The sequence below is a fragment of the Shewanella frigidimarina genome, assembly GCF_003797125.1.
Taxonomy (GTDB): Bacteria; Pseudomonadota; Gammaproteobacteria; order Enterobacterales; family Shewanellaceae; genus Shewanella; species Shewanella frigidimarina.
Genome location: NZ_RKKE01000004.1, coordinates 1 through 57,671 on the forward strand (window position 1 = coordinate 1; position 57,671 = coordinate 57,671).

Annotated in this window: 48 protein-coding genes, 2 tRNA genes and 1 rRNA gene (1 of these 51 running past the window's edge); 18 read left to right on the forward strand and 33 right to left on the reverse strand. The window is 41.0% G+C overall.

Going from position 1 to position 57,671, the window contains the following annotated elements; all coding sequences use genetic code 11:
• Positions 1-64: 64 nt before the first annotated feature.
• Positions 65-1,607, reverse strand: a 16S ribosomal RNA gene (locus EGC86_RS13710).
• 742 nt (positions 1,608-2,349) lie between these two features.
• Positions 2,350-3,201: a CDP-diacylglycerol--serine O-phosphatidyltransferase gene (pssA, locus tag EGC86_RS13715; RefSeq protein WP_123777938.1), complete on the reverse strand. Its 852-nt coding sequence runs from the start codon at positions 3,199-3,201 to the stop codon at positions 2,350-2,352.
• A 99-nt stretch (positions 3,202-3,300) separates the two neighbouring features.
• Here pssA and EGC86_RS13720 point away from each other — a divergent pair, with 99 nt between their 5' ends.
• A complete protein-coding gene (locus EGC86_RS13720) occupies positions 3,301-3,744 on the forward strand; it encodes a DUF4124 domain-containing protein (RefSeq protein WP_123777939.1) in 444 nt (147 codons plus the stop codon).
• Between the two features lie 61 nt (positions 3,745-3,805).
• Here the strand turns inward: EGC86_RS13720 and clpB are convergent, their stop codons facing one another.
• The 3 genes from clpB to rluD all read right to left on the reverse strand — a co-directional run bounded on the left by clpB (position 3,806) and on the right by rluD (position 8,246).
• Positions 3,806-6,379: an ATP-dependent chaperone ClpB gene (clpB, locus tag EGC86_RS13725; RefSeq protein ID WP_123777940.1), complete on the reverse strand. Its 2,574-nt coding sequence runs from the start codon at positions 6,377-6,379 to the stop codon at positions 3,806-3,808.
• A 164-nt stretch (positions 6,380-6,543) separates the two neighbouring features.
• Positions 6,544-7,272, reverse strand: a complete 729-nt coding sequence (gene pgeF, locus EGC86_RS13730) for a peptidoglycan editing factor PgeF (RefSeq protein WP_123777941.1) — start codon at positions 7,270-7,272, stop codon at positions 6,544-6,546.
• Positions 7,272-8,246, reverse strand: a complete 975-nt coding sequence (gene rluD, locus EGC86_RS13735; RefSeq protein ID WP_011636154.1) for a 23S rRNA pseudouridine(1911/1915/1917) synthase RluD — start codon at positions 8,244-8,246, stop codon at positions 7,272-7,274. The genes pgeF and rluD overlap by 1 nt, the downstream gene beginning before the upstream one ends.
• A 123-nt stretch (positions 8,247-8,369) precedes the next feature.
• Between rluD and EGC86_RS13740 the strand changes: the two genes are divergently transcribed.
• From EGC86_RS13740 to EGC86_RS13750, 3 genes are all read left to right on the forward strand, one after another.
• Positions 8,370-9,131, forward strand: a complete 762-nt coding sequence (locus tag EGC86_RS13740; protein ID WP_011636153.1) for an outer membrane protein assembly factor BamD — start codon at positions 8,370-8,372, stop codon at positions 9,129-9,131.
• A 325-nt stretch (positions 9,132-9,456) separates the two neighbouring features.
• Positions 9,457-9,532: transfer RNA gene (locus EGC86_RS13745), tRNA-Phe, on the forward strand.
• A gap of 59 nt (positions 9,533-9,591) precedes the next feature.
• Positions 9,592-9,678: transfer RNA gene (locus EGC86_RS13750), tRNA-Leu, on the forward strand.
• A gap of 290 nt (positions 9,679-9,968) precedes the next feature.
• Here the strand turns inward: EGC86_RS13750 and recJ are convergent.
• The 4 genes from recJ to brnQ form a co-directional block, all read right to left on the reverse strand.
• Entirely contained in the window at positions 9,969-11,693 is a 1,725-nt protein-coding gene (gene recJ, locus EGC86_RS13755; protein ID WP_123777942.1) for a single-stranded-DNA-specific exonuclease RecJ, read from the reverse strand.
• A gap of 115 nt (positions 11,694-11,808) precedes the next feature.
• Positions 11,809-12,537 (reverse strand): bifunctional protein-disulfide isomerase/oxidoreductase DsbC, encoded by a 729-nt coding sequence (gene dsbC, locus EGC86_RS13760; protein ID WP_041412766.1) that lies wholly within the window; start codon positions 12,535-12,537, stop codon positions 11,809-11,811.
• Positions 12,538-12,681: 144 nt separating this feature from the next.
• Positions 12,682-13,587: a site-specific tyrosine recombinase XerD gene (gene xerD, locus EGC86_RS13765; protein WP_041412765.1), complete on the reverse strand. Its 906-nt coding sequence runs from the start codon at positions 13,585-13,587 to the stop codon at positions 12,682-12,684.
• A gap of 89 nt (positions 13,588-13,676) precedes the next feature.
• Positions 13,677-15,008, reverse strand: coding sequence for a branched-chain amino acid transport system II carrier protein (gene brnQ, locus EGC86_RS13770; RefSeq protein ID WP_041412764.1), 1,332 nt, complete (start codon positions 15,006-15,008; stop codon positions 13,677-13,679).
• Positions 15,009-15,488: 480 nt separating this feature from the next.
• Here brnQ and EGC86_RS13775 point away from each other — a divergent pair, with 480 nt between their 5' ends.
• From EGC86_RS13775 to EGC86_RS13800, 6 genes are all read left to right on the forward strand, one after another.
• Positions 15,489-16,244, forward strand: coding sequence for a tRNA1(Val) (adenine(37)-N6)-methyltransferase (locus EGC86_RS13775; protein ID WP_123777943.1), 756 nt, complete (start codon positions 15,489-15,491; stop codon positions 16,242-16,244).
• 53 nt (positions 16,245-16,297) lie between these two features.
• Entirely contained in the window at positions 16,298-17,518 is a 1,221-nt protein-coding gene (srmB, locus tag EGC86_RS13780) for an ATP-dependent RNA helicase SrmB (RefSeq protein WP_011636147.1), read from the forward strand.
• Between the two features lie 453 nt (positions 17,519-17,971).
• Positions 17,972-19,171 (forward strand): efflux RND transporter periplasmic adaptor subunit, encoded by a 1,200-nt coding sequence (locus EGC86_RS13785; RefSeq protein WP_123777944.1) that lies wholly within the window; start codon positions 17,972-17,974, stop codon positions 19,169-19,171.
• A gap of 2 nt (positions 19,172-19,173) precedes the next feature.
• A complete protein-coding gene (locus EGC86_RS13790; protein ID WP_123777945.1) occupies positions 19,174-22,326 on the forward strand; it encodes an efflux RND transporter permease subunit in 3,153 nt (1,050 codons plus the stop codon).
• 145 nt (positions 22,327-22,471) lie between these two features.
• Positions 22,472-23,104: a TatD family nuclease-associated radical SAM protein gene (locus EGC86_RS13795; RefSeq protein ID WP_123777946.1), complete on the forward strand. Its 633-nt coding sequence runs from the start codon at positions 22,472-22,474 to the stop codon at positions 23,102-23,104.
• 90 nt (positions 23,105-23,194) lie between these two features.
• Entirely contained in the window at positions 23,195-25,444 is a 2,250-nt protein-coding gene (locus EGC86_RS13800; protein WP_011636143.1) for a PAS domain-containing protein, read from the forward strand.
• A gap of 160 nt (positions 25,445-25,604) precedes the next feature.
• Here EGC86_RS13800 and EGC86_RS13805 read toward each other — a convergent pair whose 3' ends face one another.
• From EGC86_RS13805 to tkt, 10 genes are all read right to left on the reverse strand, one after another.
• On the reverse strand, positions 25,605-27,047 hold the full coding sequence (locus tag EGC86_RS13805; protein ID WP_011636142.1) for a hypothetical protein: 1,443 nt from the start codon (positions 27,045-27,047) through the stop codon (positions 25,605-25,607).
• Between the two features lie 89 nt (positions 27,048-27,136).
• Positions 27,137-27,712: a hypothetical protein gene (locus EGC86_RS13810; protein ID WP_123777947.1), complete on the reverse strand. Its 576-nt coding sequence runs from the start codon at positions 27,710-27,712 to the stop codon at positions 27,137-27,139.
• The gene (locus EGC86_RS13815) at positions 27,705-28,352 is read right to left on the reverse strand and encodes a hypothetical protein (RefSeq protein ID WP_123777948.1); all 648 of its coding nucleotides are present in this window, start codon (positions 28,350-28,352) and stop codon (positions 27,705-27,707) included. The genes EGC86_RS13810 and EGC86_RS13815 overlap by 8 nt, the downstream gene beginning before the upstream one ends.
• A 620-nt stretch (positions 28,353-28,972) precedes the next feature.
• Entirely contained in the window at positions 28,973-29,713 is a 741-nt protein-coding gene (locus EGC86_RS13820; protein ID WP_011636139.1) for a DUF481 domain-containing protein, read from the reverse strand.
• Between the two features lie 115 nt (positions 29,714-29,828).
• Positions 29,829-30,101, reverse strand: a complete 273-nt coding sequence (locus tag EGC86_RS21080) for a hypothetical protein (protein WP_245423162.1) — start codon at positions 30,099-30,101, stop codon at positions 29,829-29,831.
• Complete coding sequence (locus EGC86_RS13825) at positions 30,089-31,165, reverse strand: MATE family efflux transporter (RefSeq protein ID WP_245423163.1); 1,077 nt, start codon at positions 31,163-31,165, stop codon at positions 30,089-30,091. Before EGC86_RS13825 ends, EGC86_RS21080 begins: the two co-directional genes overlap by 13 nt.
• Before the next feature lie 191 nt (positions 31,166-31,356).
• Positions 31,357-32,421 carry a class II fructose-bisphosphate aldolase gene (fba, locus tag EGC86_RS13830; RefSeq protein WP_011636137.1) on the reverse strand — a complete coding sequence of 355 codons (1,065 nt, stop codon included), beginning with the start codon at positions 32,419-32,421 and terminating at the stop codon, positions 31,357-31,359.
• A gap of 155 nt (positions 32,422-32,576) precedes the next feature.
• A complete protein-coding gene (locus EGC86_RS13835) occupies positions 32,577-33,752 on the reverse strand; it encodes a phosphoglycerate kinase (RefSeq protein ID WP_123777949.1) in 1,176 nt (391 codons plus the stop codon).
• A 79-nt stretch (positions 33,753-33,831) separates the two neighbouring features.
• Entirely contained in the window at positions 33,832-34,851 is a 1,020-nt protein-coding gene (gene epd, locus EGC86_RS13840) for an erythrose-4-phosphate dehydrogenase (RefSeq protein ID WP_011636135.1), read from the reverse strand.
• Between the two features lie 189 nt (positions 34,852-35,040).
• The gene (tkt, locus tag EGC86_RS13845) at positions 35,041-37,035 is read right to left on the reverse strand and encodes a transketolase (protein ID WP_123778081.1); all 1,995 of its coding nucleotides are present in this window, start codon (positions 37,033-37,035) and stop codon (positions 35,041-35,043) included.
• 539 nt (positions 37,036-37,574) lie between these two features.
• Here tkt and metK point away from each other — a divergent pair.
• Together metK and EGC86_RS13855 are read left to right on the forward strand one after the other, a co-directional pair.
• The gene (gene metK, locus EGC86_RS13850) at positions 37,575-38,726 is read left to right on the forward strand and encodes a methionine adenosyltransferase (RefSeq protein ID WP_123777950.1); all 1,152 of its coding nucleotides are present in this window, start codon (positions 37,575-37,577) and stop codon (positions 38,724-38,726) included.
• Between the two features lie 161 nt (positions 38,727-38,887).
• Positions 38,888-39,475, forward strand: a complete 588-nt coding sequence (locus EGC86_RS13855) for a GNAT family N-acetyltransferase (protein WP_162023824.1) — start codon at positions 38,888-38,890, stop codon at positions 39,473-39,475.
• A gap of 162 nt (positions 39,476-39,637) precedes the next feature.
• Here EGC86_RS13855 and EGC86_RS13860 read toward each other — a convergent pair whose 3' ends face one another.
• From EGC86_RS13860 to EGC86_RS13870, 3 genes are read right to left on the reverse strand one after another with little or no spacing between them, the layout of a single operon-like run.
• Complete coding sequence (locus tag EGC86_RS13860; protein WP_123777952.1) at positions 39,638-39,994, reverse strand: hypothetical protein; 357 nt, start codon at positions 39,992-39,994, stop codon at positions 39,638-39,640.
• Between the two features lie 48 nt (positions 39,995-40,042).
• On the reverse strand, positions 40,043-40,591 hold the full coding sequence (locus EGC86_RS13865) for a GNAT family N-acetyltransferase (RefSeq protein ID WP_101085321.1): 549 nt from the start codon (positions 40,589-40,591) through the stop codon (positions 40,043-40,045).
• 3 nt (positions 40,592-40,594) lie between these two features.
• Positions 40,595-40,813, reverse strand: coding sequence for a hypothetical protein (locus EGC86_RS13870; RefSeq protein ID WP_101085320.1), 219 nt, complete (start codon positions 40,811-40,813; stop codon positions 40,595-40,597).
• 122 nt (positions 40,814-40,935) lie between these two features.
• On the opposite strand from EGC86_RS13870, the gene EGC86_RS13875 reads away from it, so the two are divergent.
• A complete protein-coding gene (locus EGC86_RS13875) occupies positions 40,936-41,361 on the forward strand; it encodes an META domain-containing protein (protein ID WP_101085319.1) in 426 nt (141 codons plus the stop codon).
• A gap of 166 nt (positions 41,362-41,527) precedes the next feature.
• Complete coding sequence (argR, locus tag EGC86_RS13880; RefSeq protein WP_011636127.1) at positions 41,528-41,998, forward strand: transcriptional regulator ArgR; 471 nt, start codon at positions 41,528-41,530, stop codon at positions 41,996-41,998.
• Positions 41,999-42,060: 62 nt separating this feature from the next.
• Here argR and EGC86_RS13885 read toward each other — a convergent pair whose 3' ends face one another.
• From EGC86_RS13885 to EGC86_RS13910, 6 genes are all read right to left on the reverse strand, one after another.
• A complete protein-coding gene (locus tag EGC86_RS13885; protein WP_101085318.1) occupies positions 42,061-42,999 on the reverse strand; it encodes a Dyp-type peroxidase in 939 nt (312 codons plus the stop codon).
• A gap of 349 nt (positions 43,000-43,348) precedes the next feature.
• Positions 43,349-44,380: an ABC transporter ATP-binding protein gene (locus tag EGC86_RS13890; protein WP_123777953.1), complete on the reverse strand. Its 1,032-nt coding sequence runs from the start codon at positions 44,378-44,380 to the stop codon at positions 43,349-43,351.
• A 2-nt stretch (positions 44,381-44,382) separates the two neighbouring features.
• Positions 44,383-46,014: an ABC transporter permease gene (locus EGC86_RS13895; RefSeq protein ID WP_123777954.1), complete on the reverse strand. Its 1,632-nt coding sequence runs from the start codon at positions 46,012-46,014 to the stop codon at positions 44,383-44,385.
• A gap of 102 nt (positions 46,015-46,116) precedes the next feature.
• Entirely contained in the window at positions 46,117-47,124 is a 1,008-nt protein-coding gene (locus EGC86_RS13900) for a Fe(3+) ABC transporter substrate-binding protein (RefSeq protein ID WP_123777955.1), read from the reverse strand.
• 215 nt (positions 47,125-47,339) lie between these two features.
• Positions 47,340-48,089, reverse strand: a complete 750-nt coding sequence (locus EGC86_RS13905; RefSeq protein WP_123777956.1) for a ferredoxin--NADP reductase — start codon at positions 48,087-48,089, stop codon at positions 47,340-47,342.
• Between the two features lie 142 nt (positions 48,090-48,231).
• The gene (locus EGC86_RS13910; RefSeq protein ID WP_123777957.1) at positions 48,232-48,849 is read right to left on the reverse strand and encodes a DUF5610 domain-containing protein; all 618 of its coding nucleotides are present in this window, start codon (positions 48,847-48,849) and stop codon (positions 48,232-48,234) included.
• A gap of 206 nt (positions 48,850-49,055) precedes the next feature.
• On the opposite strand from EGC86_RS13910, the gene EGC86_RS13915 reads away from it, so the two are divergent.
• Both EGC86_RS13915 and EGC86_RS13920 read left to right on the forward strand, forming a co-directional pair.
• The gene (locus tag EGC86_RS13915; RefSeq protein ID WP_123777958.1) at positions 49,056-50,543 is read left to right on the forward strand and encodes an FMN-binding glutamate synthase family protein; all 1,488 of its coding nucleotides are present in this window, start codon (positions 49,056-49,058) and stop codon (positions 50,541-50,543) included.
• Between the two features lie 149 nt (positions 50,544-50,692).
• Complete coding sequence (locus EGC86_RS13920; RefSeq protein WP_011636119.1) at positions 50,693-50,884, forward strand: hypothetical protein; 192 nt, start codon at positions 50,693-50,695, stop codon at positions 50,882-50,884.
• Between the two features lie 234 nt (positions 50,885-51,118).
• Here the strand turns inward: EGC86_RS13920 and EGC86_RS13925 are convergent, their stop codons facing one another.
• Positions 51,119-51,337 (reverse strand): hypothetical protein, encoded by a 219-nt coding sequence (locus EGC86_RS13925; protein ID WP_011636118.1) that lies wholly within the window; start codon positions 51,335-51,337, stop codon positions 51,119-51,121.
• Positions 51,338-51,620: 283 nt separating this feature from the next.
• Positions 51,621-53,414: an ABCB family ABC transporter ATP-binding protein/permease gene (locus EGC86_RS13930; protein WP_011636117.1), complete on the reverse strand. Its 1,794-nt coding sequence runs from the start codon at positions 53,412-53,414 to the stop codon at positions 51,621-51,623.
• Positions 53,415-53,765: 351 nt separating this feature from the next.
• On the opposite strand from EGC86_RS13930, the gene EGC86_RS13935 reads away from it, so the two are divergent.
• Complete coding sequence (locus EGC86_RS13935; RefSeq protein ID WP_011636116.1) at positions 53,766-53,942, forward strand: hypothetical protein; 177 nt, start codon at positions 53,766-53,768, stop codon at positions 53,940-53,942.
• A 44-nt stretch (positions 53,943-53,986) separates the two neighbouring features.
• Here the strand turns inward: EGC86_RS13935 and aroG are convergent, their stop codons facing one another.
• A complete protein-coding gene (gene aroG / locus EGC86_RS13940) occupies positions 53,987-55,042 on the reverse strand; it encodes a 3-deoxy-7-phosphoheptulonate synthase AroG (RefSeq protein WP_123777959.1) in 1,056 nt (351 codons plus the stop codon).
• Between the two features lie 430 nt (positions 55,043-55,472).
• Here aroG and EGC86_RS13945 point away from each other — a divergent pair, with 430 nt between their 5' ends.
• Positions 55,473-56,315 carry a substrate-binding periplasmic protein gene (locus EGC86_RS13945; protein ID WP_123777960.1) on the forward strand — a complete coding sequence of 281 codons (843 nt, stop codon included), beginning with the start codon at positions 55,473-55,475 and terminating at the stop codon, positions 56,313-56,315.
• 5 nt (positions 56,316-56,320) lie between these two features.
• Here the strand turns inward: EGC86_RS13945 and EGC86_RS13950 are convergent, their stop codons facing one another.
• Together EGC86_RS13950 and EGC86_RS13955 are read right to left on the reverse strand one after the other, a co-directional pair.
• Positions 56,321-57,541 carry a tetratricopeptide repeat protein gene (locus tag EGC86_RS13950; protein WP_123777961.1) on the reverse strand — a complete coding sequence of 407 codons (1,221 nt, stop codon included), beginning with the start codon at positions 57,539-57,541 and terminating at the stop codon, positions 56,321-56,323.
• Between the two features lie 97 nt (positions 57,542-57,638).
• Positions 57,639-57,671, reverse strand: partial view of a hypothetical protein gene (locus EGC86_RS13955; RefSeq protein ID WP_086019736.1) — the 3' end only. It continues 297 nt past the right edge of the window; only the last 33 of its 330 coding nucleotides appear in the window; its start codon lies beyond the right edge, outside the window; it ends in the stop codon at positions 57,639-57,641.

A 57,671-nucleotide genomic window follows, 5' to 3' on the forward strand; every position in this document is an offset into this window, starting at 1 on the left:
CAAGTAATCTGTGTGAACACTCACATGCATCTCTGCACTTTAGGTATTGAGTTAGTCGTATAGGTAAGGAGGTGATCCAGCCCCAGGTTCCCCTAGGGCTACCTTGTTACGACTTCACCCCAGTCATGAACCACAAAGTGGTGAGCGTTCTCCCGAAGGTTAAACTACCCACTTCTTTTGCAGCCCACTCCCATGGTGTGACGGGCGGTGTGTACAAGGCCCGGGAACGTATTCACCGTGGCATTCTGATCCACGATTACTAGCGATTCCGACTTCACGGAGTCGAGTTGCAGACTCCGATCCGGACTACGACGTACTTTGTGAGATTAGCTCCACCTCGCGGCTTTGCAACCCTCTGTATACGCCATTGTAGCACGTGTGTAGCCCTACTCGTAAGGGCCATGATGACTTGACGTCGTCCCCACCTTCCTCCGGTTTATCACCGGCAGTCTCCCTAGAGTTCCCACCATTACGTGCTGGCAAATAAGGATAGGGGTTGCGCTCGTTGCGGGACTTAACCCAACATTTCACAACACGAGCTGACGACAGCCATGCAGCACCTGTCTCACAGTTCCCGAAGGCACAAGTCCATCTCTGGTCTCTTCTGTGGATGTCAAGAGTAGGTAAGGTTCTTCGCGTTGCATCGAATTAAACCACATGCTCCACCGCTTGTGCGGGCCCCCGTCAATTCATTTGAGTTTTAACCTTGCGGCCGTACTCCCCAGGCGGTCTACTTAATGCGTTAGCTTGGGAGCCCAGTGACTAAGTCACCAAACTCCGAGTAGACATCGTTTACGGCGTGGACTACCAGGGTATCTAATCCTGTTTGCTCCCCACGCTTTCGTGCATGAGCGTCAGTCTTTGTCCAGGGGGCCGCCTTCGCCACCGGTATTCCTCCAGATATCTACGCATTTCACCGCTACACCTGGAATTCTACCCCCCTCTACAAGACTCTAGTTCGCCAGTTCCAAATGCAATTCCCAGGTTGAGCCCGGGGATTTCACATCTGGCTTAACAAACCGCCTGCGCACGCTTTACGCCCAGTAATTCCGATTAACGCTCGGACCCTCCGTATTACCGCGGCTGCTGGCACGGAGTTAGCCGGTCCTTCTTCTGTAGGTAACGTCACAGTAATAGTTTATTAAACTATTACCTTTCCTCCCTACTGAAAGTGCTTTACAACCCGAAGGCCTTCTTCACACACGCGGCATGGCTGCATCAGGGTTTCCCCCATTGTGCAATATTCCCCACTGCTGCCTCCCGTAGGAGTCTGGGCCGTGTCTCAGTCCCAGTGTGGCTGATCATCCTCTCAGAACAGCTAGGGATCGTCGCCTTGGTGAGCCATTACCTCACCAACTAGCTAATCCCACCTAGGTTCATCCAATCGCGGAAGGCCCGAAGGTCCCCTCCTTTCCCCCGTAGGGCGTATGCGGTATTAGCAGTCGTTTCCAACTGTTATCCCCCTCGACTGGGCAGATCCCTAGGCATTACTCACCCGTCCGCCGCTCGTCACCTCAGGAGCAAGCTCCCTTGTGTTACCGCTCGACTTGCATGTGTTAGGCCTGCCGCCAGCGTTCAATCTGAGCCATGATCAAACTCTTCAATTAAAGTTTTTTGAAACCAAAAGGTTTCGGCTCAATGAATTCTGATTTCATTAATTAGACTCGGAAGAATCTAAATAATGTTTGTACATATTACTATGAACATTCATCGTTGCATTGAGTTTAAATTTTTTGATTGCCAACATTCCGAAGAACAGAAGACAATTTCGAATAACTCAATACCTGTGAATGTCCACACAGATTTCTTGTTTAGATTGTTAAAGAACGTTGATATCAATTTTTCAGACATCACCATAAGACGCTAGGTCGTTGGCTTGGGGTGCGTATTCTACGCTTTCCCGTGTTGGCGTCAAGTGTTTTTTCAAACTTTCTTTTCGCCTTGAACTCAGTGTTTTGAAGCACTTAATCCAACCTGACTCGGTAACCGCTTACGCTGTCTGCCGTGTCAGTGGATGCGCATTATAGGCACCATACGTTTTTACGCAAGGCCTTTTTAAAGGATTTTAGTAAAAAAGCAATCAACTGAATACTAATCAAACAAGACGGTATTAAAAATACACAACCACGTTCGATTTTGCTTAATTAAACTCCAGTTAATATACAGAAGCGCATTAACGAATATAAAACTGGATAAGAATTATAGTACATATTTACGATTTCAATAAAAAAGACGTGATTTAATGAATACATTGGTGAATAACAACGATTACCTCAGCTACCTATATAGTAGAGGAACTAATTACGTAAACTCTATAGTTAGATGCTATTGAAGAAAATCACTCTATAGTTAACTTTCTTTTTTCTCGTTGCTACGATCAGTACTATCAGTACTATCAGTACTATTGATGTCATCGATGGTTGAGTGTTGTTGTGTCTCTGTTTTATTCAATTCATCACCAACGATGTGGGCCACTTTTAACTTCTTAATAGCTTTAATCGTGATAATAGGTCCAGATAGTGCATATATGTAGAAACCAAGACAAAGAATAATTGCTGGTTCTACAGAAATAATAACGAACACACCTACGAGCAATAACATCACCACGAAATTTACTTTCCCTCGCCAATCGACTTCCTTAAAGGAGTGATAGCGAAAGTTACTGACCATGAGTAGTCCTGTTAAGGCAGTAATCAATGCAGCAAGGTAATTTATATTGGTAGGGTCAAGCTCATATTTAGAACCACTCCAAATACTTCCAGCGATTAAGGCTGCTGCAGCGGGACTAGCTAGACCTTGAAAATAACGTTTATCGGCAACACCAACTTGGGTATTGAAACGAGCTAATCTCAATGCCGCGCAAGCGCAATAAATAAAAGCAGCTAACCAACCTATTTTACCTAAGTCTTGTAATGCCCAATTATAAGCGAGGATGGCTGGAGCCATGCCAAAAGAAACCATATCGGCCAAACTATCATATTCAGCGCCAAAATCACTTTGAGTATTGGTTAATCTTGCGACTCTGCCATCGAGTCCATCGCAAATCATAGCAATAAAGATAGCGATTGCCGCTGACTCGAAGTGACCGTTCATTGATGAAATGACAGCATAAAAACCAGAGAACAGCCCTGCTGTAGTAAATAAGTTGGGTAATAAGTAAATACCTTTATTTTTTACTGGGTGATTAGGTGAATTTTGCATACACTTTACACATTATCGTTTTAGTTGTTGGATTTATACTCAAAGATAGCATATTTTGAAATATTCAAGCATGTCGTCAATTAGCTCTGGGATACTCACATGGGAATTATGCGTTTAGTTTTTGGCTTAGCCACTTTTGCATTTAGTGCATGCTTATATGCCGCGACGATTTACACTTGGGTGGATGATGCTGGGGTTGTGCATTACAGTCAGCAACAACCTTTAAATGTAGATGCTAGCAAGATTTATAGTGAAGATGTAGAACCCGCTAAAATTGGCACTTACACACCACAAAAAAAAACCGCTGTTAACGCGGAGTCTGAATTAGAAATGTCAGCAAAGATCATTAATGAAAAAGACAAACAACAAGCCAAAGACATCTGTGAAAGTGCTAAGCACAGCCTTAGTGTGTTGAAGACTCACAGCAAATTAAATCAACAAGACAAAGCTACTGGTGAAACTTTCGCCATGACAGAAGAACAGAGGCAAGCTGCTATTGCTGAAAACACCGAGCGAGTCAGGTTATTTTGTCAAAGCAAGTAATAAAAAAGGGAGCTAATGCTCCCTTTGTTCAAATAACTTCAGCTAATAATGCGGTATAATATTATTGATTGAAAGCTAGCTTGCCATCTTCTACTACAACTTTAATCATTTTACCTGGCAATAATTGGCCTCGAAGTAATTTTTGGGCTAAAGGATTCTCCACTTCTTGTTGCAATGCTCGTTTTAAAGGCCTTGCACCATAAATAGGATCGAATCCAGCTTCGGCAATTAATGATAAAGCGGCATCAGACAACTCAATATCAAACTCTTTCTCAATAAGACGCTTGCGCAACAATTCAAATTGAATGCTGGCAATGTGTTTGATATTTTCTGCATCTAAGGGATGGAATACCACAGACTCATCAATTCGATTCAAAAACTCTGGACGGAAGCTTTGTGTCACAACATTCATGACCCCAGCTTTCATCTCTTCATAACTCGTATGACCAAAGCCCTCTTGGATAATATCTGATCCAAGGTTAGAGGTCATGATGATTACCGTGTTTTTAAAATCAACCGTTCTGCCTTGACCATCTGTTAAACGGCCATCATCTAATACTTGCAACAACACGTTAAATACATCTGGATGTGCCTTCTCAACTTCGTCTAACAAAATCACTGAGTAAGGCTTACGGCGAACCGCTTCAGTTAAATAACCACCTTCTTCATAACCCACATATCCTGGAGGGGCACCAACTAAACGCGACACGGTATGTTTTTCCATAAATTCAGACATATCAATGCGCACAAGAGCCGATTCTGAATCAAATAAAAACTTAGCTAGCGATTTACATAATTCAGTTTTACCCACACCAGTAGGCCCGAGGAACAAGAACGAACCGATTGGACGTTGCGGATCGGCAAGACCGGCGCGGCTACGGCGAATGGCATTAGATACTGCATCCACAGCCTCGTTTTGGCCAATTACACGTTCATGTAATGCGGTTTCCATATGCAATAGTTTTTCACGTTCGCCTTCGAGCATTTTTGAAACAGGTATCCCTGTCGCTTTCGATAGTACTTCTGCAATCTCGACATCAGTCACTTTATTACGTAACAGTGTCATATCTTGCATTTCGGCTTGTGATGCTAAATCCAACTGTTTTTCAAGTTCAGGAATACGCCCATACTGTAATTCAGACATCCGCGTTAAGTCACCAGCACGTCGAGCAACTTCTAAATCCATTCTCGCCTGTTCGAGATCAGCTTTAATATGTTGAGTACCTGCTAATGCTGCTTTCTCGGTATGCCAAATCTCATTCATTTCAGCCGCTTTACTTTCAAAATCTCTCAGTTCATGTTGTAAAAACTCAAGACGTTTACGACTGGCTTCGTCTGACTCTTTACTTAACGCTTGTTCTTCCAGCTTAAGCTGAATAGCACGGCGCTCTAATCGATCAAGCACTTCGGGCTTAGAATCAATCTGCATCCTGATACTCGATGCGGCTTCATCAATTAAGTCGATAGCTTTGTCAGGCAGTTTACGGTCTGAAATATAACGATGCGACATGGTTGCAGCTGCAACAATAGCAGGATCAGTTATTTCAACATGATGATGTAATTCGTAACGCTCTTTTAAACCACGTAAAATGGCAATGGTGTCTTCAACGCTCGGTTCATCAACAATTACTTTTTGAAAACGGCGTTCAAGTGCAGCATCTTTCTCAATATATTGACGATATTCATCAAGTGTTGTTGCGCCGACACAATGCAAATCACCACGTGCTAAAGCAGGCTTAAGCATATTACCAGCATCCATTGCGCCCTCGCCCTTACCTGCGCCGACCATGGTATGCAGCTCATCAATAAACAGAATGACCTGACCTTCTTCTTGTGATAGCTCATTTAATACTGCTTTTAAGCGTTCTTCGAACTCACCGCGATATTTGGCTCCCGCAATTAACGACCCCATGTCTAATGACAATACCCGTTTATTTTTAATCCCTTCAGGGACTTCACCATTAACAATTCGCTGAGCTAAACCTTCAACAATGGCGGTTTTACCGACACCAGGTTCACCAATTAATACCGGATTATTTTTAGTACGGCGTTGTAGCACTTGAATCGTGCGACGAATTTCCTCATCACGACCAATAACAGGGTCTAACTTACCTTGCTCTGCGCGCTCGGTTAAATCTACGGTAAATTTTTTCAATGCTTGGCGTTGATCTTCAGCATTGGGATCATCAACTTTCTGCCCGCCACGCATGTCTTCAATGGGTTTTTCCATTAACTCTTTGCTTGCACCAGAATCTTTTAATGCTTTGGCAAGGGGGTCATTATTTTCCAATGCAGCCAAGACAAACAATTCAGATGAAATGTATTTGTCTTTGCGCTTTTGCGCTAACTTATCGCATAGGTTTAGTAAACGAATTAACCCTTGTGATAACTGAACATCACCACCAGTACCTTCAACTTGTGGAAAACGCTCCAACTCTTGGCTAACCGCAGAGCGAAGCGCGCTAACACGAATGCCCGCTTGCGTAAGTAAAGAATGGATAGAACCAGAATCTTGATTTAACAGCGCCATCATTAAATGAATAGGTTCAATAAATTGATGATCGCGTCCCAATGCTAATGATTGGGCATCAGAAATGGCAATTTGAAACTTATTAGTCATACGATCGAGTCTCATACAACCTCCTAGGATCTGATACATGTGGAATGGGAAATTAATTCAGAAATGAATAATTTGTTAACTTAAAGATGGGGGCATTTAATGTAAACTCAAGGTTAAAACTTAATCTGGATCAAAAAATTGTTGATTTTTTATACTTGAAAGTTGTTACCAATAATAACTTAAGATTTTAGCCAAATGAGAGAAGCCATTCGTCCAGTTTGCTTGTCACGACGGTAAGAAAAGTAATCAGGTTCAGAAAAGGTACACACATCTGCGCTATAAGTTTGAGTAACGCCTGCTGTAGATAAACGCAACTTAGCTAAGCCGACTAAATCAGCTAAATATTTAGCATTATATTGGATAAAATGAGTTGCCGCTTGCGGATTTTTATTGATAAAAGCATCACGAACGTCAGGACCAACTTCAAATGCACAAGGACCAATTGCAGGACCTAAGTATGCGATTAATGTTGACGGTGGTGAATGAAACATCGCCAATGCTTGCTCGATGACGCCCTCACACAAACCGCGCCACCCGGCATGAACAGCGGCAACTTCGGTACCTTGTTGATTACATAATAATATTGGTAAGCAATCGGCCGTCATTACTACACATACATGGCCAAACTGATTACTGTAACAGCCATCAGCTAACGCTATAGCACTGCCTGGGATCAATGTTTGTACATCAACAACATTAGTACCATGAACTTGTTCAAGCCAAGTTGGCTCAGCCGGTAATGATAATTGCTGAGTTAATATTGCACGATTAGCGAATACATCTTGAGGCTTATCACCAACATGTAGCCCTAAATTCAAACTATCAAATGGGCTAACGCTGACGCCACCAAAACGATTTGTCATCGCAATGGCAACGTTAGCTGGTATTGGCCAATCGTGCTCAAGCATTATAAATACACTATCGGATTAAGCTCAGTATCGACTCGTAGTGCTTTTGTAAGCTCAACCATGTCATCAGGGATCGGCGCATGCCAAGTCATGATTTCACATGTAAATGGATGAGCAAGCTCTAAACGCACTGCGTGTAAAGCTTGGCGCTTAAAGTTTTTGAGTAATTCAAAAAACTCTGGGCTAGCAGATTTAGGCGGACGAGGACGACCACCATAAACCGGATCGCCAACCAACTCATGGCCAATGTGTGCCATATGAACACGAATTTGGTGAGTACGACCAGATTCCAGACGCAAACGTAAACGCGTGTGAGCTCGGAACTTTTCAGACACTCGATAATGAGTCACCGATGGACGACCACCATGGATAACGGCCATTTGAGTACGTCTAGTTGCGTGACGTTCAATAGGTTCATCAACCGTGCCACCAGCCGTCATAGTGCCTAATACAATCGCTTCATACTCACGAACAATATCACGCGCCTGTAATGCGGCAACCAAATGTGTTTGTGCCTCAACTGTTTTAGCGACAACCATTAGCCCTGTAGTGTCTTTATCTAAACGATGAACAATACCCGCTCTTGGTACATGTTCAATATCTGGACAATGATATAATAAAGCATTCATCAATGTGCCGTCTGCGTTACCAGCACCAGGATGAACAACTAAACCAGCTTGCTTGTTAATGACAAGAATATGGTCGTCTTCATAAACAATATTTAAGTCGATATTTTGCGCTTTAGCACTCACTTCTTCTTCAAGTGTTGCCGTAACTTCTACCAACTGAGACTCGAAAACCTTTTCCCGTGGCTTGTCGACTGTGATACCGTCAATAGTAATTGCACCAGATAGGATCCATTCCTTGATGCGTGTGCGCGAGTAGTCAGGGAACAAACCAGCTAATGCTTGGTCTAATCTCAGACCGGTTTGTATTGCTGTTATCTCGCTTTTTAGATTAATCTCTTGTGTCATAGGAACCGTACCCCAGTTTAGGGGTCCAAAGTGAATGTGCTATCTGTTACAATCGGATGTTTTCTATTTTACCGTGAAATGGAAAAATTCTTAACAACAACTTAAAAAGAATTGAATTCAAGTATGTATAAAATTGCCAAAGGTGCCGCCCTAGTATTACTTTCACTGGCTATAACAGCCTGTAGTAGCAGTCCAGAAGACGATGATGTTGCCAGTAAAGCATCACCTGATGTCCTGTACTCTCAAGCAAGAACGTCAATGGAATTAGGTAATTACTCTAAAGCCGTTCGTTCACTTGAAGCATTGGACTCTCGTTTTCCATTTGGTCCGCACAAAACTCAAGTTCAATTAGACTTGATTTTTGCGTATTACAAAATGGATGATGCTGCCTCAGGACTTGCCAATATTGATCGCTTTTTACGCCTCAATCCAACGCATCCTAATATAGATTACGTCTATTATATGCGTGGTTTAACGAATATGCAGGCAGATAATTACTTATTTCACGATTTAATGAATATTGATCGTACCGATCGTGATCCTAAAAATGCTCAAGATGCATTTAAAGATTTTGATCGATTGATTAAATCGTATCCAAATAGCAAGTATTCTGCTGATGCACAACAACGCATGCAGTTCTTAAAGAACCGTTTGGCTAAATATTCAATTCAAGTTGCAGAATATTATATCAAAATGAATGCATGGAGTGCAGCTGCTGTTCGTGCTCAATCAGTTATGGAAAAGTTCCCTGGAACACCATCAACTGAACGCGCGTTAGAAATTATGGTTAAAGCGTATGGCGAATTAGGCCAGGAAAAATTACAACAAAACGTTAAAACCGTAATGAAAGCAAACTTTCCAACTAACGAAGTATTATCTAACTAGTCATCATTCAAACTCACGACTATTAATTAATGTTTCGCATTAAACGCTCCTCGGAGCGTTTTTTTATATCTGATTTTTCAATATTGAATAATTAAGTCGCCATTATTCAATATTTTTACTTGTTATGGTTATCACACAAGTAAAACGGCACCATAACACCATTTGCTGTAGCAACCATCATATGAATGAAGTATTTATGACAATATGATACTTAGGCTGAATTACATTCGATACGCCCAAAATACATCCAAACAAATCGATTTTTGATATAAATATTAAAAACAGGTTGACTCAATGGGTCAAAATCCTTTAAATTGCGTCCGTCGCCCGAATAGCTCAGTCGGTAGAGCAGAGGATTGAAAATCCTCGTGTCCCTGGTTCGATTCCGGGTTCGGGCACCATATTTACATTGGTGGCGACAGCGACTAATAGAATAAAGTTATTTCGCGATACATGTTTTGCAGGTGTGGTGGAATTGGTAGACACGTCAGCTTCAGGTGCTGATGCTCGTAAGGGCGTGGAGGTTCAAGTCCTCTCACCTGTACCAAATAACTTTATACGATTTAACAAAAAGGCCTCGCATTGCGAGGCCTTTTTGTTTTTGTTACTTGTATCACTTTGAAGAGTGTTAAAGCCACATATTATTTAGCTGCTCAGATAACATATTAACTGGATTGCTTTACTGTATCGTTAATGGTTAATGGTTAATGGTTAGGCAATAAAATCAGTTGGATGTTAACGCTACAATATCGCTATCTCGTTATGCTCCATCAAACAGTTGGTTCACTGACGAGTCCGTCAACTCGCCAGAAAACCTGCGACAACATAAAACAGTGATTACATGGGCTCAATATAATCCACCATTAGCTGCACAGTTTGATTTCCTCTAAACTCGTTCACATCAAGCTTATAGACCACACGAGCATGTTTAATGGTTGCATCAGGCCATATGGCTAAATCCACATTAAAAGCAATGCCGTCTAACATCGTACTGCCACATTCAGTCTCAAGTAATAATTTTAAGTGTTTTTCACCTACGATACGCTGTTGCACGACCTTAAATACGCCATCAAACAGTGGCTCTTCAAAGGACTGCCCCCATGGTCCTGCATTTCGTAATAAAAATGCTGTATCAAGCGTCATTAATGGGCTCGATAACTCACCATCAGAGAGCAACTCTCCCGTCAGCTGTTCATAATCTAATACTTCTCTTACCGCATCATCATAAGCTTGCTTAAACTGCTCGAACACATCTGCTTTTAATGATAGCCCTGCTGCCATAGCATGACCACCAAACTTGGTTATCATTCCAGGATAGAGACCATTAATGCGTTCGAGTAAATCTCGCATATGCAGGCCTTTAATCGACCGGGCAGAACCTTTTATCGCACCATCACCGGCATCGGCAAAGGCAATAACCGGCCGATGATAACGATCCTTAATTCGTGAGGCCAAAATGCCAATAACACCTTGATGCCAATCTTCCTGAAAAATGGCGATACCCCACGGCAAATCTTCTTCATTGAGCGACACTTTCGATAAACTCTTTAATGCCTCTTGCTGCATACCCGTTTCAAGTTCGCGGCGCTCTTGGTTTAATCCATCTAATTCGGCTGCCATTCTTCTGGCTAACATGATGTCTTCACACAGTAAAGTTTCAACCCCTAGTGCCATTTCATCTAAACGACCAGCAGCATTGAGCCGAGGTCCAACTGCAAAACCAAAATCAGCAGCAACAATCTTTTCAGGACTCCGCTTAGCCACTTCAAGCAATGCTGTAATGCCAACACGACAGCGGCCACTTCTGACTCGCTGCAAACCAGCATTGACTAGAATACGGTTATTCGTGTCTAGCGACACAACATCTGCGACAGTACCTAAAGCGACAATATCAAGCAATGTGCCCAGATTAGGCTCAGTAATTTGCTGTTGTTGATACCAATTACGCTGCCTTAATTTTGCACGTAAAGCAGACATCAGATAAAACGCTACCCCAACACCGGCAATAGACTTACTGGCAAACGGACAACCGGGCTGATTTGGATTAACAATAACATCAGCATTGGGCAAAGTGCTGCCAGGTAAATGGTGGTCTGTCACGATAACAGTCATTCCCAGCAACTTTGCTGCTGCCACCCCTTCAATTGACGAAATACCATTATCAACGGTAATGAGTACATCTGCATTTTTAGTAAAAGCCACCGCAACAATTTCAGGGCTTAAGCCATAACCATAATCAAACCGATTGGGAATAAGGTAGTCAACATGCTTAGCCCCCATCATTTTCAGCGCCAACATACACACACTAGTCGACGTGGCACCATCAGCATCAAAATCTCCAACAATCAGAATCGATTGCTGCGCAGCAATAGCATCCGCAATAATCACAGCGGCTTCTGCAAGCCCTTTCATGGTATCTGGGCGCAATAACTTACTTAGCACTAATTCGCAGTTATCTTCATTGACGCCACGGCGAGCATAGAGCTGTTTCAGTAATGGTGATAAAGAAGCAGGTAAATGACTATCATCAACCTGAGGGCGACGGACTATTTTATGAGACAAAAGGCAACCTTAAACGGGTAATTAGAGAATAGAGCATAACAAAAAGGTGAGCCTAAGCTCACCTTGATTTTACGTTTTTAGCACACGCTTTACGACGTTGATTTACTAGTCTGAATTATAAATTCGATTCAATCGTACGTAATAAGTCTGCCGGAGCTTGATAACCAGGTACCATCACACCATTTTCTAAAATCAACGCTGGTGTGCCGTTAACACCGAATGACATACCTAACTTATACTGCGCTGCAATATCAATATCACAACTAGCCGCTTTAACATTGCCACCATTTTTAGCTTCTGTCATAGCTTTTAAAGGATCTTTAGCACACCATACCGCTTGCATCTCGTCTGCATTAGCAGATGGAATGCCCGCACGAGGATAAGCTAAATAACGAATCGTAATACCTAAATCATTATAGCCTTGCATTTGATTATGCAGCTTACGGCAATAACCACAATCTACGTCGGTAAATATTGTGACCACATGCTTTTCGTTTTTCGCTTTGTAAACCAACATCTCATCTTCAAACGGCTTAAGTAACTCTATACGAGGTCCAGCTAAAGCTGCCTCAGTTAAGTTTTTCATGCCTTTATCCATGTCATACAGATTGCCATGAAATAGCTTTGCGCCATCTTTGGTGACGTATAGGACTCCGCGATCTGTTAGTGCTTGATATAAACCATCGACTGGAGATTGTTGAATGAGCATCACGTTGACCCCTAAGGTTTCAGTGAGTTTTTGCTTTAATGCTGATTCATTGGATACATCGGTCGCAGTTGCCGCTGACACAATAGGGGCAATAATAAGGCTGGCAACAAGGGCGAATGCTTTAGTTAACTTCATGGTAATTCCTATATTACACGGGTTCATAATCAATAGACCCGACTTCGTAAGCAAAACTTACAGATTTAATTTCGCTAGCGCAACAAATACTCATTATCTTAAATGTAAGAATTTGAAACCCACACGGATACACAACCCGCTAAGCTAACCGCGTGGATGATGTTGGCTATGTAGTTGCTGTAAGCGTACTTTAGCAACATGTGTATAAATTTGAGTGGTCGATAAATCACTGTGACCGAGTAACAATTGTACCACACGTAAATCTGCGCCATGGTTAAGTAAATGGGTAGCAAAAGCATGGCGTAACGTATGTGGAGATAGATGACATTGAATACCCGCTCTGGCCGCATACAATTTAATTCGATGCCAAAAGGTTTGTCTGGTCATCATTTGCCCACGGCGAGAGGGAAACAAAACATCAGACTGTTTCATACTTAATAGTTCAGCACGAGCAAACTTGATGTACTGCTCAACAGCTGTAATGGCCAGTTCACCTAAAGGGACCAAACGCTCTTTGCCTCCTTTACCCATCACCCTCACTAAACCTTGGCGCAAACTAATCTGCTCCATCGTTAAACTTACCAATTCAGTCACCCGCAGCCCTGTGGCATACAAAAGCTCTAACATGGCTTTATCTCGGTGCTCGATCGGATCATCAATATTTGGCTCTGATAACAAATTGTCTATTTGCGCTTCAGACAATGTATCCGGTAATTGGCGAACGAGCTTAGGTGACTTGATTAATGCAGTCGGGTCTTGGCTAATTTTCTGCTTAACTAATAAGTAAGCATAAAAACGCCGTAAACTACTGAGAAGTCTCGCTGTACTACTTTTAGCAAATTGCTTATCAAAACGTTCAGCAAGATAGTCACGCAGTAAGGCCTGGTCAACTTGCAGCAAATCCTTACCTTTAGTCAAAATGTAACGTTCTGCATTTTGTAAATCTGTACGATAAGATACCAAGGTATTATCACTTAGCCCGTTAGTTGACCATAAATCATCAAGAAACTGGTTAATTAAAGGATCGGGTTGATAAACAGGTTTGGCCAAAGCGGTATCCAATAAATAATAAAAAACGACGTTAGATAATCTATCATAACGTCGTTATATTGCTCTGTTAATTATGATCTATTTAACAATTAAGCATCCGCTTTTTGATCCAGATTTTTGGGTATAAACAAACACACAATTGCCGTTAACGCAGTAGGTAGCAACCAAGCCATCCCCTCTACATGCAGTGGCATAAAGTCTAGGAAGCTCATATCCATGCCTGCCGTTTGTAACCCATCAAAAATACCGAAAAATAATGCCACACTCAGCACGACACGATGCGAAAATGCCGGTCTAGCAAAGCGTTCTGTCAAAAAAGTCACCAATACCAATGCTATCGCAACTGGGTAAATCGTCATTAACACAGGAATACTGATGCTTATTAATTGCGATAAACCTACGTTAGCGACAGTGGCACAAATCACACTTAATAAAACCACCAGCAACTTGTACGATAATCTAGGCATTAATTCATTAAAAAATTCAGAACAAGCGGTGACTAAACCAACCGCAGTCGTTAAGCAAGCAAGCGTCACAACCGTTGACAGCATTAAGGTGCCAATATTGCCAAAATGATGAGTCACATAGTTTGTTAAAATTTGGCCACCATTGTCGGCACCAATAGCAAAATCACCTGCTGAAGCACCAAGATAAAATAACGACACATACACAAATGCTAAACCACCAGCAGCAATAAATGCTGCACGAACTAAATACTTAGTTTGATCGGCCGCATCGTTAACACCTTTTTTGCGCAACAAATCGATGATTAGCATACCAAACATCAATGATGCCAAGGTATCCATGGTGTTATAACCTTCAATAATCCCTTTGGTTAATGGACTATTAATATATTCACCAACCGGCAGGTTCACCTCTGCGCCAGGAAGAATAATCACAGAACTGGCTAATCCCACCAATAGTAGAATCAATACAGGCGTAAGTATTTTACCAACGCTATCGAGTAATTTTCCTGGAAATAAAGATAAAAACATCACAATGGAGAAAAACACCAAAGTATAAATAAGTTGCGCAATACTGAACTCTTTGCCGCCGAGCATCATTAACGCATCGGGATTACTAATAAAAGGTCTTGCGCCAATTTCAAATGCCACCAATGCAGTACGTGGGGCGGCAAATGCTGGGCCAATGATGATATAAATCGCAATGGCTAATGCTGTAGCCGCAAACGCAGGTAATAACGCCATCACTTTACCGTTAGCTTTAGCAACGGCAATTAAGCCTATAAGTGGCATACCCACTGCGGTAATTAAGAAACCGAACATCGCAAAAGACATATTCTCGCCAGCAAGCATGCCAGCAAAAGGTGGAAAAATTAAGTTACCCGCACCTAAAAAAAACGCAAAGGTCATAAACCCTAACCCTAGCGTATCAGTCACACTCATTTTGGTTGTTTGCACTACTAGCCTCGTTTTATTGTTATGTTTTTTAACAAACCTAATTGATTACGCCATAATTAGCTACTGCTGAGCTGAACGAATAATAAATTGTAAAGTTAAAAATACACTTAAAAATAGTAAACTTTGTTAAGAGAGTAACGAAAATGACTCGTTAACTCAGTATTCAGCGTTACATCCCTGTCAAATAGCCTTAATTAGACTTTTTACTCGATTTAATTCGTAAAAAAGCGCGCAAACTAATACCAAATATCGCCTTAATACTCAAGCTCCAGCCCCCTAAACAATAAAAAAAACCAGTTTAGTTACGATTTATGGCAAGACTTGTGTACATATTCACCACATCTATGATTTTTAAGTTAATTGACCATAACAAAAAGTCAACCATACAGGCTGGAGACAATTAACACGCGACAGTAAAAATCAAAGCAGTTATGATCTTATCCGAGTCGTCCACACAGCCCAAAGAGTAATCAATTATCTATGTCTTTTACGTTTAAACAATTTCATATCGATGATCAACAGTGTGGTATGGCAGTCAGTACTGATGCAGTTTTACTCGGAGCTTGGGCTGAATTAACTCAATCAAGTCATATTTTAGATATCGGTGCAGGAAGTGGTTTACTCAGTTTAATGGCTGCACAACGAAGTCCTCATCACACCAGTATTATTGCAGTAGAAATAGACAATGCTGCAGCAAAGGCTTGCCAATTTAATATTAAGCAAAGCCCTTGGTCAGAGACAGTGCAACTATTTCACGGTGCTATTCAAGACTTCCAACAACGTCACAACAACAATGATGAGCCATTATTCGACCATATTATTTGTAACCCTCCCTACTTTGAACAGGGCACACAAGCCAAAAATAGTGCACGTGCTGACGCCAGACATACTAATACCTTGTCCTTTGCAGAATTACAGAACGTGATTAGCCAATTACTAGCCCCGCAAGGCACGGCAAGTGTTATTTTACCGCTGCAAAGTTTAGCCAGTTTTATCCAACAACTTAACGCTTATGGTCTATTCGTTGCTAAGCAGCTTGATATCATTAGCATTGAGGGAAAGGTAGCTAACCGATCAATATTGGCAATCCAACACGACCCAACAACAGCTGAACCACAAACACTAACCAATCCTGCTGTGGAAACTCAGTATCATCAAATGACGATCCGCGATAAACAAGGGCGATACAGCGAAACGATGATAGATTTATGTCGTCCATTCTACTTAAAGCTTTAGCCTGCTCATTAGGTCAGCTATAATACTCAACTATTTTTCAGCGAGACCAGCGCATGCAATTTGAAGATTTCCAGCTCGACCCTAGCTTATTAGAGTCACTCAAGGCCATGGGACACAACACCCCTACCACTATTCAGCAGCAAACTATTCCATTGGCCATGGATCAGCGGGATATTTTAGCGCGTGCGCCAACCGGCACCGGTAAGACAGCCAGTTTTTTACTGCCTGCTTTACAGCACCTTATTGACTTCCCACGTCGTTTTGAAGGCCAAGCACGCATTTTGGTGCTAACGCCAACACGTGAATTAGCCAGTCAAATTCATCGTTATGCAAGCCATTTAGCCACTGGGCTTGAGCTTAATATCGCCATTATTACTGGTGGTGTGCCATATGGCCCACAAGAAGAAGCACTTGCAGACAATGTTGATTTATTGATCGCCACCCCTGGTCGATTAATGGAATACCTAGATAAAGACAAATTTGACGCCACTGAAGTTGAAATTTTAATTATTGATGAAGCTGACCGTATGCTTGATATGGGTTTCTCATCAGTAGTGCAATCAATTGCCATTGAAGCTCAAGGCCGCAAACAGAACATGCTGTTTTCTGCCACGCTTGAAGGTAATGGGGTTAACCGTTTCGCACGCGACTTATTAACCGATCCAGTAATGGTCGATGTTGAAGCGCCACGCAGTGAAAAAGCCAAAGTACACCAGTGGGTTCACTTGGCTGACGATCAAGCACATAAATTTGCGTTATTATGTCATATTCTTCAACAAGAAAATGTTACACGCACCATTGTGTTTGTTAAAACTCGCGAAATGGTTGCCAGCCTTGAAGGTTTATTGCTAAAAGCGAATATCCCATGTGCATTTATGCGTGGCGATATGGAGCAGAAAAAACGCTTCCAAGCACTGGGTCGTTTTTCTAAAGGCGAAGTGAATGTGCTTTTGGCGACGGATGTTGCAGCTCGAGGAATCGATGTTGATGATATTACTCATGTGATTAACTTTGACATGCCACGTTCTGCTGACGCGTATGTTCATCGAATTGGCCGTACTGCGCGCGCGGGCGCAAAAGGAACAGCGATTTCATTAGTTGAAGCGCACGATATGCGTATTGTGTCTAAAATTGAACGTTACATTGAGATCCCACTGAAACGCCGTGTGATTGAAGAACTTCGCCCTAAACACAAAGAAGCTAAAGTGCCTGGTAAGAAAAAAGCCAATGCAAAAGATGCTCGAGTTAAATCGAAAAAATATAAGAAAAAGTAACTTTTAGGCAGACTTATATTACGTCCAAAAATACATTGACCAACTAGTATTAAAGCGAATTACTCTGTAATTCGCTTTTTTTATCCCTAAAGCCTATAAATCATCACTAACTAGACCTAATACCACTGCAAAGTGTCAAGATATGTCAATTTGCGCACAAAAAACACCCACCAAGTAAATCAATTCTAAGCCGCTAATTACAATGAATTAAAACGTTAACAGTACATTTCACCCTAGCTGAAACATCTCAAAAAAGCCTGTTTGTTAAGCTTTAATCGTAGAATCATAAAAAACACAAAATTTTGAAACATTTTATTTACATCAAACTATTTAGATAAACGTCATACTCTGTTAATTTAGATGTAATGAGTAATAAAAATGAATCTGAATGAACATGTTAGCCAACGAAGTTAACTGTCTTTAGCATTATTTCAGCATGGATACGCAAAAGAAATGATAAAAATCATACTAAGAAGATTGTCACCACTCTTGATCATTATTGTATTTGTTGGGTTAGCCCTGGCACTTATTAGCACCCAAGAAGCTCCAGAGCAAAAAGATGAAGCTATCAGTGTACCTATTATTGATGTGCAAACTGTTACGCCGCAAACCTTGTCGCTTAACTTACCTTCTTATGGCGTGGTAAATCCCAAATATAAAACTCAGCTTGTCACCGAAGTTCAAGGGCGCATGTTGGGTATTTCAGCCAATTTTGTTGCCGGTGGCGTGGTAAAAAAAGGCGAACAACTGGCTATTATCGAACCATCTGATTACGAAGCTGACCTTATTCAGGCCGAAGCGACTGTCGCTCAAGCCACCGCGGCATTAAATGAAGAAAAAGCCCGCGGTGTAGTGGCTAAAATTGAATTTAAAGACTTTGGCAAAGGCTTACCGCCAGAGCTAGGGTTACGTATTCCACAACTGAAAAAAGAACAAGCCAACGTCAAGTATGCAGAAGCTGCATTAGCACGCGCACAACGTAACTTAGCGCGCACCGTTATTCGCGCGCCATTTGACGGCATAATTAAGGCCCGCAATGTCGACTTAGGCCAATATGTCACGTTAGGCACAAACTTAGGTGAGCTATACGACACCAGTATTGCCGAAATCAGATTGCCGTTAGCAAATGAAGATCTCGCTTATTTAGAGTCTGTCGATAATCCTGAAACCGCAGTTACACTCACAGCATTGCTGGCGGGTAAGCAAGTCTCTTGGCAAGGCAATATAGTGCGCAGCGAAAACGTCATCGACGAACAAACTCGCATGGTATACCTCGTTGCTGAAATTCATGACCCGTATCTGCGCAACAACAAAACCGAAGGTCAGTTGCCCTTAAAATACGGCAGCTTTGTTAATGCCGTTATCACAGGCAGAACCGTTAATGATGTAGTAAAGCTACCTCGTCATGTGGTGCGTAATGGTCAGGTTGCCGTAGTGAGTGCAGATAATATTATCGAAATGCGCAAGGTGAACATTATTCGCTCAGACGTTGATACCATTTATATTCAAGGCAGTTTCAAGGCAAATGAGCGCGTATCAACCACTAGCATTAACAGCTTGAATTCAGGACAGGCTATCAAAGTACTGGGTGAAGAAACCAAGACTGAACCAGTCGATACTGACACCCAAGCCGCTACGACTGCAGGTGAATAATAATGGATACTAATAAAGGAATTATCGCCTGGTTTGCCCGCAACAGTGTCGCCGCCAACTTACTGATGGCAGCCTTGCTTATTGGCGGTTTGTTTAGTGCTGTACTGATTAATAAAGAAATATTTCCAACATTTGAATTAAACCTCATCAATATCAATGTGGCCTACCCCGGTGCTGCGCCACAAGAAATTGAAGAAGGGATTAATATAAAAATCGAAGAAGCGATTCAAGACATAAGCGGGATTAAAAAAGTCACTTCTGTTGCCAGTGATAGTGTTGGTTCAGTGACGATTGAAGTCGAAGACGGCTACGAAGTACAGCAAGTTTTAGATGAAGCCAAGCTGCGTATCGATGCTATTGCGACCTTTCCAGATAACATCGAAAAACCCAATATTTACCAAATAAAGCCAGAAAACAATGTCATTTGGGTGTCGGTCTATGGCGACATGACCTTGCATGACATGAAAGAAATGGCGAAGAGTATTCGCGACGACATTACCGATTTACCCGCGGTCACTCGAGCAAAAGTTACTGGTGTTCGTGACTACGAAATAGGCATTGAACTGTCTGAAGACAAATTACGTGAATATGGTATTACGTTTACCCAAGTCGCTTTAGCAGTACAAAACTCATCGATTGATTTACCCGGTGGCTCTATTCGTGCCCAAGACGGTGACATCTTACTACGTACAAAAGGCCAAGCTTATACTGCAGATGACTTTGCTCAAATTGTAGTAGAAACCCGTGCTGATGGCAGCCGGATTATGTTACCGCAAGTGGCCACCATTAATGATGATTTTGAAGAACGTTTAGAGTACACCCGCTTTAACGGCAAACCTGCTGCCGTGATTGAAATTACCAGTATCGACGATCAAAATGCGTTAGATATTTCTTCGCAAGTTAAAGCTTATGTTGCCGAACGTAAAAAGAGCTTACCAAGTAATATTCAACTTGATACCTGGGGTGATTTAACTCACTACCTGCAAGGCCGTTTAAACATGATGTTGTCGAACATGTTTTATGGCGCCCTGCTGGTATTTATTATTTTAGCTTTGTTCTTAGACCTTAAACTCGCATTTTGGGTAATGATGGGGCTACCGGTGTGCTTTTTGGGCACCATGTTACTCATGCCGCTTGAGCCGTTTAACATGTCGATTAACATGCTGACCTTATTCGCGTTTATTCTGGTGCTGGGGATAGTCGTCGACGATGCCATTGTCATCGGCGAAAGTGCCTATACCGAGTTAGAGGAAAACGGACACTCGTTGGATAACGTGGTAAAAGGAGTGCAAAAAGTAGCCATGCCCGCCACATTTGGGGTACTCACTACCATTGCCGCCTTTATCCCGATGATTATGGTCTCCGGCCCCATGGGTATTATTTGGAAATCCATCGGTATGGTGGTGATTTTGTGTTTAGCATTTTCGCTGATTGAATCAAAACTGATTCTACCCGCGCATTTAGCTCACATGAAAATCAAAAAACGCAGAGCACCAACCCATTTTTTATCGCGGTTTAAATTTGCCCTCAACGAATGGTTACAGCATTTCATTCATAACGTCTATCGTCACTTTTTAGAGCGTTGCATTAAACAACGTTACAGCGTGGTGGCAGTGTTTATTGGGGTACTGATTTTGTCGATTGCGTTAGTGCAAAGTGGCAAAGTGCGTTGGGTTTTCTTCCCTGATATTCCATCCGATTTTATTCAAGTACAACTTGAAATGGAAGAAGGCAGCTCTGAACAAAACACCTTAAAAGTACTACAACAAGTCGAAGATGCGTTGTACAAGATGAACGCCAAACTTGAAGAACAATATGGTTACCCAATGGTGAAACACAGCTATATTGAACTAAGTTCGCGCAGTAGTGCGTTTGTGTTTACCGAACTGACCAAAGGCGAAGACCGTGAAGTCGACGGCGTCGCAATTGCAGAAGAATGGCGTAAACAGCTGCCCGAGTTATTATCAGTTAAAAAGCTTAACATCAATGCCAGTACCAACGATGCTGGCGGAGATTTATCATTCCGCTTAACGGCAACCGACCTAGGCCAGCTATCTGAAGCGGCCAAAGTACTTAAGGCTAAACTGGCCACTTATGAAGGCGTGTATGATATTACCGATAACTTCTCATCCGGTTCACACGAAATACGACTAAACATTCGCCCAGAAGCAGAAGCACAAGGACTAACACTGTCTGATTTAGCTCGCCAAGTCCGTTACGGCTTTTATGGTTATGAAGCCCAACGTATTTTACGTAATAAAGAAGAAGTGAAAGTCATGGTGCGTTACCCATTAGAACAACGCCGTACTGTGGGTGATCTTGAAAACATGCTTATCCGCACTCCGTCTGGCGCGGCGGTGCCATTTTCAACAGTGGCAGATATCGAATTGGGCGAGTCATATGCGTCTATTACTCGTGTCGATGGCCGACGAGCTATCACCATTACCGCCAATGTGAATAAAAACAATGTTGAACCATCGAAAGTGGTCGCTGAAATTCAGGAAGATTTTTTACCTGAATTAACCGCACGATTCCCTAAAGTGGCTTCAGCATTAGATGGCGGCAGCTTGGATGAGCAAAACGCCATGTTAGGGTTAGCGCAGGGCTTCTTTTTTGCCATGTTTACTATTTATGCCTTAATGGCTATTCCATTAAAATCGTACACTCAACCGCTGATTATCATGTCGGTGATCCCGTTCGGCATGATTGGCGCCTTGTTTGGTCATTACATTCTTGGCTTATCCATGAGCGTATTAAGCTTATGCGGAATTGTGGCGCTAGCAGGGGTGGTGGTAAACGACTCGCTTATTTTAGTCGATTTTGTTAACCGAGCACGGGAAGAAGGTAAGTCGCTGATGCAATCGGCTATCGACTCTGGTTGTTACCGCTTTAGGGCAATTATCTTAACTTCGCTAACCACCTTTGTCGGCTTAGTACCGATTATTATGGAAAAAAGCTTACAGGCTAAAATTGTTATCCCAATGGCGACATCATTAGCTTTCGGTATTTTGTTCTCTACTGTAGTGACGTTAATTTTAGTGCCGATTCTGTATATCATTCTTGATGATATAAAACGCCTATTAAGACGATTTTATATTTGGTGGTGGCAACCTAAACCTGCTGAAAGTGAGTTCAGCTCTGACGAGCACCATTAATCGAATTAATCCCGATTGTTAACAAAAAAAACAGAGCTAACTTAGCTCTGTTTTTTTTGCAGTAAAATCTGCGAGCTGAGCAACATAGTCACTATTAAAATTCAGCTAAAATGACCGCTATAATCTCCATGAAAGAAAGCCTGACATGACCGACACAACGTTACCAATGCCAACCTCACCTATACCAACATTAGTTTACGATATCGGCAAGCACCGTTATCTCAATATTACTGCTAGGTGCACCTTAAGATGCCAGTTTTGCCCCAAACATAATGGCTCCAAACAAGTGCATGATTATGACTTATCACTCACTAAACGCATTACCGCTGATGACGTTTTACCCTTGCTAGGCAATGTACATGAGGTTGAAGAATATGTTTTTTGTGGTTTTGGTGAACCGACTTTAAACCTTGACTGCTTACTGCAAGTTGCTCATGCAATAAAAGCGCAAGGCGGCAAAGTGCGATTAAACACTGACGGCCTCGGTAACCACTTTCATAGAAGGAATATTTTGCCAGAGATCAGTCAATGTATAGACAGTTTGTCTATTTCGCTTAACGCCGATACACCAGAAAGCTATCAACAGCATTGCCGCCCTAAGCTTGCCAATTCGTATACTGCATTGCTGGATTTTATTAAGCTTGCACCGAGTTATATCTCTCAAGTTCAAGTGAGTGCCATTAACGGACTCGCTAATGTCAACATTGACCGCTGCCGTGATATCGCAGAACGAAATGGCGTAGTATTTAAACAGCGGGAACTTGATAACATTGGTTAAACAAATAGCGCCTAATCGCAGCTAGACGTTTTCGCGAATGCCGGCTTCATGCTAGTATTGCCACCAAGAGAATGCTAAAAAAGTGGCACCATGTCTAAACACACAGCTGTGAGTTCTTCAAACTCGTTATTAATTTCTTCACAGGCGACTCATTGGTCGCAACAGCACATTCTTTCGCTGCTAAGCCAATTGATTATTTTATTAATTGCGGTGTTTATTGTCACTAGTATGGTGGTCAATTTAGGCGAGCGTCGCCTACAAGAAGATTGGGCAGATCAGCGCTATAGTGAGTTACAAACTGTCGCGTCCTTAGCCTATGACAAAGTGTCATTTTTACAGTTTAGAACCCAAATCATCGCCAAAGGTGAGTTACTGAGACAATACCTGCAAAACCCATCAGAAAAGCTGCAATTAAAAACCATCGAAAACTGGGATTCATTAACTGACAATATTCCAGAACTGCTTGGGCTGGCATTGTTTAACCCTCAAGGGCAACTCCAATTTGCCACTACCGGTAGTTTCAATAACATGCAACTCCCCGCTGCATTATTAGGCTCGGGCAGAAATATGGGCGGCAACGACATTTACACTTCACCAATGGCATTTACGCCGATTGATGGCATCTTAGAACCCTATTTTTATCAGTTATCATGGATTGAAAATCCAGACCAAAGTATTAAAGGCTATTTGGTCACTTATAATTCGATCGTTAAATTACTTGAAACAATAAAACCGGCTTTTTTTAATCAAAATTCACCATTGCTCATGCTAGATACTCAAGGGTTCCTCTATGCAGGAGCCAACCAACCTGCACCACTAGACAATATGCCCGATGCACTAGGCGCAAGTTTAAAGCAATCTTACCCAGAATTGTGGCGAGTGATGGCCATGAATAACTTTGGCCAATTTCACAGCCATGATTCCACTTTCGTGTATTTAAAAGTCGAGTTAACCAGTCAATATGAAACCAAAAGAGAATACTTTCTATTGTCTTATATTCGTCATGACGACATTGCTGCTCGATATGCACAATGGCGAATAGTGATCATTATCGCAGGATGTTTAATCGCTCTGCTCGCCAGTTTACTGATAATACTAAGGCATAGATTTGTACTTGAGCGACGCGCAAAGCAAAATAGCGTTCAATTGAGTAACGGTTTGTTTAACAGCGAATTGAGCTGTTTAATCGTTAACGATAGCGGTCGAATCCAGAGCATAAATGCCAAAGCTGCTGCTGCACTATCTTTACCAGCTGACGTTCTTAAAGACCGCAGTTTGCAACGAGTATTGCATCTTGATGATGAACGCTTTAATCACATTAAAGAGGCGTTAACCCATCATAAACAATGGCATGGTGAGATCAGTTTAGAGACGCTAAATAGTAGTATGCTACAAACACATATTCGCAGTAAAAAGTGCCCTAACAGTAATGAACATTACTGGTTAGTCACATTTGAAGACATTACCGCATTGTTTGAAAGTCAACGCCAAGCCTATCTCTATCAATTAATGAGTAGCGGAGCGGTTGCTATGGCACTCACCGATGCCAGTGGATTAATAATAAAATGTAATAACCAATTTGATCACCTGATGTCTTTACACGGAGACACCAATATTTCGATCACCGAACTACTCGGCGATGAGCTGAAAAATCAATGGCAAAATATTACTGCACAAATTAGCCTACAGGGAGAGTGGACTGCGCAAGTTATGCCATTTAACCATAGTCGTTATGACCATTGTTTAAAAACGACGCTAGCAGGCCAATTGACATTTGAAGGTGATATTGAATACCTTATTTGCACATTTGAAGAGACCACACCAGCGGTGTCGACCCAAAGTAACAGTAACGTCATTGGCCATAGAAGCGCCATAGTGCTTCGTTTAAATGAGCTTGAAAATTACTTTTTCAAGCTCAGCGAACTCACTAAAGAACACTCAAGCTTACTGGTAATGGATATTAACCCAGAAGGAATTTTCAGTAATATGGGTAATATGAGCCAGCTTGAAAAGCGTCAAAAGGACATTGAACTGCAATTATTGATTGAGTTACCGCTTAATTATCAAATAGCACAATGGCAACTCGGAAAGCTCGTCATCTTGCTGACCGAAACAAATGCAAACTCTGCACATCAATATGCGATTAATATGCTTCAAAGTCTTGAAGAAAAGAATTTAGGTGAAGGGATTAACATTGGTATCGCCAGCTACTTGCAGCCACAAAGTTTAGATACATACCTAGCTAACGCTGAAATAGCATTAAAAAGAGCTAAACAATCTGTTGACCAGAACATTTGCCAAGCCTTTACGCGCCCCACGAACAATCAAAGTAATCATTAAACTAACAACCGCCGGTGAAATTGATCGATAAAATCACCTGACGCAGTATTGTGTAACGTCAGGTGATATTCAATTGGAACCGTTGTTTAATGACAGGATAACTCCCATCCATTAGCGACTCGATGAGCACTTAAATACGAGTATTGCGTTCAATCTAACCTTAAGCGTGTGGTTTCGGATGACTAACCACTTCAGGAAGGATCTCATCAGATTCGAGCCTGAAAGGCTGAACATTATCAGGCAGTTTACTTTCGGTAATTTCAACAATGCTTGAACGATTCATGGTCACTTTAAAGCGAGCATATTCAGGTTGTTGCTTTCCGTCACGTAACACCGCAACCAAATTGACTTGATAACGACGCTCAACAGATTCATTGCTAATATTGCCTTCACTTTCTGAGTATATTTTAGCTTTTCCGCGCTCTAAATGGCGTGCAAAAGGCACTAAACTGAAATTCACTTGTTCTTGTATCTGTGAATAATCTGCCTCAAAGGGCTTATTGGTTACCTTAGTTGCAATACGATAATGCAGTACTTCCGAGTCCACTTTATTCTGGCTGTGGCGTTGCCTCATAATATCTGAAACCGCTTTAGGAATATCTTGGCTGCGCATAAATTCAAGCCAAACTAACTGCTTGGCCACCACTGTTTGAGTGGTGGTATCACGTAAAATACGGCTCCACCTTGGACGACCGCGTTGGATAAGGCGCCACATCGCATTACGAAAATCCTCTTTAAAGATTTCCCTGAAACCATAAATGACTGCTAACGTCAGTAGCAAGGTCAAGGTTAATCCATTAAAGAAACCTTGCGCTTTTATAATCAACGCTGATACCACTAGCATTACCAGCCCAGTGGCGACGCCAGTAACAAACTTCTTTAGCCCTACCCCAAGCGGTTTTAATTCTTCTTTTAATACTACGCCTTGTTGAATGAGTCGACGCAATAGCAACATCTTATTAGAAATACGGTTGGCGTCTTGCTGGGTTTGCATAGAGTTATATTTACATACTTGCTCGCGGTAGTGATTTTCGTTACGACATAAGTTAAGTACTTTTTCTTTAACATCACTATAGTCAGCACTTCTAGGACTACGTGCTAATGTCTTTAATAACTGCTGTTCACAAAACCAAGACAAGTAGTTATCTGCATGCTCAAAATAAGATTTCCACTTAGGATCATTTGGTTCATTGCGACGAAACTTTTTCAATAGTTGCGTAACCACATCACAAAGTTCATCTAAAGCAGGATAAAACTCATTGAGATCAAGTTTTTGGTGTAGCTCTTTTACGTCAGTTTCAATGGCAACAGCAAATTGATAAGCGAATAAATTAAGGTATAAACGAAACTCTTCTAAGGTTCGTTTATTTAAACTGACGAAACGGGACTGAACTAATGGTAAATGCAGCCCTTTAGAATAATAAGAGCGACGTCCAAGAATACTACTGTGATAATAATCCTCTTCATCTAAGGTATGCGAACCAATGCCCATTTCTGTTGGCAAATAAAAATACAGATCAAATACCCGCTGATCACCAGGGCCCATTTGATGACTGAACTTAATTGATAACGCTTCTTCTTGTTTTACTTTAACTTTTGCCACTATATATTTCACACACCTTTTAAAATTGACACTGAACTACTATACCGCAAAGGGAATATTAAGCTAAAAGTTAATTTATTCAATCAAAATTAGTCGGAAGTATTTGCGGATAGTAACTGACAGGACCAGGTGTTATTACTTGGAAGGAATTTTAATGTTGCTTTGGTCAATGTCTGATCTAGGTCAATCACTTGAATCTGTTGAGATACACTAAAACCATCCTTAAAGTCAGGGGTAGTTATGCCGTATTCGTTACGTAAATATGGATGTAGTCGACTGTTTTCTTGCCAACTGATAGGTTGTAGTGTTAATTCTAGATGATAAGTAAATGAGCCCATATCAACACGCTTGACCTTACCTAATAGATTAGCAATTTCAGTAAAATCTGTTGAGGAATCAAGTTTATAAGTCAATTGAGCTTGATGATGATCAATGTCTAACATTAACCATAAATTGCTTTTATCAACCGTTAATAACGATTCTCCTTGTTGACTAAAATAACCATCAGCATGGCAATTGAAATACCAAACATTATGGGTATTTGCAATACGATTCAGAACACTAATAGCAATAAATATGATAAGCAGAAAACTTAATACAAAAAAAAGCTTACCGCGTTTTGACCGCAGTAATCGGTGCATTTTAATGTGTATTAATCTAGCCACAAATGTGTACCTTTTGTAGCCATTGTTGGGTGATAAATGGCGTACTCATATCATCGATACTGACTTTAACGCTATTAACTAATGGTGTCGTTTCACTCGCGTCGGTCAATGTGAAACTCATATAATCTTGATTGGCAGACAGAGCAACGTGAATTGAATCCCAGCGAATATTATGACAAAGACGTAATTGCGATGATAAGCAGTCCGCATGTAATATGGCATCTTGCTGATTATTATTGCCAAATACAAATAGCTGAACAATATGCCCATCAGGGGTCAACACTTGACGCAATACATCGGCTTGAGCAAACTCCGGAGGGTTTAGCTTAGAGTAAACAAATAACAAAACACCTAATAGAATTACAATAATAAACAGATACTGACCTAAAGATAATAGCCGCTCAGGTAGTTCCAATATTTTGGTACGCTTAGCGGTGGCTGTGGTATATAAAATCACCCCCTGTTCTGGTACATATTCAATAAGATTGGTATGGCGCTGACACATGTAATTGATAATTTTGCTGATAATATCGAGTAGTTCAGCATGGGATAATTGGTGAGGACAGTCGCCTGAAATAGCCACAGTTTCAAGCATAGATAAGGGAACAACTTGACCACGATGTTGGACTAACTGGCTCAAAACCCAATACTCGTGATCATTTAAATGCCACTGAGTTGCCGTGGTCTGATCGACCAACAAACGTCGTGTATTGTCGAACCAACAACATCCTATTTGCATCGCACTGTCTCAGTGTATCGACCGATACAAAAAGTATACTCTCAAAGTGAGAGTTGCATGGTTGTTAAGTCGGCTATCCTGTGGATAATATTGCATATTCGTGAACTAGTTCGCGAATATGGTGATTATTTGCGCAAGGTATAATTGCATGATAATGAATGTAGAAATCGCTAATTTATATCATTGTTGATTCGACCGTATTTGGAATGAGAAAGGTTAAAGCAAGGTAAATACAGGCCTAATAAGGAGTGCAGTTAATCAAGCAGGCAATAGTAGAAATGGAGTCATCAATAGCGAGCATTTTAAAGATAGAATCAACTCAATCAGTGATGAATAACGGTTGGAGGGATATTTTCAAGCGAGTTAATGCCGCGATTGAATAAGGCTACGGACTAACAGTGGCTCATCAGCAAGTGTTTCTGGTATACCAGTAAGATAATATTACGGCTAACGGTCCATAAAAAAAGCTGGCAAAGCCAGCTTTCTGTTACTTACACTCAAGTTAACTTAAGGCTATTAACTTAAAATGCGTAAAGTAATGTCATGTTTGTTTCAGTGTCAGTACTTTCTTTGTCATCAAGCGGTTCACTGTTATAACGAACAATAACGGCAAATTTCATCGCTAGAGCACCAACGATATTTGCAGTTAATGACGTTTCAGAACGTGCATCTAATTTACTACCCCAATCGGCAACAAATTTCTGCTGGAACTTAGATGAATCACTGATCTTGGTTTGGAAATCAATCACCGCGTGAGCAACAACGCTGTCGTCGCTATCATAACCTTCTGCCAGTGCTGATTCTTCATCAAGTTGCTGATAAATATAACCAGGACCTGCCTCTGCTTTTAAAGACATTCTGTCGGTGTCAATAAAACGGTGACCATAACCAGCTGAAGTCGTTGAAGTGAAATCGTAACCCGTGAATGGATCAACTTCATAGTTAGTGTTAGCAAACAAATAGCTCACATCATTAATTTGATAGTCGCCTTGCACACCAAGGAAATAACGCTTTGCAGTCACTTCTTCTGTGTCTTCTTTGTATAATCCTTCAAACACATACTCGTTTTCCCAGTCACCTAATTCTTGTTTCAACGCTAGGCGCGCTTTAAACGAAGAAGTATCGGTATTACCTGTGGTTAAAGTCGCACCTAATTCTGCTTCACCAGCAAGAGTGGCATCACCTTCAACAAACTCACTTCCAGCATGTGCTGCAAATGGCATGGTTAGTGTAATTGCTGCAGTAAGTAGCAGTTTTTTCATGTCATTTCGTCCTTTATTTACGATTTACAAAATCTAATGGGGGGCATGCGCTTAAAATTCCCACGCATACTAACACTTTGATCGCAGAATTGAAAAATAGTCATCCCCTTAAGCGCTAAGCTACAAGGCTCTTAGATTGCCAACTGCCACTGCGCCAACGCCACAACATCGCCAACCCTCTAACCCATTCATCAAGCGCTAAAGCGGCCCAAATGCCCAGCAAACCAAACTCTAAGTGGATCCCGAGATAATAAGCACCAGGCACCGCAATACACCACATTGAGAATAAGCCCATAAAAAATGGGAACTTGGCATCTCCACTAGCTCTTAGTGCATTAATCACCACTAAGTTAAAGGTTCTACCGGGTTCCATAACTAACGTGAGCACAAATAATTGCCCCACAAGGACAATAATGTCCTGTTCATCCGTAGAACGACAAGATTAGGTCCCCATATTGCAACGAATAAAGCCACAATACTGGTCACAATCAAACCCAACTTTAATGCGCGATACATTTGGTGCTCTGCGGCTTTTAATTGCTTAGCCCCCACCATATGGCCAATAATAATTTCGTTACCAATGCCTATCGACAGGCCAAACAATAAGATAAACATACAAATCTGAAAATATAATGACTGCGCCGCTAAGGCCTTATCACCCATTAAGCCAACAAATGAAGTGACTACCATAAATTGCAGCATCCATGAGACGTTTTCACCCGCTGCAGGCAAGCCAATGTGAAACACTTTTTTCAGCATGGCTTTATCTAGACGCAAAATACTCGGAATATGTAATGGTATTTTGGTATAGCGTACAAACAACACCATCATAATGCTCACACCCACTAGTCGCCCGACAACAGTACTAATAGCGACACCTGCTACACCCATTTGTGGCAAACCAAACCAACCATAGAGTAATAATAAGTTGCCGATAAAGGTGATCACATTCATCGATAATGTTACCCACATGGCTTGCTGGGTAAAACCATGAGCACGCATTCCCGCCGCTAAGCACATGGCCATTGCTTCAGGAATTAAACATAAACCGACAATTTGTAAGTACAATTTACCATCGGCCATAAGCTCGGCTGGTAAGTTCATTAAATTCAACATCATGGTTGAGCCGGTTAAAATACCTACCGCTGCGACCAAGCCAACTAAGAGATTGAATCCGATAGATGAATACACCACGGCACTGGCTGCAGTTTTATTATTGGCGCCTAAATACTGGGTAATGACAACACTAGCGCCAATACTAACGAAACTAAATAACGTAATCGCTAGCTCAAACACCATGTTACCTACAGACAACGCCGCCACTCCCTGATACGACACATGACTTATCATAAAGGTATTAATTGCTGCTGTTAAAAAGTGCAAAGCAAAGTCGACGAACAATGGCCAGGTCAATGAAAATAAGGATAAGGGAGTATTTGGCTTAACAAGCATATGAGTAATTCAACTATTAAGATGGCTAACAGAATAAGGTTATATCAGTAAGCGATGATGTTTAGGGGCAATTTTTTGAGGCGAGGATGATGCTCGATAGCGTTTAAAAAAACAACGCTTTTCGTTATTTATTGAAAAAAAATCAGCTCATTCAAAAAATGAGCTGATTTGTTATTCTAGCGTAAACAGGTTTACATGATTTTAGGGTCAAGTTCACCAGATTGATAAGCTTTATACATTGCTTGCAGTGACTTAGGCTTAATTTTAGAGCCCATACCCGCACAACCAAATGCTTCATAACGAGTCGTACAAATGTCAGCCATCGCTTCCATTGATGCTTTCAAGAATTTACGAGGGTCAAACTCTGCAGGATGTTCAGCTAAGAATTTACGCACTGCACCTGTTGACGCTAAACGTAAATCGGTATCAATGTTCACTTTACGCACACCGTGCTTAATACCTTCAACGATTTCTTCTAATGGTACGCCGTAAGTTTCTGGAATTTCACCACCATACTGGTTGATGATTTTCAGCCACTCTTGCGGTACAGAAGATGAACCGTGCATGACTAAATGCGTGTTAGGGATACGCGCATGAATTTCTTTAATACGGTCTATACGTAATACATCACCAGTAGGCTTACGACTAAACTTATAAGCACCATGGCTAGTACCAATCGCAATGGCCAATGCATCAACATGAGTATCGGCAACAAAACGCGCTGCTTCTTCTGGAGTTGTTAGCATTTGGTCCATGCTCAAAATGCCTTCAGCACCCACACCATCTTCTTCGCCTGCTTGGCCAGTTTCTAAACTGCCTAAACAACCAATTTCACCTTCAACTGACACACCACATGCATGAGCAAAAGCCACAGTACGACGAGTCACATCAACGTTGTACTCGTATGACGCTGGTGTTTTACCATCGGCCATTAACGAGCCATCCATCATTACTGATGACATACCTAACTGAATTGAACGCTGACAAATGTCAGGATCAGTACCGTGATCTTGATGAATACATACCGGAATATCCGGATACTGCTCAAGTGCAGCAGCCATTAGATATTTTAAAAATTGTGGGCGAGCATATTTACGTGCACCAGCAGATGCTTGCACAATCACAGGGCTGTCAGTCGCTTCAGCCGCTTGCATAATTGCACGCATTTGTTCAAGGTTGTTCACGTTAAATGCAGGGACGCCATAACCATGCTCAGCAGCATGATCAAGCAGTTGTCGTAGAGAGATAAGAGCCATTTTGTTCTCCATTAATAGGGTGATTACTCACCTAGGTCGCTATCGTTTGGACGGATTTTACACTCTGGCACAACCTACATCCTGTAGGTTATGACAGAGCATTTTTTTATAATAATTATTATTAGGTTTTGCGGTACAAATACTTGATGTGTGATCTAAGCGCCACGCTTTTCAAGCATTGCTACAGCAGGTAATTCTTTACCTTCTAAAAACTCAAGGAAAGCACCACCGCCGGTTGAAATATAAGACACTTTGTCAGCAATATTGTACTTATCAACTGCCGCTAGAGTGTCACCACCACCAGCAATAGAAAACGCTTTAGAATTAGCAATGGCTTGGGCAATACGCTTAGTGCCTTCGCCGAATTGATCAAACTCAAACACGCCGACTGGGCCATTCCAGACGATGGTTCCAGCTTGTTCAATAATTTTAGCCAGTGCTTCTGCACTGTCTGGGCCGATATCAAAAATCATATCGCTGTCGGTCACGTCCGCAACTGACTTTAATGTTGCGGCTGCTGTTGGGCTAAACTCGCTTGCTACAACAACATCTGTTGGTACTGGAATATCACCACCACGACTTCTAGCATTTGCCACAAGACGCTTTGCTTCTTCAACTAAATCAGCTTCATACAATGATTTACCAACTTTATAGCCCGCAGCTGCGATAAAGGTATTGGCAATACCGCCACCCACAACAAGTTGGTCAACCTTAGTTGATAGGCTTTCAAGCACGGTTAATTTTGTCGACACTTTAGAACCACCAACTATCGCTACCATTGGACGAGCAGGGTTATCAAGCGCTTTGCCTAATGCATCTAATTCTTGTGATAATAATGGGCCAGCACAGGCAACAGGAGCATAAACACCCACACCATGAGTAGATGCCTGAGCACGATGAGCCGTACCAAATGCATCCATTACATAAACATCACATAATGCAGCCATCTTTTTAGACAGTGCTTCATCGTTTTTACCTTCGCCAACATTAAAGCGAACGTTTTCAAATACGACGACTTCGCCAACATTCACATCAACGCCATCAAGATAATCACTCACTAAGCGCACTGGGCAATCTAACGCTTTAGCTAAATAATCGACTACCGGCTGCATTGAATATTCAGCGTTAAACTCGCCTTCTGTTGGACGGCCTAAATGAGACATCACCATTACGGCGGCGCCTTTTTTCAATGCGAGTTGAATTGTTGGTAATGATGCACGTAAACGAGCATCACTTGTTACAACACCGTCGCTGACAGGTACGTTTAAATCTTCACGAATAAGCACGCGCTTATTTTGTAGATCTAAATCTGTCATGTTAATAATTGCCATAATTAGCAGTTCCTTTTTAAGTTAATACAAAGTCTTGCTGCGCAACGGGCTTAACCCATTGCGACATAATCTATTGATATTACCGATCTAACTTTGCTTGAATCATCGCTAAGCTAGTATCAAGCATACGGTTGGCAAAACCCCATTCGTTGTCGCACCATAATAATAATTTGACCAAGTGGCCGGCACTGACACGCGTTTGGGTTCCGTCTACAATACTCGAACGTGGATCGTGGTTAAAATCACACGATACCAGAGGCTCGTCAGTATAACCTAAAATACCATTAAAACTGCCGTTTGACGCACGTTGCAGCACACTGTTAATTTGCTCAATATTGACTTTTTTCTCTAACGTGACTGACAGGTCGATCGCGGTCACATTTATGGTTGGTACTCGAACAGAAATCGCCTCAAACTTGTCTTTCATGTGCGGCAAAATACGCTCAATGCCTCGCGCTAATTTTGTGTCTACCGGAATAATAGATTGGCCCGCTGCGCGAGTTCGGCGTAAATCATCATGATAAGCATCGATCACTTGTTGATCGTTCATCGCCGAGTGAATAGTGGTAATGGCACCACTCTTAACCTCAAAATGCTTATCCAATACGTCGATAACTGGGACAATACAATTAGTAGTACAAGATGCATTAGAAATAACGGTATGTTCTGCGCGCAACAAATCATGATTCACACCATATACAATGGTCTCATCAACATCTGCAGAAGAAGGATGGCTAATCAGCACTTGCTTAGCACCTGCATGAATGTGTGCTTCGCAAGCTTGACGATCAATTAAGCTGCCGGTGGCCTCATAAACAATATCGATATCAAGCTCAGCCCAAGGCAATAAATTAGCATCAGGTTGATTGAGTAACAAAATGCTGTCATCGCCGATAAGCAACTGATCACCATTTAGCTTAACGGTATGCTTGAAACGACCATGAGTCGTGTCGTATTGGGTTAAATGACAAATGGCTTCTGGCTTTGCCAACTCATTGATCGCCACAATTTGGATTTGTTGACGTTTTCCAGATTCGTACAATGCACGAAGTATTGAGCGGCCAATCCGGCCATAACCATTAATTGCAACTCGAATCATTTAGGGTCCAGAGTAATTAACCGAAGCACTTGTTATTTAATCAATTATGATAAAAACACTGATTAATAAGTGACTTAGCATATATTATTTTACGTGAATTTAAGACATAAAAAAACGGCCTACAATAGTATTGCAGGCCGTTATTATACAGATTAAACACCTAATAGATAAGTGTTTAATCTCAGTTGATTATCCTAAAGATTGGACAGTTTTTACTACATTATCAACAGTGAAGCCGAAATGTTTAAGTAAATCACCACCAGGAGCAGACTCACCAAAGGTGGTCATACCCACTACAGCACCATCAAAACCAATATATTTGTACCAGAAGTCAGCGTGTGCCGCTTCAACAGCAACACGTTTAGTGACTCCTTTTGGTAGTACAGATTCTTTATATGCTGCATCTTGCTTATCAAACTCGGTAGTAGAAGGCATAGACACTACCCGTACTTTTTGACCTAGTTTGGTTAGCTCTACTGCAGAATCCATAGCTAATTGCACTTCTGAACCTGTTGCAATCAAAATCACATCAGCAGTGCCTTGGCAATCAGACAGTACATAACCACCTTTAGCTACGTTAGCTAATTGCTCAGCGGTACGCGCTTGGGCTTTAAGACCCTGACGACTAAAGATTAATGATGTAGGTGCATCACGACGTTCAATGGCCGCTTTCCAAGATACAGCAGTTTCCGCAGCATCACATGGACGCCATACTGCCATATTAGGCGTTAAACGTAAGTTAGCTAATTGCTCAACCGGCTGATGAGTAGGGCCATCTTCGCCTTGACCAATAGAGTCATGGGTATAAACGAAAATGTTTTGAATGCCCATTAATGCTGACATACGTACCGCGTTACGTGCGTACTCCATGAACATCATGAAGGTTGCGCCATAGTTAATAAAACCACCATGTAACGACGCGCCGTTCATAATACCGCTCATACCGAATTCACGTACACCGTAATAGATGTAGTTACCGGCAGGATCGTCTTGAATACCTTTTGAACCAGACCAAAGCGTTAAGTTAGAGCCGGCTAAGTCTGCGCTACCGCCAAGTAATTCAGGCAACATAGCACCAAAGAAACCAATGGCATTTTGAGACGCTTTACGGCTCGCAATACCTTCGGCTTTATCTTGGCTTTCTTGAATAAAGGCTTGTGCTTTAGCTTCAAAATCAGCTGGTAAATCACCTTTTAATACGCGACGTTCATATTCTGCAGCAAGTTCTGGGAACGCTGCTTGGTAAGCCGAAAACTTGTCATTCCATAATGACTCGTTAGCAACACCTTTATGTTTTGCATCCCAACCAGCATACACATCAGATGGGATTTCAAAAGGAGCGTGTGGCCAGTTTAAGAACTCACGAGCTGCTGCAATTTCAGCATCACCTAATGGTGCACCATGACAATCATGACTGCCCGATTTATTAGGCGAACCAAAACCAATAATGGTTTTACAGCAAATCATTGATGGCTTATCTGTTACAGATTTAGCTTCTTCAATTGCTGCACGGATAGCATCTGGATTATGACCATCTACATCAGCAACAACATGCCAGCCATAGGCTTCAAAACGCTTAGGAGTATCGTCAGTGAACCAACCTTCAACATGACCATCGATAGAAATACCGTTGTCATCCCAAAATGCCACTAACTTACCAAGGCCTAATGTTCCAGCTAATGAACTGACTTCGTGAGAAATCCCTTCCATTAAACAACCATCGCCTAAGAAACAGTATGTGAAGTGATCCACAATGTCGTGTCCAGGACGGTTAAACTGAGCCGCTAAGGTTTTTTCAGCAATCGCCATACCAACTGCGTTACTGATACCAGCACCCAAAGGACCCGTTGTGGTTTCAACACCAGGGGTATAACCATATTCAGGATGACCAGGTGTTTTAGAATGCAACTGACGGAATTGCTTTAGCTCTTCGATAGGCAATTCATAACCAGATAAATGCAGTAAAGAGTAGATAAGCATAGAGCCATGACCGTTTGACAGAACAAAACGATCGCGATCGACCCAGTTAGGATTAGTTGGATTGTGCTTTAGAAAATCATTCCATAGCACTTCGGCGATATCAGCCATCCCCATTGGGGCACCTGGATGACCAGAATTGGCTTTTTGAACCGCATCCATACTTAGGGCGCGAATAGCGTTAGCGAGTACTTTACGAGATGACATGCTCTCTCCTGCTTGTTTGTAAGGTCTAACGGGCAATTGTGAAGCCATATTTTCCCCTACAAGGCGATGTGACGCAAATTAAAATTTCTCTCATTACATTTTATGCCTGTAATAAACGCCATTTTGCTTATATAAGGCATCAACACCGCTACATTTATTCACCATATAAGATGATCTAATCACCAAAAAGTGCATTGATGCTGTGAGTAATTATTTATTGACAGTCGAGCACGAAACTAGCTTAACATCATTAAAACAAAGGTTTTAAGGTCACATAAAGCTTCCTAACCATGGCTAACATTGTTCAATTAATAGTACTAAAGTAGTTAAATTCGATCAGTAAAAACTATAAAAAACGATTTTAATCAAAATGTTAATTAGCCTCACCGCTAAACACACTCCTTGTGAATAAAAAATATTCATGCACCACTGCACAATTCTCCAGTTAAATTCGTATAAAGGGGTGTTATCAGATTAGATTTCGACTAAAATAGACGTCTAGACGTATATTCAAATGCAACCAACGAGATTTTCCTATTATGGCAAAGCACTTGTTTACCTCTGAGTCTGTCTCAGAAGGTCATCCAGATAAAATCGCCGATCAGATTTCTGATGCGGTATTAGACGCAATACTTGAGCAAGATCCAAAAGCTCGTGTTGCGTGCGAAACGTATGTCAAAACCGGTATGGTATTAGTGGGCGGTGAAGTCACCACTTCTGCTTGGGTCGACATTGAAGAAATTACCCGTAAAACGGTACGCGAAATCGGTTATACCAATTCAGATATGGGTTTTGATGCTGATTCATGTGCGGTACTTAATGCCATAGGCAAACAGTCACCAGACATCAATCAAGGTGTTGATCGTTCAGATCCTGCAGAGCAAGGTGCTGGTGATCAAGGGTTAATGTTTGGTTATGCCAGCAATGAAACTGACGTATTAATGCCTGCACCGATTACTTACGCGCACAAATTAGTTAAGCGTCAGTCTGAAGTACGTAAAGACGGCACACTACCTTGGTTACGCCCAGATGCTAAAAGCCAGGTCACGTTTGCTTATGATGATGGCAAAATCATCGGTATCGATGCGATTGTATTATCAACTCAACATCGTGAAGATGTGACACAAGCTGATTTAATTGAAGCGGTAATGGAAACTATCATCAAGCCGGTATTACCTGCTCAATGGTTAAACAAAGACACTAAATACTTTATCAACCCTACTGGTCGCTTTGTGATTGGTGGCCCTGTTGGTGATTGTGGTTTAACAGGTCGTAAAATTATTGTAGATACCTACGGCGGTATGGCTCGTCACGGTGGTGGTGCTTTCTCTGGTAAAGACCCATCAAAAGTAGACCGTAGCGCGGCTTATGCTGCACGTTATGTAGCTAAAAATATCGTTGCAGCTGGTCTAGCTGACCGTTGTGAGCTACAAGTGTCTTATGCTATTGGTGTTGCAGAGCCAACGTCTATTAGTATTGAAACATTCGGTACCGGTAAAGTATCAGAAGAAGTATTGATTAAATTAATACGTCAACACTTCGAATTACGTCCATACGGCTTAACAGCAATGCTAGATTTGGCACGCCCAATCTATCAGCAAACTGCTGCTTATGGCCACTTTGGCCGAGATATCTTCCCTTGGGAAGCGACTGATAAAGCTGAAGCACTTCGTGCAGATGCAGGTTTATAATCAGCCAGCATAATTATCGTCTTAAGCTAGTGTCTGTATTAAGCTAACACGATAAAAAATAAAACCGCCAACTGGCGGTTTTATTTTATCTATCATTGGCAATACAATGATTTGATCTAAACATTTAATCTCAACATTTAATCTCAACAATGGCTCAGATTATGTATCAACCCACTTGGCTAAACACAAAGATAACAGCAAACCACCAGCCATCAACGGCAACTAACCCCTGTGCGATAAACAGCCCTGTTACTAACATTCCAGCCATTAACTTGCCAGCCATTAAACAGTGGTCTGCAATCAAGTTATTCTATCGTCAACATATGCCGTATGCTCGATTAGCTCAGAAAGAGTCTGTGGCTGTCATTCATCATCTAAGCCCACCAGCTACTGATGAAGTTGATATAAGCCAGCAAAAAATAATCGCTGCGGTAAGAGTTAAACCTATTGGCCAATATCAATTAATCAATGGATTATTGGTTCACCCTGACTACCGTGGACAACAGCTTTCAACTCAGTTATTGAAATTTATCGCGCCCAAATTAACCGCTAAAAATTGCTTCTTGTTTGCTCATCCGTGGTTAATTGGCTTATATCAACAGCAGCACTTTATCGTTATAGATCAAAATGTCGTGATAGGTCAAAATGATTTATCAGCGATACCAGCAGACATCACTCAGTTGTATCGTCGCTATCACAGTGAACAACGACCACTAGTGTTGATGCAGCTCAATGATCCCGATAAATAATCTAGATTAATAATCTAACTCAATAAGATCAATGAGCCAAACTCAGACAAAATCTAGATCGTATTAAAGCCTCTCAAGGCTATTGCACACCAATAAATTTAGCCCAAATAGACTTAAGCGTAATCAAACTAAGTCAGCATAAGTACAAGGTGATCGAACTCGTTAACAATGATCGAAATGTGAACTTTCAATACACATAAACGACACTTGTTGCATTGTCATTACGGGCACTACTTTGACACTGATAGACGCTAAGTTAATCCGCTCGACATCGGTAAATAGCGTAATCGCTGCTTGATAATTATTGGTTACGCCACAAAATAGCCACATGTCTTGCCAGCGCACAAAATACCCCGATTGCTGCAATTGCGGATCATCTGGATTTTGTAAATCGGCTTCAACACACTCATACAACTCTGTCGCATCAGTCAACACCGCGGCTATTAGCTTCATATTGTCAAATGCAGATAATCTTAAATCCAAATAGGGTGAAAAGAGTGCTTCAAAGTTAGTACTCATAATATTCCTCATAAATAACCACTTTATCAACACCCCTTAGTATAACGATCACGTAATATTAGCTGTGGCCAGTAAACAATAATCACGTTGTTCAAAACGAAATTGATCAATCTCTGTCATTGCGGCTTTTTGTTGATGTGCTGCCAACGAACGCGCATTGTCAGCGGCAACATACGTCACCATAAATGGAAAGGTATCTGCCACTTGTTTTTTTAATTCGGTAACCAGCGCCGAAAAAACTCCCTGGCCGCGTTTTGATTCTTGTATCCAAACGGGTCCATATTGGCACGTGTTAGTCGTCGATAAAGCTTGTCCATTTAAATCGGCAAACTTAAGTTTTTGAATAATATGTCGGTACAATGGTTGCGAGGAAAAAAATGACCATTTTGCCGCCATCACATATCCAATGATCACCCCTTGCTCTTCAGCTACGATAAACCAATGTTGATTTATCAACTGGCTCACCTCTGCTTTGGTAAATGAATGAGCATGAAGTTGGCTATTTGAACCTACCAACTCATCATCAACATGGGCTCGTTCTAACTGCACAATAGCAGCAACATCGGTTAATAACGCCTTACGGATAATAAATGACAATGATTATTCCTTTGACCCTGAATTGGGAGATTGTTTCTTAGCCCATTCTATCACTAGCGCAACGGGCAGCGGAGACATAATTAGTGTTCCCACGCCAATGAGTGAAGCAATGACCAACATCCCACTGACTTGTTGACCGATATCACTTTGCCAATATAAGCCGACACCCACCAACAACATGATTAAACCGACGAAATGTAACACTTTAACTAATTTGATCATTTGCGACTCTTTAATACGTTAAATAATGTTCATTAATCCAAAACATTACAATTATTTACGCTCTTATTCACACTCAAGTAGTAGAATAACGGCAATTTTTTGGTATATGGAAATCTCTTAACATGATAAAGCATATTCTCGGCGCCACTGTTATATTTTTAGGCCTTAGTGCTTGTCAAAGCCACACTCAAATTGTCTCAAATGAACAATTAATTGGTACTTGGCATGTAGAAGTCGTCCTCGACACTCCTACCATTAATAATAGCCCAGCAAATTTAGTTTTTGCTCCAAACGGTGAACTGACAGGTAATAATAGCTGTAATCAATTTTTTGGTCGTTACGCCCAACAAGGTCACTTGCTACAACTTGCACCATCAGGTTCGACTATGAAAGCCTGTATCGATAGTTTAATCACCCAAGAAGCTGAACTGATGCAAGCGATTTCATTGGTAGAACAAGTTGATTTCTCTAAAGGAAAACTCAATCTATTGTCTATAAATGGTGATACGCTATTGGTACTGACAAAACAATCGTTACCCTTATCCTAAAGCCTATGGTTTAAATGAGTCGCCGGATTAGTTATTAGTGTCAGTTTAAAGTTCCATTAAAAAATGAATTTTTATTCAATAAATCTGATTCTTTCTTGACTTAATAAGTCAATCTATTCAAAATGTGCTAGATTTTTGAATAACAACTATAAGATGAATTATCACTATGCCAGCGACAAGAAATCAGGATGAGCTCGTACGCACTTTTAAAGCGATTCTCAAAGAAGAACGTTTTGGAAGCCAAAGCGAGATTGTTAATGCGCTTCAAGCCGAAGGATTCGGTAATATTAATCAATCTAAAGTATCACGTATGCTCAGCAAATTTGGTGCTGTACGCACTCGCAACGCTAAGCAAGAGATGGTGTATTGCCTCCCTGCCGAGCTAGGCGTACCTACTGCTGGTAGCCCAGTTAAAAATTTGGTATTGGATGTCGATCATAACCAAGCCATGATCGTGGTAAGAACTAGCCCTGGTGCTGCGCAATTAATCGCCCGTTTGCTCGATTCAATAGGCAAACCAGAAGGGATATTAGGTACTATTGCCGGTGATGATACTATTTTCATCTGTCCAGCAAGTATTAAAACCATTGATGAGACATTAGAAACGGTTAGATCTTTATTCAACTATAGTGAATAAAAAACCATTTCAATAAAAAAGCAATGCCATGGCATTGCTTTTTTATTACCTAAAACTGGCGTTTACGCATCATCAAATTGAGTTAAAAAATCCAATGATGGCACAAAGAAAGACGATCCAGTCAGCGCTTTAGTAAACAACATCAAATGATCATGATTCCCGTGACCATCACCGTGCACCATACTGCGGAGCATTTGTTCGAAGTGATCCGGTGTACGACATACTGAAATAAACATCAATCCTTGTTCTCTAATCGAACCATATGGCATGCTTTGACGTAAAATTTCTAATGCGTTACCGTGTGGATCTTTTAAGTTAACTCGTTTTGTGTGGCTGGTTAATGGCTTATCTTCTGATTCATACTCAATATCATCAACTTTGGTACGACCAAAAATATCTTCTTGTTTTTTAAGCGGTAAACGATGCCACTTACTTAAGTTATGCATGTATTTTTGGACATGAACATAACTACCAGAGACAAATTCTTGATCTTCATCACCGACAAGTGCAACTTGTTGACGATGGCGTCCTTTAGGGTTTTCAGTACCATCAACAAAACCAGTTAAGTCACGACTGTCCATAAAGCGAAAGCCACGTTCCTCATCGACTAACTCGACCAAATCTTCAAACATTTGGTTAATTTCATTGGCGACAAGATGCAAAATATCATAGCGATCACAACGGATATGAATAAACAGATCATATTCCATTGCAGGTGCATCACGGTTACCTTCACTCATGGCCGGAAAAGGTTTTAATAATGCAGGGCGAGATTCTGGATAAAAGGTATCCCAAAAATTAGCCCCAATACCCACAAAGCCATTAAAAGCACTGTCGGCATATTGATCCGTGAGTTCATAAATATACTGCGCTACATTAGCAATAGATGGGCGTAACTGATCTTCAACACCATCGTTGGCATTAAACATCAAGTACACACTGTGTAAATTCCCTTCTGCGCAAATTCCTAACTGTTCACGAGGCATAACTTGGTTACCCATATTAACTTCATCCATCTTAATACTAAATGTCGGCCTAAACGGTGATAATTTAACGTTTTGATGTTATTCGACGGCGATTAACATCTCTTACCAGTTAAGCTAATCATTAGATTAACTTAATCAAATTTAAATTACTTGAAGTGTACTCACATTTAGCCAGCTTGTAATATCTATTGTACTCATATTCGTGCAGATAACAGCTTGATCATTCATTGCAATTATTGACTAGCTCGCTAAAGTTAGAGATCAAAAAATAAAACCTAACCAGCTATTTAGCTTATTTTACCACCACTTTGCCCCGAACTAAGATTAAGAATAAGCAGAACGATTAAGATTACAGCATTGATAGTTAATTAAAAATCACCAGTGGATGCGCTGTAATATTTATATCCACTCGTTGACCTGCCATTAATGTTGTTAATTGGCTACTAACATTCAAAATATCAGCGCCAATTTGGACTTGATAATGGCATACCGTACCAAGAAAATGCCTTTCTACAATGCACCCTCGGCCATTGATGCTAGGATGTAATTCAATTTGCTGTGGTCTCAATAATAATTGCCCTTGGCTGCCAATAGGCAAAGACAATGCTTCTGTGCTGCTAAGATCGCCCAAGGAATAGTGCACTTGATGGCTGGAGGTAACCGTAACAGGTAAGTAATTACCCGCCCCTAAAAAATCGGCAACGTAGCGATCAGCTGGTGCACTGTATAAGGTTTCGGCTTTACCATGCTGAATAATGGCGCCATCTTTAAATAAAGCCAGTTTATCTGCAAACACAAATGCTTCATCTTTACTGTGAGTCACAAACACGGCACTAACATTACGTTGTTTTAATATGGCGCGAATTTCTAACATCATATCGTTACGGACTTGCGCATCGATATTAGAAAACGGTTCGTCTAACAATAATAATTCTGGCTGATATGCCAATGCACGCGCAATCGACACTCGTTGCTGTTGACCACCAGATAATTCATGTGGGTAACGAGACGCCAACCCGGTTAATTTAACCAGCTCGAGCATTTCTTCTAATCGAGCTAACCGCACAGTACGATTGAGTTCATTAACCCCAAATAAGATATTGTCTGCCACGGTTAAGTGCGGAAATAAGGCATAATCTTGAAATATCATTCCAACACCACGCTGCTCACTCGCAACGAACACACCATCACCACTCAACGTTTGCCCATTGATGCTGATGCTACCTTGGCTAATGGCTTGTAAACCCGCAATCGCACGCAGTAGTGTGGTCTTGCCGCAACCGCTGGGGCCTAATAATGCGACAATTTCACCTTGCGCCAGGGTAAGATCTAAATGGCGCAACACCACTTGACCGTCATAATCACTACACACATTTTCAATGGTTAAGGTTGACATAATTAGCCTTGTTGCTCCAATGAGCGATTAAGATAAATCAAGGGAACAAGCCCAACTAACACAATAACAATAGCAGCCAATGCGCCATGTTCTAGTTTTTCATCTGAGACAAATTGGAAAACATAAGTCGCTAAGTTTTCAAATCCTATAGGACGCAATAATAACGCTGCGGGTAATTCTTTCATACTTTCAATAAACACTAACAAAGCACCAGCAAATATCCCTTTGCGCAATAAAGGTAAATGTACTCGCCATAGTAACTGAGTAGGCGTTCGCCCGAGGGTAATGCAAGCCATGTCTAAAGAAGGGGAAATACGCTTATAACTGTTTTCTAAACTGCCGATGGATATTGCAATAAAACGAACACAAAAAGCAAAAATCAATGCGAAAACACTGCCAGTCAGTAATAAACCTGGGCCTCGGGCGCCAAACCAATCGTAAATATCGTTAATTGCAAAGTCGATAAACGTCAGCGGTACCAAAACACCAATCGCCAACACTGTACCCGGTAAAGCATAACCAGTACTGCTCAATCTTGCGGGAATCTGATCACTTTTTCGCGGACTCACACGGCGCACAAACATCAGTATCAATGATAAAACCACGCACACACCACTAACAATAGCGGCAATATATAAACTGTTTAGACTGTATTGCCAAAAACGAACATCCCAACTCTCATTGAAATAATCAATAGCATAAGCACACAACACCATAAAGGGCAGCAAAAAGGCAATAAACAACAATAATGCGCAATACCCTAGTGCGACCCAAGCCATTTTCGATGACAACACATATCTGTCAGCTTCGTTGAGGGAGGATTGTTTTTGAAATAATTGCTGTTTACGCCGGGCAAAACGCTCAACCCCAATCATAGAAAATACCACTAGCAGCATAATGGCTGACAGCTTTGCTGCCGCGGTTAAACTGCCATAGCCGAGCCACGTGTCGTAAACTGCTGTGGTTAATGTTGGTACGGCAAAATAACTCACGGTGGCAAAGTCTGCTGCGGTTTCCATTGCAACAAGTGCCACGCCGACAGCCAAAGCAGGTCTTGCCATTGGCATTGCAAGACGCCAAAAACTGCGCCACGGACTGCATCCCATTACACGCGATGCGTATAATAAACTGGAAGACTGCTCCATAAACGCAGTACGCGCTAATAAATAAATATAAGGAAATAATACTAACGACAATATTATCGCTGCCCCGCCAAGACTACGTATCGCGGGGAAATAATAATCGAGGGGAGATTGCCAGCCAAACCAAGCCCTTAATACACGTTGCACTGGACCTGCATAATCAAGCATATCGGTATAAACATACGCCACAATGTAGGCTGGCATCGCTAATGGAAGAAGGAGTAACCATTGAAAATAACGGCGAAAGGGAAAATCACAACGGGCAATTAACCAAGCAGCTGGAATAGCTAAAACCAGTGTTCCAAGTCCAACCAACAACATGAGCAATAAACTATTGGCGATGTATGTCGGTAATACTGTATTGAATAAATGGCTAAATACAGCTTGATCAGGAAGAGTGGACTGCACAATTAAGGCAATCAGTGGCAAGATTAATATTGCCGTAATAAAATAACCAGCAAGCGACCAGCTTCTGGTTAAACCTAAAATCATAAATAATACCGAGTTAACTTAGCGCACCATCAATAAATCTATCAATCTATCAATCTATCAATCATATCGATAATGCGCTGATAATGTTTAAACAAGCTTCAATTAAAGATCAAATTTCACTTCATCAAGCAGTTTTACAGCGTCTTGATGATATTCAGCCAACTTATAGATAGGCAAACTATCGGCTTTAAAATCACCCCATGACGCCACTAATTCAGATGGTGCTACATCAGCTTTTACCGGATATTCCATATTAACTTCTGCATACATTTTCTGTGCAACGTTTGAAGTAAGAAATTCCATTAGCTTAATCGCATTATCTTTATGCGGTGAATGTTTGGCTAATGCCATACCTGATACGTTTACATGAGCACCACGGTTCTGTTGATTAGGAAAGTTAATTTCAACCGCTTCAGCCCAGCTTTTCTGATTTTTATCCATCAGCATGTTGCCGTAGTAGTAGCTGTTACCGATAGCAATGTCACACATGCCTTCTTTAACTGCTAATACTTGATCACGATCATTGCCTTGAGGCTTACGAGCTAAATTAGCTTTTACCCCTTCTAACCAGGTTTTCGTTTTCGCTTCACCGTCATGGGCAATCATCGACGCCACTAATGCGACGTTATAAGGGTGTTTACCGCTGCGGGTACAAATTTTACCTTTGTATTCTGCTGAAGCTAAGTCTTCGTAATCGATGTCAATTTTACCGCTACGCTCTTTTGAAGAATACAGATTACGAACACGCATCGTCAGCGCATACCAATTGTTCTGTTGTGACCGATATTGAGGGGGAATATTGCTATTAATCACCGCACTGTCGACGGGAGAAACAAGATCTTTTTCCACTAATTCCATTAAGCGAGAGAAGTCAGATGTTAACACCACGTCAGCGGGAGATAGGCGACCTTCACGCACCATACGTTCTGCAATGCCATCTTTAGCAAAAACAACCTTTACGTCGACACCACTTTGCTCGGTAAACTTTTCTAGAATAGGTTCAATCAGGAAAGCTTGGCGATAAGAATAAACCGTTAATGCATCTGCAGCACTCACAGAAGAAGCAACACAAGCCAAGCCTAATAATGCGACACTTTTTAGCAATTTCATTAATCAACGCTCCTTAACTGAATCAATATTCCGCCGTCACCGGCGCAATTGATAATGGTTATCAATTGCAACAGGGTAAGTGATCATATCAAAAGGAGCAAGTGCTGTTTCACATTCAGCAGTTAAAACGCCAAGGCTAAAACATCAAATTGTTATGCTGTAAGCCAATATGGCAAGCTTAAGCCACTATCATGAAATTATGATTGACCAAAACACTACCAGTATTTTTCGACCGTAATTTGTCCAGGCGCTCGTCGAAGATTTTTTACTAAGCCTTTTTCAACTAAAGCGGTTTGCGCATCATTTATCATTCCTGGGTTACCACAAATCATCACTTGAGAATGTTCTGCATTAATCCCTAAGCCTGCTTTCTGTTCAATTAATCCGCTGCTAATACCATCAGGAATGCGACATGATAAGCCTTCGGGATAATCTTCACGGGTCACAATTGGAATAAACACAAACTGAAGAGGATGTTGGCTAATAAACTGTTTAATCGTTTCTAAATAAGCTAAATCTTCACCAAGCCTTACACCATAAACTAACACGACTTTTTCAAAGCGTTGCCATGGCTCATCGGTTGCAAGCATAGAGATAAATGGACCCACTGCAGTGCCTGTCGCTAACAGCCATAAATGCTTGCCTTGCAATGCCCCTTTAGGGACTTCATCTAAAGTCATAAAACCGGTCGCTTTAGGCGTGACTTGAATGGTATCACCAGGGCTTAATGCTTTTAGATCTGGAGATAACTGACCATCCTCTACCGCAACAGCCAGCACCTCGACATAATCAGTCCCAGGGGGATTTACAAGCGAATACGCACGCGCGACACGTTTATCATCACGCATTTGGCTGAGCTTAATAAACTGACCTGCGATAAAAGGTTCGACATCGGCTTTGATACGCAACGAGAATAATTTATCATTCCAATCAATGCGTTTTAGCACGGTACCGGTAATCCACATGACTTTGTTCCTTTTAGACTGGCGTATGTATTTACTATAATACCAATCTATACAGATATTTGCTTAATTAAAAGCCTCCCCGATTTATATCTATAGTGAATAATCACACGCGATTAACTCACTTAAAAGAACAGAGCTAAGTTTACGTAGTTGATGAATCTTGCTTAGCTGAATGGGCATCTAGGCGGTCTTGTTGAAACTGAGCAAGTTTTTGCTGTATGAGCTCATAGGTTTGATCGACTCCTGCTGCAATATCGCCTTCTAATACTTTGAGCCCAGATAAGATATCGCTAGCCTCTTTAAAACCTTGATCAATAGCATCACCAATTTTCACCATAAAACTGCTAACTTGCTCATCAAATCCCATGGATTTATTTTGTTGCTGATGTGTCGAGAAAAAATTTGTGGCAAAGCTGACAATACGATCGGCTGTCGCTTCAGGAGAGTAGTCCACTCCACTTTCAATGCTCTTTTGGACTGAGTTCTCCCCTAGCGTTGGCGCAAGCTCTTCATTAATGGCTTCAATCGCGGCACGATAAAGTAATGCCATAGACTTATCACCCGCAGCAATACTGACCTCTTCTTGCGCCGCTAAAATCGAATTATTCATCATTTGTCGACTTAGCTGATTGCTGGTTAACTTAGGCTCAACCGGCGTATTTTTTTCAGCTTGGTGGGTTGATGAAGTTTGCGGTGTATTGACTGTTTTATTGTCACGCAGTGGACTCGCATTACTGCTATTTGATTGTTTAATTTCCATGATATTAGCTCACATACAATGACCGATAGCTTAATTATCGACCAAAATACACATTTCTAAAGCCATACATTAAAACAATTAAGAAAAATTTATTTATATTACGTTTACTAAATAATAGCTTGTTGATTAACATCATCAATTTAACTTGCCCAAATGAACATCTGCTAATATGGTAATCAGATTGATAGCCAGATAGGAATAACAACATGCCACAACAACATTGGTTTATGTGGGGAATAGATATTTTTTCCGGTCTTTTCTTAGTGTTATTTTGGTTATTATTGATCGCTGTAATTTACATGTTTATCGCTGACAAACTGCAAACAAAACAAGCAATACGACACAACTATCCTGTTATCGGTCGTTTTCGATATATATTTGAAAAACAAGGTGAGTTTTTTAGACAATACTTTTTTTCTCAAGATCGCGAAGAACTGCCGTTTAATCGAGCCGAACGCAGTTGGGTATATCGCGCAGCTAAAAATGTTGACCGAACAATTGCGTTTGGGTCGACACAAGTTCTGGATAAACCGGGTGCGGTAATGTTCATGAACTCAGCATTCCCGGTCAGTGATCATGACACTCACCAAACCATCGCAGTAACCATTGGTCCTGAATGTAAACACCCTTACACAACTGATAAAATTTGCCATATCTCGGCAATGAGCTTTGGAGCCTTGTCTCGTCCAGCCGTTACAGCACTATCCCATGGCGCAGCAAAAGCAGGCTGTTGGCTCAATACTGGTGAGGGGGGGTTAAGCCCTTATCATCTCAAAGGACATTGTGATTTAGTTTTTCAGATAGGTACCGCTAAATACGGAGTGCGTAACGAGCATGGTCATTTAGATCCACAAAAGCTGACCGATATTGCCGCTCATTCTGAAGTAAAAATGTTAGAAATTAAATTAAGCCAAGGTGCGAAACCTGGAAAAGGAGGCATTTTACCGGCAATAAAAGTCACCGAAGAAATAGCAACCATTCGCGGTATTCCAGCAGGGCAAGACTCCATAAGCCCCAATGGCCATATTGAATTACATAATGTGGCTGACATTGTCGATATGATCAATCAAGTAAGAGATATCACCGGTAAACCAACCGGTATTAAAGCGGTATTAGGTGATATGTCTTGGGTTACTGAATTCCTAGATGAAATTGAGCGTCGTGGTATTGAATATGCGCCAGACTTTTTCACCTTAGACAGTTCCGATGGTGGTACGGGCGCTGCCCCCCAAGCTTTAATGGATAATGTGGGTTTACCACTGCGCCAAAGTTTACCGTTACTGGTTGATTTACTGAATGAACGTGGCTTTAAACAACGCATTAAGGTTATTGCGACCGGTAAAATGATCATGCCGTCATACGTGGCATGGGCATTAGCCACTGGCGCCGACTTTATTGCCTCTGCTCGCGGAAACATGTTTGCCTTAGGTTGTATTCAATCGCTACAGTGCAACCGAGACACCTGCCCAACCGGTATAACCACTCACAATATACGATTGCAAAAAGGCTTAGATCCAAAAGATAAATCTGCACGAGTGGCAAACTACAATCATTTCTTACATTACGATTTAACCATGATCGCACATTCATGTGGTGTAACCGACCCGAGATACTTAACCCGCCATCATGCCCGAATAGTGCAATCCACTGGTGTAGCAGTAACTCTCGATAAACATTACCGACACATGCAATAAAGTAGACCATCAATCACAGTAAATAACTGGGGGCCCCTAGCGGATTACTTTGCCGAAGTTAAGAAAACGTGTACAATATACTTTGATATCGATCACAGTAAGTAGCCTTAATGTGATTTTAAATAGGCACTAATTCAGAGGATTTCGCGTTGAACATAAAAACGAATGCAGTAGATCTAAATGTCAAAAGCTTAAGTTTAAGCTGTAAAAACTGTAATCGAATGACAGAAATCGAAGGTGAATTTGTGTGTTTTGAACAAGGTAGAATTAAGCGCTTAACACTAGATCCGTCTCCAGCAGCACTCATAAAAATGGTGTGTATTGGTTGGCAGAAAAAGTAAGCTTTTGATAATTAGTAGCAGCACTCGTCACCACTGAATCAACTCAATATAATTCCTATCTTCTTCCAAGTATTTGATAACATAAACCAGCCAAATAATAGCGGTTAAAATCAATTGAACATTTCAAAAAAATCCGTTGATATCACTTTATCTGCAAATTATGCAAATCAATGACCCTGCATGAGTTAATTAAACCGATTTAAACTAGAAAAGAATGTTCTGCGGACCATCACTTTATTTAATAATATTTTTATCGAGGTCGTTGTTCATAGACTTAGCTAAAGTGAGCCCACGAGTTGTTACCCTTAAGCCAGCACACAAGTCGTTATAAACAATGTTAATAGCATCATCAGACATGCTACGTGTTTTAAGCATTGCCATAATAGCAAACCAATCAGTTGTCACTTGATGTCGGGTGCCTTCTAGCGCCGCAATTAACGCAATATTATGCACAAGTCACCTCCATACACGAATTCGCACCTTTAATAAAATCCAATTGATTGAAAAATAAAGTTATCCGGAATAAATAACCCACAAGTTAGGCTATAGATTAACTGCGTTGATCACTGTCGTCAAAAAATTCATTAGCCTTAAATATAACCAGACGATTTAAACACCATTCAGCGCTGTTAAAGTAGTCAGATATTGAACTTTTACGCTATAAATAGGTTCTTATTTGTACCGATGACGGTATTTTATCCGACAACATCAGGTAGCAATATTCATTGTTTAACCCTTACCCATTCGCCAAATCTTTCTGTTCATGTTGAATATGCCAAAGCCGAGCATAAAGCCCTTGTTGAGCTAACAAACTGGCATGTGTTCCATGCTCAACAATCTTACCTTTACTCAATACGACTATTTGGTCTGCATCAATAATGGTCGATAAACGATGGGCTACCACTAAACTTGTATGACCTTTTGCTGCATCTCGCAAAGCACTCAAAATGGCTTGCTCAGAGCGTGAATCTAATGACGATGTGGCTTCATCAAACACTAAAATAGGTGCACCTTTCAACACCGCTCTAGCAATAGCAACACGTTGCTTTTCGCCGCCAGAGAGCTTTAATCCTCGCTCACCGACCTTGGTATTACCTTTATCTGGCAATGATTCAATAAAGTCGCTCAAATGAGCCAATTTAATCGCCGCGATAATCTCATCGTGAGTCGCATCTGAGCGACCATACCTAATATTTTCATAAATAGAATCATTAAATAAGACGGTATCTTGCGGTACCACTGCGATAGATCTTCTTAAGGCCTGTTGGCTAAGCTGACGCACATCAATACCATCAATAGTGATAGACCCACGGTCAACATCATAAAAGCGGAATAACAATTTAATGATTGTTGATTTACCTGCGCCACTGTCGCCCACTACGGCAATTTTTTTCCCTGCTGGCACATCAAAACTGACACTGTTTAAAATAGCGCGTTGATCGTAATGAAAGCTTACATCGGTGAATTTTATCGCACCGACAGTGGGACTGGCTTCAATTGCATCGACATGGTCTAACACTTGTGGTTGTTTGGCTAAAATATCAAACATACGTTCAATGTTAGCTAATGCTCCACGGATTTCGCGGTAAACAAAGCCTAAAAAATTTAATGGAATAAACAGCTGCATCATAAAAGCATTAATGAGGACAAAGTCACCAATTGTCATCGAGCCTTGGCTCACTTCATAAGCAGCCAGCCCCATCATCGCCGTCATAGCAACAGCAATAATTAATGCCTGACCACCGTTAAGAGCAAACAATGATAAGCGGTTTTTCCGCTTTGCCACTTCCCATTGTTCAAGTGCAGAATCATATCGTTGTGACTCAAATTCTTCATTGTTAAAATATTTTACAGTTTCATAATTTAACAAACTATCGATTGAACGAGTATTAGCTAGTGAGTCAGCTCTTGCAGCATCACGCACATAACCGGTGCGCCACTCTGTTGCCACAATTGAATAACCAATATAGGCAACCACAGAAAACAAGGTGATCAGTGCAAAACTGACGCCATAGTTATAAAAGAAAATACCAATCACTAAGGCAATCTCAAGCAGTGTTGGCACAATATTAAATACCATAAAGCGCATTAAAAAACTGACGCCACTGGTGCCACGTTCAATATCGCGAGACAGGCCACCGGTACGGCGATCTAAATGAAAATCAAGATCGAGCCGATGTAAATGTTCAAAAACAGCCCTTCCAAGGCGGCGAATTGCTCGTTCAGTAACGCGGCCAAATAACGTATCCCGTATCTCGCCAATAATGACATTGAGCAAACGGACCATGCCATAAGCTAGCACCAATCCGATAGGAACGGCGATGATCTGGGCTGCGGATTGTTTATCCAGCGTGTCGACTAATTCTTTCAGAATAAATGGCAGCCCAACACTCGCGATTTTAGCAACGATTAAGCAAATCATGGCTAACAAGACTCGTGCTTTAAATTCTAATAAATATGGCCATAATAATCTTAAAACATGCCAATTTAACTTCCCTACCGGGCCTTCGAAGTACGCAGAAGGTCTCATTTATGCTCCAGTTGATTACTACTGCTATAGGCAGTTCACCACGATCTAATATTGATTGTCTTATTATATGTCATTTTCTAATCAGACATCGGTCACATTACGATGGATTAAGTCCGCACTCATTTTTATCATAAAATGGCTATTTTAATGTCACGCAAGTACTACTTTAGAACAACCAAAGAATGAAATTACACAGACTAAAATACTACTTTTTAATTTTTTTTAGCCATTTTGTGCTTTTTTAAGCTAAATAGAGTTATTTCTGTAAGCAGAATTTGTTACTCTTCGAGTACAGATAAACGCCTATTTGATAATAAACAAATAACGATTTACTAGTTTAAAGGATGCTTTATGTTGGATAGCTCGAAAATTCAATACCCACCATTACAACTAATACAAACATGGGTATGGATGATGATTGAATCAGGTAACCCTGAACTGCAAGATAAAGGTCGTGATAATCTTATCTCTGCTTTTGGCAGTTTAGCGAAGGCCAATGAATACTTAGTACAACATATAAAAAAATAAGGCGCATTGAGCGCCTTATTTTTTAGGTGTGACTAACTTAAATATCAGGCTTGACGTCGGTCAAGTACACTCTTATTGAGTGTTGCTAAAAGTGACTCTGTGTCATCCCAACCAATACAAGCATCCGTTACGCTCTGTCCGTAGCACAATTCACTACCTTCAATGAGGTCTTGGCGTCCTTCAACTAAATGACTTTCAACCATCACACCAAAAATAGCATGATTACCTTGAGATATTTGCCCAGCGACATCATCGGCAACCAGCATCTGCTTTTTATAATCTTTACTACTATTAGCATGGCTAAAATCAATCATAATATTGCCAGTTAAGCCTGACTTAGCAAGCTGTTTGGCGATATCAGACACATGTTCGGCACTATAGTTAGGTGCTCGACCCCCACGTAAAATGATATGGCAATCTGGATTCCCTTTAGTTGACACTATGGCCGAATGACCAAACTTAGTAACCGACAAGAAATGATGTGGCGCACTCGCGGCTCCAATGGCATCAATAGCCACTTTAATGGTTCCGTCGGTACCATTTTTAAATCCTACAGGACAAGACAGCCCCGATGATAATTCACGGTGTACTTGAGATTCGGTAGTACGTGCGCCGATGGCACCCCAACACATCATGTCAGCAACATATTGAGGTGTGATCATATCTAAAAACTCACCTGCTGTTGGCATTCCTGAGTCATTTAAATCGACAAGTAATTTACGAGCGGTCCGTAAACCATCATTTAATTGAAAACTGTTATCCATATAAGGATCATTAATTAACCCTTTCCAACCGACTGTCGTTCTCGGCTTTTCAAAATACACTCGCATGACAATTTCAAGCTGATTTTTATACTGTTCCCGCAATTTAACTAAGCGTTGACCATACTCTAAGGCGGCAACAGGATCGTGAATTGAACAAGGGCCAATCACCACTAATAAGCGATCATCTTTACGGGCTAAAATTTGATGAATACTGTTACGCGCATTAAAAACAGTTGATGATGCATGTTCGGTTGCCGGAAATCGTTCTAGAATCGCAATGGGTGGCAGCAATTCTTTTATTTCATCGATACGAATATCGTCATTTTGATAATGCATAGTGGTTACAACTCCGGCAAAACGTCTTATGTGTCTGATTCAGTAAAAATAAATCAGCTGATACGATTCATTAAAAATGATAAAAAACCATCGAAAAAATGAACATGAATCATCAATTTAACCAGTATCTATCGACAAATCAATCAAGTATTATTCATCAGTGCCGATAACAGAGACTATACATAAGTGATTGGGAATACGTAATAAGAAGCAATAGCAACTCAGCTAAGTTAACGGCTGCGTAAAACGAGTATGGAATACACTTATACATTGATTGTTTAGCACCTAATATCACTAAAACAAACTGTCTTATCAAAAAGACACTCTAATGATATTAATATGCTTTACTTTAGTGATTAACATCATTAATTCAACACAAGGAAGATGAGCGACTTAATACTTGGCAAGCTATCAAGAGGAGGGTAACACATTGAAATATTGGTCAATTTTTTTATTAAGCTTATTATTAACTCTTTGCTATCCCGCCATTGCCACGTCCGTTGATCCAATCGATGATGTACACGAATTAGTCGAATTTCACTCGCAAACTTACCATGAAAAATTGATTCCAGTCATTGATAGTATTAGTTTTTCTACCAGTAACAGTATTGCACCTTATTTCTTTACCGATGAAAATGCTGGCGTGCAGTATGACCTTTTGAAGGCAGCTCTGAACAGTGAAAATATAGACATAAAAGAAATTGTTCATGCGCCTAATTTACGTGCACAGCGTCTAGTTAAAACCAATAAAATAGACTGCATGATCAATGCCCCTGATAATGTGGAAGGACTGTTTTATACGCAAAGCTTACTTGAATATCAAAATAGCGTGTTTTACTTATCAAGAAACAACCTTCAAATTGAACAATTTAACGATCTTAGCGCATTGTCTATTTTAGGATTTCAAAACTCAAAACAATACTTAGGTGATGAGTTTAAAGACATCGCGAATGCTAACCCTCACTACAGTGAAATAACCAATCAAAAAAGCCAAGTGGTGATGTTATTTAATGGATATGTTGAAGTCATTGTTTTAGAAAGACGGATATTTGAATATTATCGTCATTTACTCAAATCAAAACTCGATACCAGTATCCCAGTAACAGAAGTGGTACTGTTTGACCCTGCACAACGAAAAATTGCTTGTCATGATCAAATAATAGCTAACCGAGTAGATAGTGCTATTACTACACTCAAACAGTCATATCGCTACCAAGAGATACTCGACCTAGCTGAACAAAACAATTATCAACCACAGCATCAAATGCCTTAAAGGTACTAATTCTGTTTCAACGCTTGCAGCTTAATTTGGTAGCGTTGCTTATTACTATTATCACTTAAGGCCAACGCACGTTTAAGATTTTTCTCAGCCAACCGCTCTTCACCCGTTGCCCAATAAGCCCTAGACAAACCAAAATAAAACTCATGGCGATAATCCGCTTTATCAACAGCTCGTTTATACCATATGAGTGCATCTTGATATTGCTTATCAAAATACGCTTGTTGAGCCATGTCAAAATAATAAAACGGATTATTTATTCTCGCGAGCTCAAGCACCTTATGTATTTGTGCCCATTCATCTAAACGTCCTTGTTGACCTAAAATCAACGCCAAATTGTATAATGTCGTTAAATCTTGAGAGTCAATTTGTAGCGCTAAACGATATGCATATTCAGCCTCATCTTCGTAGCCCTTATGTCGATAAATAACCGCTAGGGTATTGATTGCTGCAACATGTTGCGGATCCAGTTGAATGCTTTTTTTAACCAATGCATAAGCTGTATCATAATCGGTGTTAATCAACGCTTCTGCTGCAATATTGTTATAAAACATCGAGGTTAACTGGCGCTTATTAACTGTTTTTTTATGATAAGCACGCACAGAACGTTCAGGTAAAAAGTCCACTAGAACATCTGTACCTCTAAATAACACTGTGTTATTTGACCTCGGAGGTAATAAACGTAAATTAACGTGACCATTAACTAAATAAAAACCACCTCGTCTATCCCACACGGGTTCAATATCGATGTCATTAAACTCCACGGGCACATTTAACGCATCAGCCAGTGCTGCCGACAACACAACCAAAGACATACAATTACCTTGACGATTAAGCACGGTTTCACTGGCCGAGCGAGTCACATTATCACGGTATTCAAAACCACCATCTTGTGCGCCTATATATTGCGCCAACCATTCATTAGCCATAACATTTTGATTACGAAGAGTACCATCGGCTTGAAACTGTCGTCTAAATTGTGCGACAAACTTTTCAGGTAAACGATAAATATCATCAATAGACACAGTATCAACAGGCATGAACATTTCATCATGAAATAGGTCAGCAATCTTTACAGCTTTGTTTTGGGGTTGAGTTGATTGACAAGCACTCATACTGAAAAGTAAAACAGTAAACAGTAGATGAGTCCATTTAGGTTTTAATTGGTCATCATGAGTAAGGGGATTAATCTCTGTCTTTTTTGAGTGATGAGTTAACATTATTCAGCCCTCAGATAGGAATACGCTATCTAAAAGCATAGTCAATAGTTACCCATTAGGCCAAAACTACAACGGTAAGGTTGTAACGACTTATTTGCTACTGAGGTGGATTATCACTAACTGGAGGATC

Excerpts from the sequence above, each read along its gene's own strand:
- metK (WP_123777950.1), top strand. The coding sequence starts at position 37,575 with ATGGCAAAGCACTTGTTTACCTCTGAGTCTGTCTCAGAAGGTCATCCA.
- EGC86_RS13885 (WP_101085318.1), bottom strand. The coding sequence starts at position 42,999 with ATGGGTAACCAAGTTATGCCTCGTGAACAGTTAGGAATTTGCGCAGAA.
- EGC86_RS13775 (WP_123777943.1), top strand. The coding sequence starts at position 15,489 with ATGTCTTTTACGTTTAAACAATTTCATATCGATGATCAACAGTGTGGT.
- EGC86_RS13910 (WP_123777957.1), bottom strand. The coding sequence starts at position 48,849 with ATGGAAATTAAACAATCAAATAGCAGTAATGCGAGTCCACTGCGTGAC.
- argR (WP_011636127.1), top strand. The coding sequence starts at position 41,528 with ATGCCAGCGACAAGAAATCAGGATGAGCTCGTACGCACTTTTAAAGCG.
- fba (WP_011636137.1), bottom strand. The coding sequence starts at position 32,421 with ATGGCTCTTATCTCTCTACGACAACTGCTTGATCATGCTGCTGAGCAT.
- pssA (WP_123777938.1), bottom strand. The coding sequence starts at position 3,201 with ATGCAAAATTCACCTAATCACCCAGTAAAAAATAAAGGTATTTACTTA.
- EGC86_RS13930 (WP_011636117.1), bottom strand. The coding sequence starts at position 53,414 with ATGAGACCTTCTGCGTACTTCGAAGGCCCGGTAGGGAAGTTAAATTGG.
- EGC86_RS13915 (WP_123777958.1), top strand. The coding sequence starts at position 49,056 with ATGCCACAACAACATTGGTTTATGTGGGGAATAGATATTTTTTCCGGT.
- EGC86_RS13895 (WP_123777954.1), bottom strand. The coding sequence starts at position 46,014 with ATGATTTTAGGTTTAACCAGAAGCTGGTCGCTTGCTGGTTATTTTATT.
- EGC86_RS13825 (WP_245423163.1), bottom strand. The coding sequence starts at position 31,165 with ATGCTTGTTAAGCCAAATACTCCCTTATCCTTATTTTCATTGACCTGG.
- pgeF (WP_123777941.1), bottom strand. The coding sequence starts at position 7,272 with ATGCTTGAGCACGATTGGCCAATACCAGCTAACGTTGCCATTGCGATG.
- dsbC (WP_041412766.1), bottom strand. The coding sequence starts at position 12,537 with ATGAAGTTAACTAAAGCATTCGCCCTTGTTGCCAGCCTTATTATTGCC.
- EGC86_RS13720 (WP_123777939.1), top strand. The coding sequence starts at position 3,301 with ATGGGAATTATGCGTTTAGTTTTTGGCTTAGCCACTTTTGCATTTAGT.
- tkt (WP_123778081.1), bottom strand. The coding sequence starts at position 37,035 with ATGTCATCTCGTAAAGTACTCGCTAACGCTATTCGCGCCCTAAGTATG.
- EGC86_RS13900 (WP_123777955.1), bottom strand. The coding sequence starts at position 47,124 with ATGAAATTGCTAAAAAGTGTCGCATTATTAGGCTTGGCTTGTGTTGCT.
- epd (WP_011636135.1), bottom strand. The coding sequence starts at position 34,851 with ATGATTCGAGTTGCAATTAATGGTTATGGCCGGATTGGCCGCTCAATA.
- EGC86_RS13935 (WP_011636116.1), top strand. The coding sequence starts at position 53,766 with ATGTTGGATAGCTCGAAAATTCAATACCCACCATTACAACTAATACAA.
- aroG (WP_123777959.1), bottom strand. The coding sequence starts at position 55,042 with ATGCATTATCAAAATGACGATATTCGTATCGATGAAATAAAAGAATTG.
- EGC86_RS13870 (WP_101085320.1), bottom strand. The coding sequence starts at position 40,813 with ATGATCAAATTAGTTAAAGTGTTACATTTCGTCGGTTTAATCATGTTG.
- EGC86_RS13890 (WP_123777953.1), bottom strand. The coding sequence starts at position 44,380 with ATGTCAACCTTAACCATTGAAAATGTGTGTAGTGATTATGACGGTCAA.
- rluD (WP_011636154.1), bottom strand. The coding sequence starts at position 8,246 with ATGACACAAGAGATTAATCTAAAAAGCGAGATAACAGCAATACAAACC.
- srmB (WP_011636147.1), top strand. The coding sequence starts at position 16,298 with ATGCAATTTGAAGATTTCCAGCTCGACCCTAGCTTATTAGAGTCACTC.
- EGC86_RS13820 (WP_011636139.1), bottom strand. The coding sequence starts at position 29,713 with ATGAAAAAACTGCTACTTACTGCAGCAATTACACTAACCATGCCATTT.
- EGC86_RS13875 (WP_101085319.1), top strand. The coding sequence starts at position 40,936 with ATGATAAAGCATATTCTCGGCGCCACTGTTATATTTTTAGGCCTTAGT.
- EGC86_RS13950 (WP_123777961.1), bottom strand. The coding sequence starts at position 57,541 with ATGTTAACTCATCACTCAAAAAAGACAGAGATTAATCCCCTTACTCAT.
- EGC86_RS13860 (WP_123777952.1), bottom strand. The coding sequence starts at position 39,994 with ATGAGTACTAACTTTGAAGCACTCTTTTCACCCTATTTGGATTTAAGA.
- EGC86_RS13835 (WP_123777949.1), bottom strand. The coding sequence starts at position 33,752 with ATGGCAATTATTAACATGACAGATTTAGATCTACAAAATAAGCGCGTG.
- EGC86_RS13740 (WP_011636153.1), top strand. The coding sequence starts at position 8,370 with ATGTATAAAATTGCCAAAGGTGCCGCCCTAGTATTACTTTCACTGGCT.
- EGC86_RS13785 (WP_123777944.1), top strand. The coding sequence starts at position 17,972 with ATGATAAAAATCATACTAAGAAGATTGTCACCACTCTTGATCATTATT.
- EGC86_RS13790 (WP_123777945.1), top strand. The coding sequence starts at position 19,174 with ATGGATACTAATAAAGGAATTATCGCCTGGTTTGCCCGCAACAGTGTC.
- EGC86_RS13855 (WP_162023824.1), top strand. The coding sequence starts at position 38,888 with ATGTATCAACCCACTTGGCTAAACACAAAGATAACAGCAAACCACCAG.
- EGC86_RS13795 (WP_123777946.1), top strand. The coding sequence starts at position 22,472 with ATGACCGACACAACGTTACCAATGCCAACCTCACCTATACCAACATTA.
- EGC86_RS13800 (WP_011636143.1), top strand. The coding sequence starts at position 23,195 with ATGTCTAAACACACAGCTGTGAGTTCTTCAAACTCGTTATTAATTTCT.
- clpB (WP_123777940.1), bottom strand. The coding sequence starts at position 6,379 with ATGAGACTCGATCGTATGACTAATAAGTTTCAAATTGCCATTTCTGAT.
- EGC86_RS13905 (WP_123777956.1), bottom strand. The coding sequence starts at position 48,089 with ATGTGGATTACCGGTACCGTGCTAAAACGCATTGATTGGAATGATAAA.